Annotated in this window: 46 protein-coding genes, 7 tRNA genes, 1 pseudogene and 1 riboswitch (2 of these 55 running past the window's edge); of the genes and pseudogenes, 39 read left to right on the top strand and 15 right to left on the bottom strand. The window is 72.1% G+C overall.

Annotated features, from left to right (window positions below; genetic code table 11):
* A pseudogene (locus ABCQ75_RS12020) lies at positions 1-201 on the bottom strand (IS481 family transposase) (its annotated part extends 762 nt beyond the left edge of the window); the annotation flags it as partial.
* 126 nt (positions 202-327) lie between these two features.
* The gene (locus ABCQ75_RS12015; RefSeq protein WP_345885607.1) at positions 328-1,251 is read right to left on the bottom strand and encodes a sulfurtransferase; all 924 of its coding nucleotides are present in this window, start codon (positions 1,249-1,251) and stop codon (positions 328-330) included.
* Positions 1,252-1,452: 201 nt separating this feature from the next.
* On the opposite strand from ABCQ75_RS12015, the gene zapE reads away from it, so the two are divergent.
* Complete coding sequence (gene zapE, locus ABCQ75_RS12010) at positions 1,453-2,490, top strand: cell division protein ZapE (RefSeq protein ID WP_345885606.1); 1,038 nt, start codon at positions 1,453-1,455, stop codon at positions 2,488-2,490.
* Between the two features lie 109 nt (positions 2,491-2,599).
* Here the strand turns inward: zapE and ABCQ75_RS12005 are convergent, their stop codons facing one another.
* The 6 genes from ABCQ75_RS12005 to ABCQ75_RS11980 all read right to left on the bottom strand — a co-directional run bounded on the left by ABCQ75_RS12005 (position 2,600) and on the right by ABCQ75_RS11980 (position 3,498).
* Positions 2,600-2,830 carry an antitoxin gene (locus tag ABCQ75_RS12005; protein WP_345885605.1) on the bottom strand — a complete coding sequence of 77 codons (231 nt, stop codon included), beginning with the start codon at positions 2,828-2,830 and terminating at the stop codon, positions 2,600-2,602.
* Positions 2,831-2,997: 167 nt separating this feature from the next.
* Positions 2,998-3,069: transfer RNA gene (locus tag ABCQ75_RS12000), tRNA-Val, on the bottom strand.
* A gap of 47 nt (positions 3,070-3,116) precedes the next feature.
* A tRNA-Gly gene (locus ABCQ75_RS11995) sits at positions 3,117-3,189 on the bottom strand.
* Between the two features lie 21 nt (positions 3,190-3,210).
* Positions 3,211-3,282, bottom strand: a tRNA-Val gene (locus ABCQ75_RS11990).
* A gap of 32 nt (positions 3,283-3,314) precedes the next feature.
* Positions 3,315-3,385, bottom strand: a tRNA-Cys gene (locus ABCQ75_RS11985).
* Between the two features lie 40 nt (positions 3,386-3,425).
* A tRNA-Gly gene (locus tag ABCQ75_RS11980) sits at positions 3,426-3,498 on the bottom strand.
* Between the two features lie 408 nt (positions 3,499-3,906).
* On the opposite strand from ABCQ75_RS11980, the gene ABCQ75_RS11975 reads away from it, so the two are divergent.
* The 14 genes from ABCQ75_RS11975 to hisF all read left to right on the top strand — a co-directional run bounded on the left by ABCQ75_RS11975 (position 3,907) and on the right by hisF (position 14,934).
* Positions 3,907-3,978: transfer RNA gene (locus ABCQ75_RS11975), tRNA-Val, on the top strand.
* A 120-nt stretch (positions 3,979-4,098) separates the two neighbouring features.
* Positions 4,099-4,995: a cytochrome gene (locus ABCQ75_RS11970; RefSeq protein ID WP_345885604.1), complete on the top strand. Its 897-nt coding sequence runs from the start codon at positions 4,099-4,101 to the stop codon at positions 4,993-4,995.
* 35 nt (positions 4,996-5,030) lie between these two features.
* A complete protein-coding gene (def, locus tag ABCQ75_RS11965; RefSeq protein WP_345885603.1) occupies positions 5,031-5,594 on the top strand; it encodes a peptide deformylase in 564 nt (187 codons plus the stop codon).
* Positions 5,591-6,511, top strand: coding sequence for a methionyl-tRNA formyltransferase (fmt, locus tag ABCQ75_RS11960; RefSeq protein WP_345885602.1), 921 nt, complete (start codon positions 5,591-5,593; stop codon positions 6,509-6,511). The genes def and fmt overlap by 4 nt, the downstream gene beginning before the upstream one ends.
* Complete coding sequence (locus tag ABCQ75_RS11955; protein WP_345885601.1) at positions 6,508-8,100, top strand: RsmB/NOP family class I SAM-dependent RNA methyltransferase; 1,593 nt, start codon at positions 6,508-6,510, stop codon at positions 8,098-8,100. The genes fmt and ABCQ75_RS11955 overlap by 4 nt, the downstream gene beginning before the upstream one ends.
* The gene (rpe, locus tag ABCQ75_RS11950; RefSeq protein ID WP_345885600.1) at positions 8,097-8,762 is read left to right on the top strand and encodes a ribulose-phosphate 3-epimerase; all 666 of its coding nucleotides are present in this window, start codon (positions 8,097-8,099) and stop codon (positions 8,760-8,762) included. Before ABCQ75_RS11955 ends, rpe begins: the two co-directional genes overlap by 4 nt.
* Positions 8,763-8,928: 166 nt before the next feature.
* Positions 8,929-9,063: riboswitch (FMN riboswitch) on the top strand.
* A 131-nt stretch (positions 9,064-9,194) separates the two neighbouring features.
* Positions 9,195-10,295, top strand: a complete 1,101-nt coding sequence (ribD, locus tag ABCQ75_RS11945) for a bifunctional diaminohydroxyphosphoribosylaminopyrimidine deaminase/5-amino-6-(5-phosphoribosylamino)uracil reductase RibD (protein ID WP_345885599.1) — start codon at positions 9,195-9,197, stop codon at positions 10,293-10,295.
* Positions 10,295-10,918 (top strand): riboflavin synthase, encoded by a 624-nt coding sequence (locus tag ABCQ75_RS11940; protein ID WP_345885598.1) that lies wholly within the window; start codon positions 10,295-10,297, stop codon positions 10,916-10,918. The genes ribD and ABCQ75_RS11940 overlap by 1 nt, the downstream gene beginning before the upstream one ends.
* On the top strand, positions 10,915-11,562 hold the full coding sequence (gene ribB / locus ABCQ75_RS11935) for a 3,4-dihydroxy-2-butanone-4-phosphate synthase (protein WP_345885597.1): 648 nt from the start codon (positions 10,915-10,917) through the stop codon (positions 11,560-11,562). Before ABCQ75_RS11940 ends, ribB begins: the two co-directional genes overlap by 4 nt.
* Positions 11,559-12,227: a GTP cyclohydrolase II gene (gene ribA / locus ABCQ75_RS11930; protein WP_345885596.1), complete on the top strand. Its 669-nt coding sequence runs from the start codon at positions 11,559-11,561 to the stop codon at positions 12,225-12,227. The genes ribB and ribA overlap by 4 nt, the downstream gene beginning before the upstream one ends.
* A gap of 100 nt (positions 12,228-12,327) precedes the next feature.
* Complete coding sequence (gene ribH / locus ABCQ75_RS11925; protein WP_345885595.1) at positions 12,328-12,801, top strand: 6,7-dimethyl-8-ribityllumazine synthase; 474 nt, start codon at positions 12,328-12,330, stop codon at positions 12,799-12,801.
* Between the two features lie 101 nt (positions 12,802-12,902).
* Positions 12,903-13,166, top strand: coding sequence for a phosphoribosyl-ATP diphosphatase (locus ABCQ75_RS11920; protein WP_345885594.1), 264 nt, complete (start codon positions 12,903-12,905; stop codon positions 13,164-13,166).
* Between the two features lie 67 nt (positions 13,167-13,233).
* Positions 13,234-14,097 carry an ATP phosphoribosyltransferase gene (hisG, locus tag ABCQ75_RS11915; RefSeq protein ID WP_345885593.1) on the top strand — a complete coding sequence of 288 codons (864 nt, stop codon included), beginning with the start codon at positions 13,234-13,236 and terminating at the stop codon, positions 14,095-14,097.
* A gap of 66 nt (positions 14,098-14,163) precedes the next feature.
* A complete protein-coding gene (gene hisF / locus ABCQ75_RS11910; protein WP_345885592.1) occupies positions 14,164-14,934 on the top strand; it encodes an imidazole glycerol phosphate synthase subunit HisF in 771 nt (256 codons plus the stop codon).
* Between the two features lie 101 nt (positions 14,935-15,035).
* On the opposite strand, the gene ABCQ75_RS11905 is transcribed toward hisF, so the two are convergent.
* A complete protein-coding gene (locus tag ABCQ75_RS11905) occupies positions 15,036-15,680 on the bottom strand; it encodes a TIGR03085 family metal-binding protein (protein WP_345885591.1) in 645 nt (214 codons plus the stop codon).
* 115 nt (positions 15,681-15,795) lie between these two features.
* On the opposite strand from ABCQ75_RS11905, the gene hisI reads away from it, so the two are divergent.
* The 11 genes from hisI to pyk all read left to right on the top strand — a co-directional run bounded on the left by hisI (position 15,796) and on the right by pyk (position 31,324).
* Complete coding sequence (gene hisI / locus ABCQ75_RS11900) at positions 15,796-16,224, top strand: phosphoribosyl-AMP cyclohydrolase (protein ID WP_345885590.1); 429 nt, start codon at positions 15,796-15,798, stop codon at positions 16,222-16,224.
* Between the two features lie 57 nt (positions 16,225-16,281).
* A complete protein-coding gene (locus ABCQ75_RS11895) occupies positions 16,282-17,841 on the top strand; it encodes an anthranilate synthase component I (protein ID WP_345885589.1) in 1,560 nt (519 codons plus the stop codon).
* A complete protein-coding gene (locus ABCQ75_RS11890) occupies positions 17,834-18,508 on the top strand; it encodes a Trp biosynthesis-associated membrane protein (protein WP_345885588.1) in 675 nt (224 codons plus the stop codon). The genes ABCQ75_RS11895 and ABCQ75_RS11890 overlap by 8 nt, the downstream gene beginning before the upstream one ends.
* A gap of 90 nt (positions 18,509-18,598) precedes the next feature.
* Positions 18,599-18,859, top strand: coding sequence for an HGxxPAAW family protein (locus ABCQ75_RS11885; RefSeq protein ID WP_345885587.1), 261 nt, complete (start codon positions 18,599-18,601; stop codon positions 18,857-18,859).
* A complete protein-coding gene (trpC, locus tag ABCQ75_RS11880) occupies positions 18,859-19,686 on the top strand; it encodes an indole-3-glycerol phosphate synthase TrpC (protein ID WP_345885586.1) in 828 nt (275 codons plus the stop codon). Before ABCQ75_RS11885 ends, trpC begins: the two co-directional genes overlap by 1 nt.
* A gap of 118 nt (positions 19,687-19,804) precedes the next feature.
* The gene (trpB, locus tag ABCQ75_RS11875; protein WP_345885585.1) at positions 19,805-21,139 is read left to right on the top strand and encodes a tryptophan synthase subunit beta; all 1,335 of its coding nucleotides are present in this window, start codon (positions 19,805-19,807) and stop codon (positions 21,137-21,139) included.
* Entirely contained in the window at positions 21,136-21,957 is an 822-nt protein-coding gene (trpA, locus tag ABCQ75_RS11870) for a tryptophan synthase subunit alpha (protein WP_345885584.1), read from the top strand. Before trpB ends, trpA begins: the two co-directional genes overlap by 4 nt.
* Positions 21,954-23,093: a prolipoprotein diacylglyceryl transferase gene (gene lgt, locus ABCQ75_RS11865; protein ID WP_427916093.1), complete on the top strand. Its 1,140-nt coding sequence runs from the start codon at positions 21,954-21,956 to the stop codon at positions 23,091-23,093. The genes trpA and lgt overlap by 4 nt, the downstream gene beginning before the upstream one ends.
* A 400-nt stretch (positions 23,094-23,493) precedes the next feature.
* A complete protein-coding gene (gene gltB, locus ABCQ75_RS11860) occupies positions 23,494-28,101 on the top strand; it encodes a glutamate synthase large subunit (RefSeq protein WP_345885582.1) in 4,608 nt (1,535 codons plus the stop codon).
* A complete protein-coding gene (locus tag ABCQ75_RS11855; protein WP_345885581.1) occupies positions 28,094-29,551 on the top strand; it encodes a glutamate synthase subunit beta in 1,458 nt (485 codons plus the stop codon). The genes gltB and ABCQ75_RS11855 overlap by 8 nt, the downstream gene beginning before the upstream one ends.
* A 168-nt stretch (positions 29,552-29,719) precedes the next feature.
* A complete protein-coding gene (pyk, locus tag ABCQ75_RS11850) occupies positions 29,720-31,324 on the top strand; it encodes a pyruvate kinase (RefSeq protein WP_345885580.1) in 1,605 nt (534 codons plus the stop codon).
* On the opposite strand, the gene ABCQ75_RS11845 is transcribed toward pyk, so the two are convergent.
* Positions 31,321-31,959 (bottom strand): ANTAR domain-containing response regulator, encoded by a 639-nt coding sequence (locus tag ABCQ75_RS11845; RefSeq protein WP_345885579.1) that lies wholly within the window; start codon positions 31,957-31,959, stop codon positions 31,321-31,323. The genes pyk and ABCQ75_RS11845 overlap by 4 nt on opposite strands.
* Before the next feature lie 109 nt (positions 31,960-32,068).
* On the opposite strand from ABCQ75_RS11845, the gene ABCQ75_RS11840 reads away from it, so the two are divergent.
* The 6 genes from ABCQ75_RS11840 (at position 32,069) to ABCQ75_RS11815 (ending at position 39,247) form a co-directional block, all read left to right on the top strand.
* Positions 32,069-32,150 (top strand) — tRNA-Leu (locus ABCQ75_RS11840).
* 122 nt (positions 32,151-32,272) lie between these two features.
* Entirely contained in the window at positions 32,273-32,833 is a 561-nt protein-coding gene (locus tag ABCQ75_RS11835) for a dihydrofolate reductase family protein (RefSeq protein WP_345885578.1), read from the top strand.
* Positions 32,808-35,585, top strand: coding sequence for a DNA polymerase I (gene polA, locus ABCQ75_RS11830; protein WP_345885577.1), 2,778 nt, complete (start codon positions 32,808-32,810; stop codon positions 35,583-35,585). The genes ABCQ75_RS11835 and polA overlap by 26 nt, the downstream gene beginning before the upstream one ends.
* Positions 35,586-35,587: 2 nt before the next feature.
* A complete protein-coding gene (locus ABCQ75_RS11825) occupies positions 35,588-36,940 on the top strand; it encodes a GNAT family N-acetyltransferase (protein ID WP_345885576.1) in 1,353 nt (450 codons plus the stop codon).
* A 233-nt stretch (positions 36,941-37,173) separates the two neighbouring features.
* Positions 37,174-38,643, top strand: coding sequence for a 30S ribosomal protein S1 (gene rpsA / locus ABCQ75_RS11820; protein ID WP_345885575.1), 1,470 nt, complete (start codon positions 37,174-37,176; stop codon positions 38,641-38,643).
* A 166-nt stretch (positions 38,644-38,809) separates the two neighbouring features.
* Positions 38,810-39,247, top strand: coding sequence for a flavodoxin family protein (locus tag ABCQ75_RS11815; RefSeq protein WP_345885574.1), 438 nt, complete (start codon positions 38,810-38,812; stop codon positions 39,245-39,247).
* 13 nt (positions 39,248-39,260) lie between these two features.
* Here ABCQ75_RS11815 and ABCQ75_RS11810 read toward each other — a convergent pair whose 3' ends face one another.
* Positions 39,261-39,941 (bottom strand): YigZ family protein, encoded by a 681-nt coding sequence (locus ABCQ75_RS11810; protein ID WP_345885573.1) that lies wholly within the window; start codon positions 39,939-39,941, stop codon positions 39,261-39,263.
* Positions 39,942-40,021: 80 nt separating this feature from the next.
* On the opposite strand from ABCQ75_RS11810, the gene coaE reads away from it, so the two are divergent.
* The 3 genes from coaE to ABCQ75_RS11795 all read left to right on the top strand — a co-directional run bounded on the left by coaE (position 40,022) and on the right by ABCQ75_RS11795 (position 44,326).
* Positions 40,022-40,639 carry a dephospho-CoA kinase gene (gene coaE, locus ABCQ75_RS11805; RefSeq protein WP_345885572.1) on the top strand — a complete coding sequence of 206 codons (618 nt, stop codon included), beginning with the start codon at positions 40,022-40,024 and terminating at the stop codon, positions 40,637-40,639.
* 95 nt (positions 40,640-40,734) lie between these two features.
* Positions 40,735-42,852, top strand: a complete 2,118-nt coding sequence (gene uvrB, locus ABCQ75_RS11800) for an excinuclease ABC subunit UvrB (protein WP_345885571.1) — start codon at positions 40,735-40,737, stop codon at positions 42,850-42,852.
* Positions 42,845-44,326: an MFS transporter gene (locus tag ABCQ75_RS11795; protein ID WP_345885570.1), complete on the top strand. Its 1,482-nt coding sequence runs from the start codon at positions 42,845-42,847 to the stop codon at positions 44,324-44,326. The genes uvrB and ABCQ75_RS11795 overlap by 8 nt, the downstream gene beginning before the upstream one ends.
* A 30-nt stretch (positions 44,327-44,356) precedes the next feature.
* On the opposite strand, the gene ABCQ75_RS11790 is transcribed toward ABCQ75_RS11795, so the two are convergent.
* Genes ABCQ75_RS11790 through ABCQ75_RS11780 form a run of 3 tightly spaced genes read right to left on the bottom strand, consistent with a single transcriptional unit; the run spans position 44,357 to position 48,783 of the window.
* Positions 44,357-45,679, bottom strand: coding sequence for an alpha/beta fold hydrolase (locus ABCQ75_RS11790; RefSeq protein ID WP_345885569.1), 1,323 nt, complete (start codon positions 45,677-45,679; stop codon positions 44,357-44,359).
* Positions 45,676-46,185 (bottom strand): GNAT family N-acetyltransferase, encoded by a 510-nt coding sequence (locus ABCQ75_RS11785; protein WP_345885568.1) that lies wholly within the window; start codon positions 46,183-46,185, stop codon positions 45,676-45,678. Before ABCQ75_RS11785 ends, ABCQ75_RS11790 begins: the two co-directional genes overlap by 4 nt.
* 9 nt (positions 46,186-46,194) lie before the next feature.
* Complete coding sequence (locus ABCQ75_RS11780; RefSeq protein ID WP_345885567.1) at positions 46,195-48,783, bottom strand: DEAD/DEAH box helicase; 2,589 nt, start codon at positions 48,781-48,783, stop codon at positions 46,195-46,197.
* A 76-nt stretch (positions 48,784-48,859) separates the two neighbouring features.
* On the opposite strand from ABCQ75_RS11780, the gene ABCQ75_RS11775 reads away from it, so the two are divergent.
* On the top strand, positions 48,860-49,657 hold the full coding sequence (locus ABCQ75_RS11775) for a trans-aconitate 2-methyltransferase (RefSeq protein WP_345885566.1): 798 nt from the start codon (positions 48,860-48,862) through the stop codon (positions 49,655-49,657).
* A 42-nt stretch (positions 49,658-49,699) separates the two neighbouring features.
* On the opposite strand, the gene ABCQ75_RS11770 is transcribed toward ABCQ75_RS11775, so the two are convergent.
* On the bottom strand, positions 49,700-50,467 hold the full coding sequence (locus tag ABCQ75_RS11770; RefSeq protein ID WP_345885565.1) for an SDR family NAD(P)-dependent oxidoreductase: 768 nt from the start codon (positions 50,465-50,467) through the stop codon (positions 49,700-49,702).
* A gap of 236 nt (positions 50,468-50,703) precedes the next feature.
* On the opposite strand from ABCQ75_RS11770, the gene ABCQ75_RS11765 reads away from it, so the two are divergent.
* The 3 genes in view from ABCQ75_RS11765 to ABCQ75_RS11755 are tightly spaced (at most 40 nt apart) and all read left to right on the top strand, a layout consistent with a single transcriptional unit that may run on beyond the window.
* Positions 50,704-53,436 carry a cation-translocating P-type ATPase gene (locus ABCQ75_RS11765; protein WP_345885564.1) on the top strand — a complete coding sequence of 911 codons (2,733 nt, stop codon included), beginning with the start codon at positions 50,704-50,706 and terminating at the stop codon, positions 53,434-53,436.
* Between the two features lie 40 nt (positions 53,437-53,476).
* Positions 53,477-54,520 (top strand): polysaccharide deacetylase family protein, encoded by a 1,044-nt coding sequence (locus ABCQ75_RS11760; protein ID WP_345885563.1) that lies wholly within the window; start codon positions 53,477-53,479, stop codon positions 54,518-54,520.
* Between the two features lie 8 nt (positions 54,521-54,528).
* A protein-coding gene (locus tag ABCQ75_RS11755) for an HAD family hydrolase (RefSeq protein ID WP_345885562.1) crosses the window boundary here: on the top strand, positions 54,529-57,272 show its 5' portion. 259 nt of this gene lie beyond the right edge of the window; only the first 2,744 of its 3,003 coding nucleotides appear in the window; it begins with the start codon at positions 54,529-54,531; its stop codon lies beyond the right edge, outside the window.

Here is a 57,272-nt window from a genome sequence, read left to right as displayed (position 1 = left end):
CTTTCTCGGGCAGCTGTGCGGACGGGAGGAGCGGTCGTGGAGGCCGTCCTCGCCCTCCTCGGCGTAGCGGTCGATCCAAGTCTTCACGCACTTGCGCGAGATGCCCATCGCCGAGGCGAGGTGGGCCTGCTTCCACCCCTCGAGATGGCGGCGGACGATCAGCAGGCGGCCATGGAAGGTCAGGCGGGCGTTACCGTGGGCGGGCGTTACCGTGGGACAAGAGAGCCTCCGGGGTCAGGTGAAAGCCTTCGACAAGCCACACCCCACCCGGAGGCTCTCCCTACGTCAACACGACTCGCCTGCCACCAACGTCATGACCCGGTACAGCTAGCCGAGCGGCCAGGTGCCTCGCTCCTCGCCCTTCACGATCGGGACCCGCACCGCATTGCCCCACTCGGTCCACGAGCCGTCGTAGTTGCGCACTGTGTCGAAGCCGAGCAGGTACTTGAGCGCAAACCACGTGTGGCTCGAGCGCTCGCCGATGCGGCAGTACGCCACGACCTCGTCGCCGGGGGTCAGGCCGGCCTCGCCGAGGTACAGGTCCTCGAGCTCCTGGCGGGACTTGTAGGTGCCGTCCTCGGCCGCCGCGCGGGCCCACGGGATCGAGGCCGCCGTGGGGATGTGGCCCCCGCGGAGGGCGCCCTCCTCGGGGTAGGCCGGCATGTGGGTGCGCTTGCCCGTGTACTCGTCAGGCGAGCGGACATCGATGAGCGGCTTGCCGAGGTGCGCGAGGACGTCGTCCTTGAACGCTCGGATCGGGGCGTCGTTGCGCTCGACCACGGGGTACTCCGTGCGCTCGGGCGCGGGCACCTCCGTGGTGAGCTCACGGCCCTCGGCGACCCACTTGTCGCGGCCGCCGTCGAGCAGGCGGACGTCCTCGTGGCCGAACAGCGTGAAGACCCAGAGCGCGTAGGCGGCCCACCAGTTGGACTTGTCGCCGTAGATGACGACCGTCGTGTCGCGCGAGATGCCCTTGGATGAGAGCAGCTCCGAGAAGCCCTTCCCGTCGACATAGTCGCGGGCGACCTCGTCGTTGAGGTCCGTGTGCCAGTCGATCTTGACGGCGCCCGGGATGTGGCCCGTCTCGTAGAGGAGCACGTCCTCGTCCGACTCGACGACGACGAGGCCGGCAGCGCCGCTCCCGCCCGCGGCACCGGAGGAGATCTGTTCCGCGAGCCATTCGGTGGAGACGAGGCGCTCGGGGTGGGCGTAGGCGGCGAACTTCTCGCTGCCGTCGACGGGGTAGCTCATGGTGTGCCTTCCGCTCGGCTGAGCCAGGGGGCGCCCGCCCGCGGCACTGCCGGGAGGCACGGCGCTCCTGAGTGGTCCCGTCTAGCGTATCCAGCCTGTGGCGGGAGGCGCTGCACGTGCTTCCCCTGCTGTCACGCGGCGCAATATCCGATCGGGATATCCTTGACCCTGGCCAGAAAACCCTCAGATGGACGGACCTCCTTGGCGACTGTCGCGCACCTCACCACCCGTACTCCCAGAGTCTCTGTCGACGAGCTGCTCGAGGGCTTTCACCCTTCGCCCCGCTTCGGGGAGGTGTCCTTCGCGAGCTATCGGCCGGATCCGGGCCAGCCGTCGCAGGCCGCAGCGGTCGCGGCACTGGAGGAATTCGGCGAGTGCATCGGTACGGGGAACGGCGGCGGATTCCTGTCCAGGATATTCGGCAGCAAGCCCAAGGGACGCGCCGGGATCTACCTCGACGGTGGATTCGGAGTCGGGAAGACCCACCTCCTCGCATCACTCTGGCACGCGGCCCCGGGCCCGAAGGCGTTCGGCACGTTCGTCGAGTACACCAACCTCGTCGGAGCACTCTCGTTCCGGAAGACCGTCGAGGCCCTGAGCGGGTACCGCCTCGTGTGCATCGACGAGTTCGAGCTCGATGACCCCGGCGACACGGTGCTCATGTCGCGCCTCATGCGTGAGCTCGCGGACGCGGGCGTCAAGCTTGCCGCGACGTCCAACACCCTGCCCGGCGCCCTGGGCGAGGGACGGTTCGCCGCTGTCGACTTCCAGCGTGAGATCCAGGTCCTGGCCGACCAGTTCGACGTCGTCCGCATCGACGGGGAGGACTTCAGGCACCGGGGCCTGCCTGCGGCTCCGCCCCCCGTCCCTCCGCATGAGCTGGACGCGCGGATGAAGGCCGAGTTCGACGGGAGCCTCGTCGCGGTGGACGACTTCGGCTCGCTCATGAAGCATCTCGCCGGCGTGCACCCGAGCCGCTACCGGCAGCTCCTCGACGGCATCGACGGCATCGTCTGGCGTGATGTCCACACCATCGAGGAGCAGGCCGTCGCCCTCCGCTTCGTGGTCCTTGCGGACAGGCTGTACGACAAAGACGTGCCGATCCTGGCCTCGGGCGTGCCGTTCGACCAGCTCTTCACCCCGGACATGATGGCCGGCGGGTACATGAAGAAGTACTTCCGGGCTGTCTCCCGCCTCACGGCGCTGGCCCGCGAGGCCCAGACCCACGAGCCATCCTGACGCCGGCCATGAGGCGTGGGTCCCCAGCGGAGGGCTGGGCGTCGCAGACGCCGAGTGCCGGTCCCGCCTCGCGGCGGTACCGGCACTCAGTGGCGAACTAGGGCCAGATTCAGGCCTCGGCAGGAGCGGAGGGCTCCTGAGGGGCGGCGCCCCCTGTGCGGCCGACTCCGTCGACGTAGTCGGAGGCGGCCTGCTGGGCCCCGTCGACCTGCCCGGCATACTTCCCGCCGGTCTTGTCGTCGATGAAGTCGCCGACCTTCCCGATGCCGTCACGGACGGCGTCGGAGTTCCCAGCGATCAGTTCCTCGGCCTTGCCCTTCATATCGTCCAGAAGAGACACAGGCACCTCCTTTCGCTCGCGCCGGGCCGAACGCTCCGGCTCCGTCGATCCTAACGACGGGCGGCGTCCTGGGCCAGGGGAACGCGAGCAGCCGAGGGGACGTGCGCGATTCTGGCCAAGACGGCAGAAGGCGCCCCGTTCGGGACGCCTCGGATGCAGATGGAGTGTGGGCGATACTGGGATCGAACCAGTGACCTCTTCCGTGTCAGGGAAGCGCGCTACCGCTGCGCCAATCGCCCGGACCCGCGGTTGGGCGGGGCCGCCCTGCGCCTTTGAGCAAGGAGAGAGCGGACGACGAGACTCGAACTCGCGACATCCACCTTGGCAAGGTGGTGCTCTACCAACTGAGCTACGTCCGCAGGGGGAGCAGTGCTCCTCCGTGGGCGATACTGGGATCGAACCAGTGACCTCTTCCGTGTCAGGGAAGCGCGCTACCGCTGCGCCAATCGCCCGCTTGCTCCCAGAGGAGCCAGGGTGTCCACCGAGGTGGGGACGGGATTCGAACCCGCGTATACGGCTTTGCAGGCCGCTGCCTCGCCTCTCGGCCACCCCACCGTGTTGGCATCCACGTGGATGCTTCCGACAGTGTCCTGCGAGCGGACGACGAGACTCGAACTCGCGACATCCACCTTGGCAAGGTGGTGCTCTACCAACTGAGCTACGTCCGCATGCTGTGCGCGCTCTGCTTCCTCGATAGTCCGTGGTGGCCCGGGGGCTTCCCTTCGGCGTTTTTCGAGGCGTTTCGGCCGCGCTTCAACGAGTAAGAACTCTATAGGACCGCTGGCCGTTGCACAAATCGACCCGCACGGCGGTGAACGGTCTGTGGAACTCGCCCGGAACTCGCCCGGAACCGGCAATGGGGGACTGCGCGCGAGGGCACGCGGTCCTCTTAAGAGCCATCGGCGGCGACTCAGGAGCCGCCGGCAGCGACCGAGGGCTTGAGGGCAGCCGGCAGGTGCAGGGAGGGATTCCCGAGGCGAGGGGCCGTCGCCCATCGATTTGGGATCTGGAGCCGCTGTGGGCTAGAGTCGTAGAGCGCCGCGGGGCCCGGAGTGATCTGGAGTCGCGGCCAGCGAGGGCGATTGGCGCAGTGGTAGCGCGCTTCGTTCACACCGAAGAGGTCACTGGTTCGAACCCAGTATCGCCCACCCTCGACCCCCGGACGCGAGTCTGGGGGTTTTTCGCGTCGCCGTCCGCCACGGTCCAGTCCGGTGCGCGGGGATCAGGCTGGCGTCAGGAATGTCGGTCCCCCATGAAAGGGTCGCCCTATGACAGCCCCGGAGCTCGCAGCAGACCATCCCGAGGGGTTCGGACGCATGTACCGGCGTTCGCTCAACGACCCTGCGACGGTGCCCTCCATCACGACCGTGATCGCCCAGCAGGCGCTCGACCTCGACGGATGGCGCAGCTACATGGCAGCAAAGCATGTTGCCGACCACCCCGAACTGAGGTCCGCGCTCGAGCGGCCGGCGCAGCTCCGCCAGCTCGTCCGCTCTGCCGTGGACGCCTCGACTGTCTATGCGCGCAGCGCGGCCGAGCGGGGCGACCGCGTGCACGCCTTCGCCGAGCAGCTCGCACTGCGTGCCCTGGACCTCCCGCATTCGCTCGACGCCGCGCGGGAGAGGCTGCGCGAACACGGCGAGGAGGGCTTCGCCGCAAGCGTGGAGTCGTGGTGGAGCGCGTTCGGTGTCGAGCCGATTGCGGCCGAGCTGACGGTGTGGAACCACGAGCTCGGCTACGCCGGCACCCTTGACCTCGTAGCGAGGATCAACGGGCGGACCTGTCTCATCGACTACAAGACGAAGGGCACGACCCGGGACGGGCGGGTCAAGCAGCTCGATGACAAGGTCGCGATGCAGCTTGTGGCCGGCATGAAGGCCCAGGAGAGCCTCGTGGACCCGGCTGCGGGCGAGTGGGAGCCGTGGGCGCACGGCGAGGACCCGCTCCTCATCGCCGTCGCCGTGGGGGAGACCGAGGCGGCCGCTGTCCGTGTGAACCCCGAGGTCCGCCGCAGCAACTGGCTGACGTTCTGCCAGCTCCGACGGGTGTGGGCCGCCCGCGTCGAATCTGCCGCGGCGGGAAGGGCCCTCCTGCCTCTGGCGCCGCCCCCTTCGGCGCAGACGGCGCTCGTTCCGGCCCCCGCCTCCTCCGCCGCCGAGGCCTAGACTGGTCTGAATTCCAATTGAAAGGTGCCCCAGCCATGGCCGTCTTGCCCATCAGGATCATCGGCGACCCGGTGCTCCGGACTGTCGCGGAGCCGCTGACCGAGTTCGGTCCCGCGCTGCGCCGTCTGGTGGAGGACATGATGGAGACCATGGAGGACGTGGACGGCGCCGGTCTCGCCGCGCCCCAGGTGGGCGTAAGCCTCAGGGTGTTCACCTATCAGGTGGACGGCGTGAAGGGCCATGTCGTCAACCCCCAGCTCGTGCTGTCCGAGGACTTCCAGGAGGATGCAGTGGAGGGCTGCCTGAGCATCCCGGGGGTCGCCTTCCCCGTGCGGCGACGCCGGACGGCGGAGGTCCGCGGGGTGGATGCCGAGGGACAGGCCGTCTCCTTCCACGCCGAAGGGCTCCTCTCACGATGCGTCCAGCATGAGACTGACCACCTCGACGGCGTCCTGTTCCCGGACCTGCTCGAGGGCGAGGACCGCAAGGCGGCCCTGCGCACCATCCGGGCGATCACCTACCGCGGCATGACCGAGGCCACGACAGCCCAGCGTGCCACCAATGTCGGCTCCAGCTTCGGCGCGGGCTCGAACGCATGAGGGTGCTCTTCGCGGGCACTCCGGCAGTCGCGGTCCCATCGCTGGACAGGATCGTCCAGGCGGGTTTCGACGTCGTCGGAGTCCTCACCCGGCCCGATGCGCCGGTCGGGCGCAAGCGCGTCGTCACCCCTTCGCCAGTGGCATCGCGTGCACTCGAACTCGGGCTGCCCGTGGTCAGGGCCGCGCGTATCACGCCGGAGGTGACCGCTCGGCTCGAGGAGCTCGCGCCGGACGTCGCGGCGATCGTGGCCTATGGGGGCCTCGTGCCTCCTGCCGCCCTCGCGGTTCCAGCCCACGGCTGGATCAACCTCCACTTCTCGCTCCTGCCGGCATGGCGGGGCGCCGCGCCCGTCCAGCATGCCGTGATCCACGGCGACGACGTCATGGGCGCCTCCACGTTCCTGCTCGAGGAGGGGCTCGACACCGGGCCGGTCTACGGGACCCTCGCCATGACGCCGCGCCCGGAGGCGACAAGCGGCGAACTGCTCGACGAGCTCGCCGAGAGCGGTTCGGAGCTGCTCGTCCAGACGCTGTCCGGGATTGCCGCCGGCCGGCTCTCCCCGCGGCCCCAGGATGGCCCCCCGAGCCTGGCGCCCAAGCTCACGCTGGAGGACGGGCGCCTCGAATGGACGCAGCCGGCGGTAGCCCTCCATCGGCGCGCCCGGGGCGTCACCCCCGAACCCGGCGCCTGGACGCTCCTTGACGGCCAGCGCTTCAAGCTCGAGCCGCCCAGGCTGCGGCCCGACGCCCGTGGGCTCGCCCCCGGCGAGCTCTCGTGGGACGGCAGGGCGCTCCTCGTCGGCACGGGCACGCACGCCCTCGAGCTGGTGCGGGTCCAACCCGCGGGGAAGAAGATGATGGCGGCCGCCGACTGGGTGCGAGGATCCGGCGGCGTGGAGGGGAAGGTGCTCGGATGAGCGGTCGTGAAGGTGGCCACAGCGGCGGGGCGCCCCGCGGGGGCGGCCATGGTGGGGGGCCGCGTGGGGGCGACCGAGGCGGCTCCGGCGGCCCGTCGCGCCGGAACGAGCGCGGCCGCGAGCGGAACCGGCCCCAGGGCCAGCGCGAGTGGAGCCGCACGGCGCCGCGTGAGCGCACGAGGCGCGCGGACCCCGCCCGTCTCGTCGCCTTCGAAGTGCTCCGCGCGGTCTCGGCCGAGGACGCCTACGCGAACCTCGTGCTCCCTGCGAGGATCCGGCACCACCGGCTGGACCGCCGTGACGCCGGCTTCGCGACCGAGCTCGCCTACGGTGCGCTGCGCAGCCGCGGCACCCTGGACGCGGTGCTGTCCCGCTGCGTGGACCGGCCGCTGGACCAGCTCGACCCGGCCGTGCTCGACCTCCTCCGACTCGGGGCATACCAGCTCCTCTCGATGCGCGTGCCGGCGCACGCCGCCCTGGACGAGACGGTGGGGCTCACACGTGCGGTGGCCGGTGCCGGGCCGTCCTCCCTCGTCAACGCCGTCCTCCGCCGGGTGAGCGCTCGCGGGCTCGACGAATGGCTCGACGAGGTGACCGGAGATCTCGCGGACGAGACGGAGCGCACCGCGCTGCGGCATGCCCATCCCGCCTGGATCGTGCGGGCCCTGCGGCAGGCCCTCGTCGCACACGGCCGGAAGCCCGACGAGATCGATGCGCTGCTCGACGCCGACAACGCGGCGCCCGTGGTCAACCTCGTGGCGCTTCCGGGCCTCGGCTCGCTCGACGACGCACTGGCCGCAGGCGCGGAGCCGGGTCCCCTCGTCGAGGGCTCGGCGCTCTCGGGCGGCGGCGACCTCGGCCGGTGGTCCGCCGTCCGCGAGGGCACGGTGCGTGTGCAGGACGCCGGCTCGCAGCTCGTGGCCCGGGCCGTCGCGGCCGTCCCGGTCGGGGAGCGCGACGCCGACGACCACCACGAGGCCTGGCTCGACCTGTGCGCCGGTCCCGGCGGCAAGGCCGCGCTCCTGGGCGCGCTCGCCGCCCAGAAGGGGGCCACGCTGCTCGCGAACGAGGCCGCACCGCACCGGGCGGATCTGGTCCGGCAGGCGCTCCGCCCGGTCCCCGAGCAGGTGTGGGAGGTCCGCACGGGCGACGGCCGGGAGGCCGGGACAGCTCTCGGACGGCAGTTCGACCGCGTCATCGCAGACGTGCCGTGCACAGGACTCGGTGCGCTGCGACGGCGGCCCGAGTCGCGGTGGCGCCGCAGCCCTGCCGATCTCGCCGAGCTCGGGCCCCTCCAGCGGCAGCTGCTGGACGCGGCGATCGATGCGACGGCGCCCGGCGGGGTCGTCGGCTACGTCACGTGCTCTCCGCACCCGGCCGAGACCACGGTCGTCGTCGAGGACGCCCTGAGGCGGCGCTCCGACATCGAGCCGATCGACGCCGGAGCCGCCCTGGACGCCGTGGCGCTCAAGCCGCTCGGTGCAGGGCAGGGGCCCACCGCCCAGCTGTGGCCGCATGTGCACGGCACCGATGCGATGTTCCTGGCCCTGTTCCGCAAGCTGCCCACCTCCGGAGGCAAGACCGCATGAGCGCATGCATCCACCCGAGCATCCTCTCGGCTGACTTCGTCAACCTCGAGGCGGAGCTCGCCCGGATCGGCGGCGCGGACGCCGTCCACGTCGACGTGATGGACAACCACTTCGTGCCCAACCTCACGCTCGGCCTGCCGGTGGTGGAGCGCATCCAGGCTGTGAGCCCGGTGCCGCTCGACGCACACCTCATGATCGCCGACGCCGATCGCTGGGCACCGCTGTACGCGGACCTCGGGCTCGACTCGGTGACGTTCCATGCGGAGGCGGCCGCCGCGCCGGTCAAGCTCGCCCGCGAGCTCCGGGCCCGCGGCTCGAAGGCCGGCATGGCGCTTCGTCCCGCAACGGCGGTGGAGCCGTACCTGGACATGCTGTCCGAGCTCGACATGCTCCTCATCATGACCGTCGAGCCCGGCTTCGGAGGACAGGCCTTCCTCGACCTGACGCTGCCGAAGATCCGGCGTGCGCGCGCGGCGGTGGACGGCTCGGGCGCTTCCGTGGCGATCCAGGTGGACGGGGGGATCTCGGCCTCGACCATCGAGAGGGCCGCCGAGGCCGGGGCGGACGTCTTCGTGGCAGGCTCCGCCGTGTACGGCGCCGACGATCCCGGCGACGCCGTCGAGAGGCTCCGGGTGCTGGCCGACCGTGCCCGAGGGGCCTGACGCCGGCCGTCCCGCCGCGGCCAGCCAGCCGTGTGACGGCGCTGGCGCAACGTGCCGGCGGGTGTGGCACAATGTGGAGTGGCCGTTTGGTTGAACTGTCATCAATCGCGACCGGCGTGTGCCGGTGACGCGGGCGGGCGGGGAGGCCTTCGGCTACAGCAATGAATACGTGCTCCGGGGTCGGTGGAAGTCCGAACCGGCGGTGACAGTCCGCGACCCGTCGCGCTGCCTCGGCAGCGCTGCGGTTGAGCCGGTGGAATTCCGGCACCGACAGTCAGAGTCTGGATGGGAGAAGCACGTGCAGTCTGCGGTGCGCCGGTCGGCGTGCCGCTTCTGTCGCAACCCCGGAGCCGCTGCGGTGAAGGGAAGGATGGTTGCGATGGACTTCATGCAGTGGCTCTCATCGGTGCGCGTCCCCCAGGAGGGGACCCCATGAGCGCGCCGATTCCCGTGGCCACCGGGACTCAATGGACAGCGGACGACCGCAGTGCGATGGAGCGCGCCCTCGCGCTCGCCCTCGAGGGGGTGCGGGGAGCCAACCCGCTCGTCGGCGCCGTCGTCGTCGGCCCGGACGGCGCGGTGCTCGCCAGCGGCCGCCACCGCGGGGCCGGAACGCCGCACGCCGAGGCCGACGCGATCTCCGCCGCGCTGCGCGACGGCGTCGACCTCGCCGGCTCGACCATGTACGTCACGCTCGAGCCGTGCAACCACACCGGTCGCACCGGCCCGTGCGCGCGGGCGATCATCGGAGCCGGGGTGTCGCGCGTCGTCTACGCGATCGAGGACCCGCACGACATCGCGTCCGGAGGTGCGCGCACCCTCGTCGACGCCGGCATCCTCGTCGAGCGCGGGCTCCTCGCGGAGGAGGCTGCGGAGCTCAACCGACGGTGGCTCGACGCCGTCGCGGCGCGCCGCCCCTTCGTCACCCTCCACATCGCCCAGACCCTCGACTCGCGGATCGCCGCCGAGGACGGCACGAGCCAGTGGATCACCTGCGCCGAATCGCTGCGGGACAACCACGCGACCCGCACGAGGATCGACGCGATCCTCGTGGGGAGCAGGACGGTCGCGATCGACAATCCCCGCCTCACGGCGCGCGCCGAGGACGGCTCTCTCCTCGGGCACCAGCCGCTGCGGGTCGTGATGGGCCTCGGGGACGTCCCCGCCGACGCGGCCGTGCGCGGGACGGACGGGCGATTCCTCCAGGTCCGGGATCGCGATCCGCGCGCGGTGCTCGCCGAGCTCTTCGACGCCGGGGTGCGCCACGCGATGGTGGAGGGCGGCTCCCGCATCATCGCCGCCTTCCTCGGCGCGGGCCTGGTCGACGAGCTCATCGTGTACCAGGCCCCCACCATCCTCGGCGCCGGGAACAGCGCCGTCGCCGACCTCGGCATCCGGACCCTTGCCGACGCCCAGCAGTGGAGCTGGGACGAAGCCCACGGCGGCGCCGTCCGCCGACTGGGCCAGGACGTCCGGCTCCACCTCATGCCCGCTGCGCCGGCCGCGCAGAACAGCTCCAAGGAGACCCACTGATGTTCACTGGAATCATCGCCGAACGCGGCACCGTCGAGGAGGTGCGCAGCACGGGGGAGAGCGCCGTCGTCACGCTCACCGCGCCGACCCTCGCCCGCGACCTCCCGCTCGGCGGCTCGATCGCCGTCGACGGCTGCTGCCTCACCGCCGTCGAGAACGACGGCCAGCGTTTCACCGTCGACGTCATGGGCGAGTCGCTCGTCCGCACGACCCTCGGTTCCCTCGCCGCCGGCGACGGCGTGAACCTCGAGAGGTGCGTCCCGGCCGGCGGCCGCCTCGACGGCCACGTCGTCCAGGGCCACGTGGACGGCGTCGGGAGCCTCCTCGAGCGCGAGCCCGTGGACAACTGGCACCGCCTGCGCTTCTCGATCCCGGCGCACCTCGCGATGTACGCCGCGGAGAAGGGCTCCATCGCGGTCGACGGCGTGTCCCTCACCGTGACGGCCGTGAGCGCACCGCACGAGCAGGAGCAGTGGTTCGAGGTGGGCCTCATCCCCGCGACCCTCGCGGAGACGGGGCTCGGGGCCAAGCCCGTGGGCGGGCGCGTCAACCTCGAGGTCGACGTCCTCGCGAAGTACGCGGCCCGACTGCTCGCCTTCCAGCACGAGGGGGTCCAGGCATGAGCGCGTCCGTCCAGGCCATCCGCCTCGAGCCCGTGAGCGCCGCCATCGAGGCGCTCCGCGCGGGCCGTCCCGTCCTCGCGGTCGACGACGAGGACCGTGAGAACGAGGGCGACATCATCTTCGCCGCCGAGCACTCCACGCCGGCGCTCATGGGATGGACCATCAGGCACAGTTCCGGGGTCGTGTGCGCGCCCATGGACGCCCGGACGGCGGACCGGCTCGCGCTGCCGCCCATGGTGGTGGACAACCAGGATGCCAAGGGCACCGCCTACACGGTCTCGTGCGACCTCGCCGGGACCGGCACGGGCATCAGCGCGACGGCGAGGTCCCAGACCGTCGCCGCGCTCGCCTCGGACACAGCGACCGCTGGCGACTTCACGCGCCCGGGGCATATCTTCCCGCTGCGCGCGGTTGACGGCGGTGTACTGGCCCGTGCGGGCCACACCGAGGCAGCGGTCGACCTGTGCCGCCTTGCCGGCCTCTCGCCCGTGGCCGTCATCGCCGAGGTGGTCCATGACGATGGAGAGATGATGAGGCTTCCTGCCCTCCGCGAGTTCGCGGACGAGCACGGCTGCCCCCTCATCTCCATCGAGGAGCTCGCGGCCTACATGGCGGACCGCGGCACGCAAGGAGGAGTCTCATGAGCGTTCCGACCCCGAAGGGGAGCATTCCCCACCCGGTCACGGCCGGTCCGGTGGTCAAGCTGCCCACGGCGTTCGGCGAGTTCATCGCCCAGGCGTGGATCGACGAGGAGAACGGGGTGGAGCACTTCGCGGTGAGCTCCCCGGATCCGGCGCCCGACGGCGTCGCGCCCCTCGTGCGCCTCCACTCCGAATGCCTCACGGGAGACGTGTTCGGCTCGTACCGCTGCGACTGCGGCGAGCAGCTCGCCTACGCGCTCGGGATGATCCGCGAGCAGGGCGGGACGCTCCTCTACCTCCGCGGCCATGAGGGGCGCGGCATCGGCCTGGCCAACAAGATCAAGGCCTACGCGCTCCAGGAGGAGGGCCTGGACACGGTCGAGGCGAACGAGCAGCTCGGCCTGCCGGTGGACGCGCGCTCGTACTGGGCTGCGGCGCAGATCCTGGTCGAGATGGGCCTGACCCGCATCCGCCTGCTGAGCAACAACCCGGACAAGCAGCACCGGCTCGCCGATGCCGGGGTCGAGATCGTGGACATGGTGCCCACCGAGGTGCCCTCGCGCGCCGAGAACCTGCGCTACCTCGAGACCAAGAGGGACCGCATGGACCACCTGCTGACCCTGGGCGCGGAGGCGGCCTTCGAAGGCCGCGCCGCCGAGGGCGGCTAGACCCCGCGCACTGATTCCCGCGAACCCCTTCCCGCGCACCGCGCATTCCCCGTCCCCGGCGCGCCCGGGGACTCGAACACCGACCAGGAGAGAACACGACATGAGCGGACACGGAGCCCCCGACCTCGCCCTCGACAACCCCGAGCTGGCCGGGCTGCGGCTGGCCATCGTCGCCGCAAGCTGGCACACGCAGATCATGGACGGCCTCCTCGACGGGGCCCTCCGCGCGGCGAAGGAGGCCGGCATCGCGGAGCCCACCGTCGTCCGCGTGCCGGGCGCCTTCGAGCTCCCGGTCGCCGCCGGGAAGCTCGCCCAGACGCATGACGCCGTCGTGGCGCTCGGCGTCGTGATCCGAGGCGGCACACCGCACTTCGAGTACGTGTGCGAGGCGGCGACGGTGGGCCTCACCGAGGTGAGCGTCCGCACGGGCGTCCCGGTGGGCTTCGGCGTCCTCACGTGCGATACCGAGCAGCAGGGGCTCGACCGGGCTGGCCTCCCCGGTTCGGGCGAGGACAAGGGCCACGAGGCGGTCACGGCGGCCCTCCTGACCGCGCAGACCCTCCGCAGCCTGTGACGGCGCCGGGGGCCCGTGCCCGTGTGGCTTCGCCCACACGGGGCGTTCACACGGGTCCCCCGAGTCCCGGCCCACCGACGGGCTCCAGTAGTCTTGGGGGCGTGAAGGATTTCGAGACACTGTTCGCCGAGCTCAGCGAGAAGGCCGAGAAGCGCCCGGTCGGGTCGCGCACCGTCGCCGAACTGGAGTCCGGAGTGCACGGCATCGGAAAGAAGATCGTCGAAGAGGCCGCTGAGGTGTGGATGGCGGCCGAGTACGAGTCGGACGAGGCGGCGGCCGAGGAGATCTCGCAGCTGCTCTACCACGTCCAGGTCCTCATGCTGGCCAAGGGCCTGACGCTGCAGGACGTCTACCGTCATCTCTAGCCGCGGCGCGCCCTGACGGCGCCCGCGGCCCGCGCCGCTCCCGACACCTACGGCCAGAAAGCCCACCATGCTCCGTGTAGCCGTCCCGAACAAGGGATCCCTGTCCGAAGCCGCCTCGTCGATGCTCTCCGAGGCAGGCTACCGCCAGCGCCGCGAAGGCGGCCGCGAACTCGTCATGGTCGATCCGGACAACGACATCGAGTTCTTCTTCCTGCGGCCGCGGGACATCGCGGTCTACGTCGGGCGCGGAACGCTCGATGTCGGCATCACCGGCCGTGACCTGCTCCTGGACGCCCAGGTCGAGGCCGAGGAGCTCCTCGCACTCGGCTTCGCGGCGTCCACCTTCCGCTTCGCCGGGCCGCTCGGCAACTTCGCCGAGGTGGACGACCTCGCCGGCCGCCGCATCGCCACGAGCTATGACGGGCTCGTGCGCGGCTACCTCGCCTCGCGCGGGATCGAGGCGCAGGTCGTGCGGCTCGACGGCGCGGTGGAGTCCTCCGTGCGGCTCGGCGTCGCCGACGCGATCGCGGACGTCGTCGAGACCGGCAGCACGCTCAAGGCGGCGGGGATGGAGGTCTTCGGCGAACCGCTGCTGCGCTCCGAGGCCGTCCTGATCGGCCGCGCCGGCGAGGCCGGGCCCGCGAACGGCACCGCGCGCGAGACCGATGTCCTCATCCGCCGCCTCCAGGGAGTCCTCGTAGCGCGACAGTACGTGCTCATGGACTACGACATCCGCAAAGAGCTCGTCGAGAAGGCCGCGGCCCTGACCCCGGGCCTCGAGTCCCCGACCGTGTCCCCCCTGCGCGACTCGGAGTGGGTCGCCGTGCGGTCGATGGTGCCGAAGCGGGAGACGAACCGGATCATGGACGAGCTGTACGACCTGGGCGCGCGCGCGATCCTCGTCAGCAGCATCCACGCCTGCCGCATCTGACCCGCGGCCCCGGCTGCGCGAGCCGGGCAGCGCCCCCGAGATCCACCCCGTCCCAAGGAGCACACCGTGTCCGTTGCCGTCCGCGTCATCCCGTGCCTCGACGTCGACGCCGGCCGCGTCGTCAAGGGCGTGAACTTCCTCAACCTGCGCGACGCGGGAGACCCCGTGGAGCTCGCGCACCGCTACGACACCGCCGGCGCGGACGAGCTGACGTTCCTCGACGTGACGGCGTCCTCGTCGGAGCGCGAGACGACGTTCGAGGTGGTGCGCCGCACCGCCGAGGAGGTCTTCATCCCGCTCACGGTCGGCGGGGGCGTACGCGGGGTCGCCGAGGTCGACCGGCTGCTGCGGGAGGGCGCCGACAAGGCGTCCATCAACACGGCCGCCATCGCGCGTCCCGAGGTCATCGACGAGATCACGCGCCACTTCGGGTCCCAGGTGCTCGTCCTCTCGGTCGACGCCCGCCGCGTCCAGGACGGCTCCACTCCGTCCGGCTTCGAGGTCACGACGCACGGCGGGCGCCGCGGGACCGGCATCGACGCGATCGAGTGGGCCAAGGAGGCGGCGGACCGCGGGGTGGGGGAGATCCTCCTGAACTCGATCGACGCCGACGGCACCAAGGAGGGCTTCGACCTGCCGCTCATCCGCCTCGTGCGGGAGGCCGTCAGGGTGCCGATCATCGCCTCGGGCGGGGCGGGCGTGCCCGAGCACTTCCCGCCGGCGATCGAGGCCGGTGCCGACGCGGTGCTCGCAGCCTCGATGTTCCACTTCGGCCCGGATGACATGCTCGGCCGCGTCAAGGCCGCGATCCGCGCTGCCGGGTTCGAGGTCCGCTAGCTTCCACGGCTGCAGTTCCCGGCCCGATCGGCCCTGGGCGGGCCGGTCGGCCCTGGGCGTCCTGAACGGCCCTGGGCGTCTGCCGGGGCCCGGCGAGCACCTCAGATGCCGATGTCGGCGCTCGTGAGGAGGGCGACGGCGTCGGGCTGGCCTTCGAACGTCACGAGGGCGTGGTCGGTGCGTCCGTGGGCGTGCAGGAGCAGTTCTCCCGGGTCACCGACGATCGCGACCGAGACGGCCGCCCGCTTGGCCACGTGCCGCGGGCCGTCGGTGCTCACGAGGACGATGCCGAGGTCCACTCCCCGGTAGAGGAAGGCCGCCCGCTTCACGACCTCGTGCCACAGGGCGTCCGCATAGGCCGCGTCGAGGGCGCGGGGCGCCCAGCGGTCGGACGCCCGGCGCACGTCCTCGGTATGGACGAAGAACTCGGCGAGGTTCGCTGCCTCGTCCAGCGCGGGAAGCCGCAGCGGCGAGAGCGCCGGCGGGCCCGCGCGGAATTGGCCGACGAGCCGGGCGTACCGCGCCGGCGAGGCGTGCTCGCCCGCGAGCCTGTCGGTGGCACGGTCGGAGGTCCCGGCGAACTTCCGCAGCATGAGCCCGAGTCCCACCTTGGGATTGCGCTCGCGCAGCACGAGGTGCGCGGCGAGGTGGCGGGTGCGCCAGCCCGCACAGAGGGTGGGCGCGTCCGGTCCGGCCGCGAGCAGCGTCTCGGCCAGGACTTCGCGCGACAGGTCTACGTAATGCATCAGAAGCGAAACTAGCACGCAGGCCCGCAACGCCGCAGGACAGGGCGCACGGGAAGCGCAGGGCAGCAGACGGGCGGCGCCGCGGCACTGCCCGGGGCGACTAGAATTGACGGCGATGCCTGAATCCACAGCCCCCGAAACCGCCGGCCCCGCATCCGGGACCGTGCCCGGCGCTGCCGTTCCCGCGAGCTCCCTCCCCGCCGGTCTCGCCGCCCGCCTCAAGAGGGACGCCGACGGACTGGTCGCCGCCGTCGTGCAGCAGTACGACACGGGCGACGTGCTCATGGTCGGGTGGATGGACGACGAGGCGCTGCAGCGGACCCTGACCACCGGCAGGGTCACCTTCTGGTCGCGCTCGCGGCAGGAGTACTGGCGCAAGGGCGACACTTCGGGCCATGTCCAGTGGGTCAAGTCGGTGGACCTCGACTGCGACGGCGATGCCCTCCTCGTCCGCGTCGACCAGGTCGGCGCCGCGTGCCACACCGGCACCCGCACGTGCTTCGACGGCCGGCGCCTCGACGCCGTCATCGGCGAGCGCGCCTGAGGCGCGCACGCGACCTACGCCCCCGGTGGCCACGAGACTGAAAGCGAAAGCGCATCCATGAACGACCTTGGCGTCATCAGCCCCACGCTCGAAGAGTTCCGCGCCGTCGCCGCGCACCGGCGCGTGGTGCCCGTGCACGTGCGCATCCTCGCGGACGCCGAGACGCCCATCAGCCTCTACCGCAAGCTCGCCGACGGCCGGCCGGGGACGTTCCTCTTCGAGTCCGCCGCCGTGGGCGGGTCATGGTCCCGCTACTCGTTCATCGGCGCGGCCTCGAAGGCCACGCTCACGAGCCGCGACGGCGAGGCGCACTGGATCGGCGAGCCGCCGGCGGACGTGCCGACCTCGGGGAACCCGCTCGAGGCGCTGCGGGACACGGTCGCGGCCCTGCGGACCGAGCGCTTCGAGGGCCTCCCGCCGCTCACGTCTGGCATGGTCGGGTTCGTCGGCTGGGAGGCCGTGCGCCGCTGGGAGAAGCTCGTCTCGCCGCCCGAGGACGACCTGGACCTGCCCGAGCTCGCAATGAACCTCGTCACGGACCTCGCGGTGCATGACAACGTGGACGGCTCCGTGACCCTCGTGGCCAACGCCATCAACTTCGACAACAGCGACGAGCGCGTCGACGAGGCGTGGAAGGCCGCGGTCGAGCGCCTCCACGGCATGCTGGCCGCGCTCCTGCGCCCCGCCGAGCCGGCCCTGAGCGTGCTGAGCCCGGTCGTCGACTACCAGGACAAGGTCATCCACGACTGGGCCGAGGACGGCTACCTCGCCGCGATCGCGCGCGGCAAGGAGGCCATCGTCGACGGCGAGGTGTTCCAGGTGGTCATCTCGCGCCGGTTCGAGCTCGACTACGACGCTGCCCCGCTGGACGTCTACCGCGTGCTGCGCGCCTCGAACCCGAGCCCATACATGTACCTGCTGAGCTTGGTGGACCCGGCCGGCCGCGAGTACTCGATCGTCGGCTCGTCGCCGGAGGCGCTCGTCACGGTCACGGGCGACCAGGTCGTGACGCACCCGATCGCAGGCTCCCGCCCCCGAGGCGCGACCGTCGAGGCGGACAAGGCCCTCGCGGACGAGCTCCTCGCGGACGAGAAGGAACGCGCCGAGCACCTAATGCTCGTGGACCTTGCCCGCAACGACCTCTCCAAGGTGTGCCGGCCCGGCACGGTCGAGGTGAGCGAGTTCATGGAGGTCGAGCGCTTCAGCCACATCATGCACCTCGTCTCGACCGTGGACGGCAGGCTGCGGCCGGACGCGACGGCGTACGACGTCCTCGCCGCGACCTTCCCGGCGGGCACGCTCTCGGGCGCCCCCAAGCCGCGCGCCCTCCGCCTGCTCGACGAGGTCGAGCCGCACCGCCGGGGCGTGTACGGGGGAGTCGTGGGCTACTTCGACTTCGCCGGCGACATGGACATGGCCATCGCGATCCGCACCGCCCTCCTGCGCGAGGGCCGCGCGTACGTCCAGGCCGGCGGCGGCATCGTCGCCGACTCCGACCCTGCCGCCGAGGCGCAGGAGTCGGTGAACAAGGCCGCTGCACCGCTGCGTGCCGTCCACACGGCGTCCGCGCTGAGGCCGGCGCAGTCCGCCCTGCGAACGGAGACGGCCCGTGGCTGACGTCCCCGCCGGCGGGCCGGGGCCCCAGGCACGCTGGCTGCGGCGGCCGGCTGTCGTCGTCGTGTGCGTGGCGCTGGCACTCGCGGCCTTCGGCACGACCACGCAGACCTGGCTCGACGCCGAGGTCAGCGGCACTGCGGTCCGCTCGGCGCACCTCCCGGTCCAGGGCAGCACGGCCGCGACCGCGGTCTCGGCCCTCGCCCTCGTGGGGCTTGCGGGGACCCTCGCCGCGGCGGTCGCCGGCAGGGTGGGGCGGTTCGTTGCTGCTGCCGTTGTCGTGCTCGCCGGGCTCGGCGTCGCCGCCGCCTGCGCGGCCGTGATCGCGGACCCGCGCGGCGCCGCGGAGGGGACCATCGCGCAGGCGACGGGCCTCGCGGGGGCGCCGGCCGTCGTCGTGCTCACCCCCTTCCCCGCCCTCGCCGCCGCCGCCGGAGCGCTCCTCGCCGCGGCCGGCGCTGTGCTCCTCGTCGCCTCCCGCCGGTGGTCGGCGCGCACCAAGTACGACGCCGACTCCTCCGGCAGCGTGCGGGGCACCCCGCGCCCGGGGCGGCAGGAGGACGCCGGGGGGCCAGAGGGCGCAGCGGGCCCTGACGGCCGCACGGACGGCCGAGTGGACCAGATCGACGGCTGGGACCGGCTGACCCGGGGCGAGGACCCGACAGACTGAGGCGCCGCGCGTCATGCGCGGCCAAGCAGGGCCGGGACGCCGCGCGCGAAGTGGCAGAATGGCAGAAGCACCCGACCACAGGAGAAGAACATGAGCAACACCCCCCGTCCCGCGGACACCGACGAGGTCCTCCACGGCGAGGACCTCGGCCACGGGAACAGCCCGGCGGCCTGGACCTGCGTCTTCGTCATGATGCTCGGCGCCCTGGTGTCCTCCGTGGGGTTCATCATCGCGTCGTCGCCCGTCTTCTGGGCCGGCATCGTCGTGATCGGGCTCGGCCTCGTGGTCGGCTGGGCCATGCGCAGGGCGGGATACGGCGTGGGCGGCAGCAAGCTCAAGAACCAGCACTGATGTCCACTGTCCTCGACGAGATCATCGCCGGGGTCCGCGAGGACCTCGCGGCGCGCGAGCGCCTCGTCCCCGCTGCCGAGGTAGCGCGGGCGGCTGCGGCGCGGCCTGCTGCGCTCGACGCCTGGGCTGCCCTGGGCGGCGGCGCCCCGGCCGGGGACTTGCGGGTCATCGCCGAGGTCAAGCGCCGGAGCCCCTCGAAGGGGGCCCTCGCCGACATCGCGGACCCCGCGGCCCTCGCGGCCCAGTACGAGCGCGGCGGCGCCTCGGTGATCAGCGTGCTCACCGAGCAGCGGCGGTTCGGGGGGAGCATCGAGGACCTCGACGCGGTGCGCGCGGCCGTCTCGATCCCGGTGCTCCGCAAGGACTTCACGGTCGAGGAGTACCAGATCACCGAGGCCCGGGCCCACGGAGCGGACCTCGTCCTGCTCATCGTGGCCGCGCTCGACGACGCCCGCCTCGCGGGCCTCCTCGCGCTCACGCACGAGCTGGGCATGAATGCCCTCGTCGAGACGCACACCGAGGAGGAGGTAGACCGTGCGGCGGCGGCAGGCGCCCGGATCGTGGGCGTCAACGTGCGCAACCTCAAGACCCTCGAGATCCACCGCGACGTGTTCGGCGCACTCGCGGGGCGCATGCCCGAGGGCGCGGTCATCGTGGGCGAGTCCGGGGTCCGTGGACCCGACGACGTCGCCCATTTCGCGCGGCACGGAGCGGGGGCGGTCCTCGTGGGCGAGGCCCTCGTGACCGACGGGGACCCGCGCGCACGCATCGAGGAGTTCAAGAGCGCGGGAGCGGCGGCCATCGCCGAGCGTCTCTCCGCGCACTAGGCATCCGGCCGCCGGACGTGCCGCGCGGCCGCACAGGAAGGTAGGTCCGGTGGGCGAGAGCACGCCAGAGGCAGCCCCGCACGGCGCGGGGAACGGACGCGACGCGGAGAATGCATCCGTGCAGGAGGCGGCGGAGGCCTTCCTCCAGGGGAGCCTGAGGCACGCGCCGGGCCCGTACTTCGGCTCGTTCGGCGGCCGATGGATGCCCGAGTCGCTCATCGCCGCGCTCGACGAGCTCGAGGAGACATTCGAGAAGGCCAAGGCCGACCCGGAGTTCCTCGCCCAGATCGCCGAGCTCAACCGTACCTACTCGGGCCGTCCATCCCTCCTGACGGAGGCGAAGCGGTTCTCCGAGCACGCGGGCGGCGTGCGCATCTTCCTCAAGCGCGAGGACCTCAACCACACGGGCTCGCACAAGATCAACAACGTCCTGGGCCAGGCCCTGCTGGCCAAGCGCATGGGCAAGACCCGCATCATCGCGGAGACGGGCGCGGGACAGCACGGCGTCGCGAGCGCGACGGCGGCGGCGCTCCTGGGCCTCGAGTGCGTCGTGTACATGGGCGCCGAGGACGCGCGGCGGCAGGCGCTCAACGTCGCGCGCATGCAGCTGCTCGGCGCCCAGGTGGTGCCCGTGACGAATGGCTCGCAGACGCTCAAGGACGCCATCAACGAGGCACTGCGCGACTGGGTCGCCAACGTCTCGAACACCCACTACCTGCTCGGCACTGCTGCCGGGGCGCACCCGTTCCCGGCGCTCGTCCGCTTCTTCCACGAGGTGATCGGGGACGAGGCGCGCGAGCAGATCCTCGCCCAGACGGGCCGCCTGCCCGACGCCGTGTGCGCGTGCATCGGCGGCGGCTCGAACGCAATCGGCATCTTCCACGGCTTCCTCGACGACCAGTCGGTGCGGATCTACGGGTTCGAGGCCGGCGGCGAAGGAGTCGAGACAGGGCGTCACGCGGCCACCATCTCCCTCGGCCGCCCGGGCGTCCTCCACGGCGCGCGCTCGTACCTCATGCAGGATGAGGACGGCCAGACCATCGAGTCCCACTCGATCTCGGCGGGCCTGGACTACCCGGGCGTGGGCCCTGAGCACTCCTACCTCCACGACATCGGCCGCGTCACCTACGAGGCGATCACGGACAGCGAGGCGATGGACGCGTTCCGGCTCCTGTGCCGGACCGAGGGCATCATCCCGGCGATCGAGTCCTCGCACGCCCTCGCGGGCGCCATCAAGGTGGGACAGCGCCTCGCAGCCGAGGGCGGCGACCCCTCGGAGAAGACCGTCATCGTGAACCTCTCCGGCCGCGGCGACAAGGACGTGCAGACCGCTGCGGAGTGGTTCGGCCTCCTCGACGAGCACGGGCAGGTCACTGGCACGAACCTCTCCACCCGCCGGGAGAGGACCGCCGATCCCGAGGGCGCGAAGGGCTCTGGGAAGGAGCAGATGTGAGCACGTCCGCAAGCAAGTCCGGGGCCGCGATCGACAGGGCCCTCGCCGAGGGGCGTGCAGCCCTCGTCGGCTACCTGCCCGCAGGCTACCCGAGCGTCGAGGAGAGCATCGCCGCCGGGATCGAGCTCGCCCGCAACGGTGCCGACCTGATCGAGATCGGCATCCCGTACTCGGATCCCGTCATGGACGGTTCGATCATCCAGGCCGCGACGACGGAGGCGCTCGCCAAAGGGTTCCGCGTCCCGAGCGTCTTCGACGTGGTCCGCGGGATCACCGAGGCCACGGCAGACCTCGGCACCGCCGTGCTCGTCATGACCTACTGGAACCCGGTGATGCGCATGGGCGTCGACGAGTTCGCCCGCCGTCTGGCCGAGGCCGGGGGAGCGGGGCTCATCACGCCGGACCTCATCCCTGACGAGGCCGCCGAGTGGTTCGAGGCCTCGGACCGCTACGGCCTCGACCGCGTCTTCCTCGTCGCCCCGTCCTCGAGCCCCGAGCGCATGGCCCTCACCGCGAAGGCCTGCCGGGGCTTCACCTACGGCGTCTCGCTCATGGGCGTGACCGGCGAGCGGACGTCCGTCGACTCGGCAGCCCGGGACGTGGTCACCGCGGCCCGGGAGGCGGGAGCCGAGCGCGTGTGCGTCGGCCTCGGCGTCTCGTCCGCCGAGCACGTCCGCGAGATCGCAGCCTACGCGGACGGTGTGATCGTCGGCTCGGCCCTCGTCAAGGCACTGCGCGACGGCGGGCCCTCCGCGGTCGGCCAGCTCGCCGGCGGGCTCCGCGAGGGGCTCGCCCGCACGGCCGGGGCAGGCGCATGAGCGTGGCCGGGCCCTGGGCACTGTCCGTCCACGCAGCCATCCCGAGCCCGGACTGGTCCGGCTTCGACATCCCGCTGCCGTGGGGTCCGCTGCGGATCCACGCGTACGCGCTGTGCATCCTCGCCGGGATCGTCGTGGGCCTCTGGCTCACGGCGCGCCGCTGGGCCAAGCGGGGCGGTCCCGCCGATGCGATCTGGGACATCGCCATCTGGGCGATTCCCGCCGGGATCATCGGCGGCAGGCTCTACCACGTGTTCTCGTCCCCGGACCGCTACTTCGGCCCCGGCTACGACGGGACCGGAGACCTCTCGGCGATCCCCCGCATCTGGGAGGGCGGCCTGGGCATCTGGGGCGCAGTGCTCCTCGGGGCGGTCGGCGCATGGATAGGGTGCCGCCGCTCGGGGGTGCGCCTCACGGCGTTCGTCGACGCCGCCGCGCCCGGCCTCCTGCTCGCGCAGGCGATCGGGCGCTGGGGCAACTACTTCAACCAGGAGCTCTTCGGCGGTCCCACGGACCTGCCCTGGGGCCTTCAGGTGGACGCGGACAATGCGAACTTCCCGGGCGGCTACGCCCCGGAGACGCTGTTCCATCCGACGTTCCTCTACGAGTCGCTGTGGAGCCTGGCCGGCGTCGTGCTGCTGCTTGCGCTCGACCGCCGCTTCCGCTTCCGGGGGAGCCGGCTGTTCTGGCTCTACGCGGCGTACTACACGCTGGGCCGCGTCTGGATCGAGGCGCTGCGCATCGACGACGCCCAGATGGTCACGATCGCGGGAGTGACCGCGCGTCTCAATGTATGGACGTCCCTCCTCGTGTTCCTCCTGGCCGTCGGGGTGTTCGCCGTCCTCACGGCGCGCCGCCGCAGCGAGTCTGACGACGTGATGCTCCCGGGCCGTGAAGCCGACGGCGAGGACACGGGCGCGGAGGCGGGCATGCGCTCCGACGCGAAGGCGACGACGGCTCCGGACGGGGACGCCCCGGCATCGGACTGGGGCGCTCCGGCCCCGGGCCCAGGCGCGCCCATGGCGGCCGGGGAGGCGGCGCCCGCGGCCTCGGACGAGGCTGCGCGCGGGCGCCGCGGTGGCCGTCATTCGGCCGGCGCGGATTCGCCAGAGGATGGATCAATGTCACAGTCGTGACAAGATCGGTCCGGGATGCGGACCGGGCCGTCTCGGAATGCGGCACCGTGGTAATCTTTCGGACAGCCGAGACGGCTTCCGCGCCAGCGTCCCGCACTTGAGGCCGCCCCCGGTCGCAGGAGTCCGACCGGCCTGCGGACGCCCATCCCGCCGGCCGACCAGACCGGGCCACCGCCCGGAGGGCTCGTCTCCACAACGAGGTGGAATCCCAGACGTCCGGGCACGCCCCGCAAGCGTCGTCACCGTGTGGCTGTCCTGGAACCGGGAGCTGTTCTGCCCCCTGCCCGGGCCGCCATACTGTTCCCAGTAAACAGCGCCTTGCTGTGCCCTCATGCGGCCAGCATTGCGGGGCCAACGTTGTCCCCTGTCGCGAATCGACCAGGAGGAAGGACGTTCAGTCATGACTCATCCGACACACGGGGCCGCGGGGCAGGAGTCCGAGAGGGCACTCTCGCCGTTCGTGCGATTCTCGTCCCTTCCTGAGTCCGCCGGCATGTACCGCGCCGACGCCGAGAAGGACGCGTGCGGTCTTGCCATCGTCGCGACGCTCCGGGGCACCGCAGGGCACGACATCGTCGACGCCGCGCTCCACGCACTGCGTGCGCTCGAGCACCGCGGTGCCGTGGGCGCCGACGAAGGCACCGGCGACGGCGCAGGACTGCTCACGCAGCTGCCCGACGAGTTCTTCCGCGCGGTCGTCGACTTCGAGCTGCCGGCACTCGGCCAGTACGCCGCCGGCATCGCCTTCCTCCCCTCCGACGAGCACGAGGCCGCCACGGCCCGTGCCGGTGTGGAGGCCCTCGCTGCGGCCGAGGGCCTGACGGTGCTCGGCTGGCGCGAGGTGCCGGTTGTCGCCGAGCTGGTCGGGGCCATGGCGCGCGCCTGCATGCCGCGGTTCGAGCAGCCGTTCCTCGCCTCGCCCACCGGCGAGGAGTTCACCCGCAATGAGCTCGACGCGCGGGCGTGGCGCATCCGCAAGCGCGCCCAGAACAAGCACGGCGTGTACTTCCCCTCGCTCTCGTCGCGCACGATCGTCTACAAGGGCATGCTCACCACGGCGCAGCTCGAGCCGTTCTACCCGGACCTCTCCGACCCGCGCTTCGCGACGCGGCTCGCGATCGTGCACTCGCGCTTCTCGACCAACACCTTCCCGTCCTGGCCGCTCGCCCAGCCGTTCCGCACGATCGCGCACAACGGCGAGATCAACACGGTCAAGGGCAACCGCAACTGGATGCGCGCGCGGCAGTCGCAGCTGAGCAGCCCGCTCCTCGGCGAGACGCCCGAGGAGCTGTTCCCGATCTGCACTCCCGGCGCCTCCGACTCGGCCTCGTTCGACGAGGTCGCGGAGCTGCTGTGGCTCTCGGGCCGCCCGATCACCCACTCGATCATGATGATGATCCCCGAGGCGTGGGAGAACCACGTCTCGATGGACCCCGCGCGCCGCGCGTTCTACGAGTACCACTCGCTCCTCATGGAGCCGTGGGACGGTCCTGCGGCCGTGTCCTTCACGGACGGCACGGTGGTCGGCGCGACCCTCGACCGGAACGGGCTGCGCCCGTGCCGCTACTGGGTCACCGAGGACGGCCTCGTGGTGTTCGCCTCGGAGGTGGGCGTCGTCGACGTCGAGCCCGCCCGGATCGTCAAGAAGGGCCGCGTCTCGCCCGGCAAGATGTTCGTGGTGGACACAGAGGCCGGCCGGATCATCGACGATGAGGAAGTCAAGGCCGAGGTGGCCGGCACGAACCCGTGGGCCGAGTGGCTCCAGGAGAACGTGATCCGCCTCGAGGGCCTTCCCGAGCGCGAGCACGTCGTGCACACGCCCCAGTCGGTCAACGTCCGCCAGCGGACCTTCGGGTACACCCAGGAGGAGCTGCGGATCCTCGTCGCGCCGATGGCGCGCACGGGTGCCGAGCCGCTGGGCGCCATGGGCTCGGACACGCCGGTCGCGGTCCTGTCGAAGCGCCCCCGCCTGCTCTTCGACTACTTCGTGCAGTCCTTCGCGCAGGTGACCAACCCGCCGCTCGACGCGATCCGCGAAGAGCTCGTGACGAGCCTCGTGAGCGCGATCGGTCCCAACGGCAACCTGCTGAGCACCGGGCAGGTCAAGGCCAAGCAGGTCGTCCTCCCGTTCCCGGTCATCAACAACGACGAGCTCTCGAAGATCTCGCACCTCGAGAGCGCCGACGGTGACCGCCTCGCGGTCAAGGTCCGCGGCCTCTACCGGCCCGAGGGCGGTGAGGCGGCGCTGCGCGCGCGCCTCACCGAGATCTGCGAGCAGGTCTCCGGCGCCATCAACCGCGGCGTCCAGTACATCGTCCTCTCGGACCGCGACTCGAACGCCCAATGGGCTCCCATCCCGTCGCTGCTGCTCCTCTCGGCGGTGCACCACCACCTCCTGCGCAGTGCCAACCGCACCAAGGCCTCCCTCGTTGTCGAGGCCGGCGACGTGCGCGAGGTCCACCACGTCGCGGTGCTCCTCGGCTACGGCGCCGCCGCGGTCAACCCGTACCTGGCGATGGAGAGCGTCGAGGAGCTCATCCGCTCCGGCGACCTGCCCGGCGTCAGCCCGGTGGACGGCGTCTACAACCTCATCAAGGGCCTGGGCAAGGGCGTCCTGAAGATCATGTCCAAGATGGGCATCTCGACCGTGGCGTCCTACTGCGGAGCCCAGACGTTCGAGGCGCTCGGTCTCTCGCAGGACCTCGTCGACGAGTACTTCGCGGGCACGCACAGCCAGCTCGGCGGCGTGGGCCTGGACGTCATCGCGGCCGAGGTCGCGGCGCGCCACGAGATGGCGTACCCCTCCTCGGGAGTGGAGCAGCCGCACCGGCCGCTCCTGAACGGCGGCGAGTACCAGTGGCGCCGTGACGGGGAACCGCACCTGTTCAACCCTGAGACTGTCTTCCGGCTCCAGCACGCAACGCGGGAACGCCGCTACGACGTGTTCAAGGCCTACGCCAAGGGTGTCGACGACCAGTCGAAGAACCTCATGACCCTCCGCGGCCTGCTGACCTTCAAGGAGGGCGTGCGCCCGCCGGTGCCGGTCGAGGAGGTCGAGCCCGTCTCGGAGATCGTCAAGCGCTTCTCGACCGGCGCCATGAGCTACGGCTCGATCTCCAAGGAGGCGCACGAGACACTCGCGATCGCGATGAACCGCCTCGGCGCGAAGTCGAACACGGGCGAGGGCGGCGAGGACGTCGACAGGCTCCTCGACCCCGAGCGGCGTTCCGCGATCAAGCAGGTGGCATCGGGGCGCTTCGGCGTGACGAGCCTCTACCTGACGAACGCCGACGACATCCAGATCAAGATGGCGCAGGGCGCCAAGCCCGGCGAGGGCGGCCAGCTCATGGCCCAGAAGGTCTACCCGTGGGTGGCCCGCACGCGGCACTCGACCCCCGGCGTCGGCCTGATCTCGCCGCCCCCGCACCACGACATCTACTCGATCGAGGACCTCGCGCAGCTCATCTACGACTGCAAGCGGGCCAACCCCCGCGCACGGGTGCACGTGAAGCTCGTCTCCGAGGTGGGCATCGGCACGGTCGCCGCCGGCGTGACCAAGGCGAAGGCCGACGTCGTGCTCGTGTCGGGGCACGACGGCGGAACCGGCGCCTCGCCGCTGAACTCGCTCAAGCACGCGGGCGTGCCGTGGGAGCTCGGCCTCGCCGAGACCCAGCAGACCCTCATGCTCAACGGACTGCGCGACCGTGTCGTCGTGCAGGTCGACGGCCAGCTCAAGACCGGCCGCGACGTCGTCATCGCCGCCCTGCTGGGCGCCGAGGAGTACGGCTTCGCCACTGCTCCGCTCGTGGTCTCGGGCTGCATCATGATGCGCGTCTGCCACCTGGACACCTGCCCCGTGGGCGTCGCGACCCAGAACCCGGAGCTGCGCTCCCGGTTCAACGGCAAGCCCGAGTTCGTCGTGAACTTCTTCGAGTTCGTCGCCGAGGAGATCCGCGAGTACCTCGCGGCCCTCGGGTTCCGGACCCTCGAGGAGGCGATCGGCCGGTCCGAGGTGCTCGACGTGCGCGACGCGATCGACCACTGGAAGGCAGAGGGGCTGGACCTCTCGCCGATCCTTGCCGGACTCGACTTCGACGAGGACGCGCCGCTGCGCAACCTCACGGGCCAGAACCACGAGCTCGAGATGCACTTCGACGCGCAGCTGACCGCCATGGCGGCCGACGCGCTCGAGAACCGCAGCCCGGTCAGGATCACCCTCCCCGTGGTGAACACCGACCGCTCGGTCGGCACGATGCTCGGCCACGAGGTCACCCGCCGGTTCGGAACCGAGACCCTCGCCCCGGACACGATCGACGTGACGCTCACCGGCACCGCGGGCCAGTCCCTCGGCGCCTTCCTCCCGGCCGGCGTGACGCTGCGCCTCTTCGGCGACTCGAACGACTACGTGGGCAAGGGCCTCTCGGGCGGCCGGGTCATCGTGCGCCCCGACCGCACCAATGTGTTCCCCGCAGAGCACAACGTGATCGCGGGCAACGTGATCGGCTACGGCGCGACGAGCGGCGAGATCTTCCTGCGCGGCCAGGTCGGCGAGCGCTTCCTCGTGCGCAACTCGGGCGCCACCGCGGTCGTCGAGGGCATCGGCGACCACGGCTGCGAGTACATGACCGGCGGCCAGGCGCTCATCCTGGGCCGTACCGGCCGCAACTTCGGTGCCGGCATGTCCGGCGGCACCGCGTTCGTGCTCGACCTCAAGCCCGAGCGGGTGAACAGGCAGGCCCTCGACTCCGGCGAGCTGCAGCTCCTCGGCCTCGACGAGGAGGACCGCGACATCGTGCGCAACCTCCTCATCACGCACGTCGAGGAGACGGAGTCCCTCCACGCGCAGCGCCTGCTCGAGGACTTCGACGACACGGCGGCGCGGATCACCAAGGTCCTGCCCCGCGACTACGCAGCAGTGCTGCAGACCCGGCTCTCAGCCCTCGAAGAGGGGCTGGACCCGGACGGTGAAGAAGTTTGGTCTCGCATCCTGGAGGTGACCGGTGGCTGATCCACGCGGATTCCTGAAAGTCCGGCAGCGTGAGACGCAGCCGCGACGCCCCGTTCCCGTCCGCATCATGGACTGGAAGGAGGTGTACGAGGCGCAGGAGGACGGCGTCCTCAAGCGCCAGGCGGGCCGCTGCATGGACTGCGGCGTCCCCTTCTGCCACCACGGCTGCCCGCTGGGGAACCTGATCCCCGAGTGGAACGACCTGACGTGGCGGGGCAAGGGGCGCGACGCGAGCGAGCGTCTGCACGCCACGAACAACTTCCCCGAGTTCACCGGGCGGCTGTGCCCGGCCCCGTGCGAGAGCTCGTGCGTGCTCGGCATCAACCAGCCCGCGGTCACCATCAAGCAGATCGAGGTGTCGATCGCGGACGAGGCCTTCGACGAGGGCTGGGTGGAGCCGATCCCGCCGGCGCGCCTCACCGGCAGGACTGTCGCCGTCGTCGGCTCCGGGCCCGCGGGCCTCGCGGCCGCCCAGCAGCTCACCCGGGTGGGCCACACGGTCGCGGTCTACGAGCGCGACGACCGCGTGGGCGGCCTCCTGCGCTACGGCATCCCCGACTTCAAGATGGAGAAGGAGGTGCTCGAGCGCCGTCTCGAGCAGATGAAGGGGGAGGGCACGCGCTTCCGCACCGGAGTCGCGGTCGGCACCGACGTCAGCTGGGACCAGCTGCGCCGTCGGTACGACGCCGTCGTCATCGCCACCGGCGCGACCGTGCCACGCGACCTCCCCATCCCGGGGCGCTCGCTCGACGGCGTCCACTTCGCCATGGACTACCTTGTCCAGGCCAACCGGGTGGTCGCAGGTGACACGGTGCCGGACCAGATCGATGCGCGAGGCAAGCACGTCGTCATCCTCGGCGGCGGCGACACCGGCGCCGACTGCATCGGCACCGCGCACCGCCAGCAGGCCGCCTCGGTCACGACCCTCGCGATCGGCAAGCAGCCGCCGTCGGAGCGCCCCGCGCACCAGCCCTGGCCGATGTTCCCGAACCTCTTCGAGGTCGCGAGCGCCCACGAGGAGGGCGGCGAGCGGACCTACCTCGCCTCGACCGTCGAGTTCGTGGGCGAGGACGGGCGGCTCACGGGCATCAAGGTCGCCGAGACCGAGTTCGTCGACGGGAAGCGCCTGCCCAAGGCCGGCAGCGAGCGGATCATCCCCGCCGACCTCGTGTTCCTCGCGCTCGGCTTCACCGGCGCGGAGCCCGCAGGGATCGCCGAACAGGCCAAGGCTGGGTTCGACGAGCGCGGGAACGTGGCCCGCGACGCCGACTACATGACCGAGGTGCCCGGCATCTTCGTCGCCGGCGACGCCGGCCGAGGGCAGTCGCTCATCGTCTGGGCCATCGCCGAGGGCCGCGCATGCGCGGCCGCGGTGGACAGGCACCTGACGGGGAGCACGGCGCTTCCGGCGCCCGTCGCGCCGACCGACCGCGCGATCGCCGTCCTGTGAGCGCCGCGGGGCGGGCCGTCGTGCCCGCCCCGCGGCATTCCGGACCTCCTCCCGGACGGCGAAGTCCACCGTCCGCCAGACCTGCACCACCGTTCCACCAGCGCAGTTCCCCTGAATCGAACCACCCCGCCCCACCCACACTGACCATCCGAGACCTAGGGTAGGTATATGAGACGCGCGAAGATCGTCGCAACGTTCGGCCCCGCAATCTCCAGCTACGAGAACACACTGGCGGTCATCGACGCCGGCGTGGACGTTGCCCGTATGAACATGAGCCACGGCGACCACTCGGTGCATGACAACACCTACGAGAACGTCCGCAAGGCCTCCGCCGAGCTCGGGAAGGCCGTCGCGATCATGGCGGACCTCCAGGGCCCCAAGATCCGCCTCGGCCGCTTCGTCGACGGCCCGCACGAGCTCGCCGTCGGAGACGTCTTCACGATCACCACCGAGGACGTCCCCGGCACCAAGGAGATCTGCTCGACGACCCTCAAGAGCCTCACCGAGGACGTCCGCGTCGGCGACACCCTCCTCATCGACGACGGGAAGGTCGCCCTGCGCGCCACGGCGGTCGACGACGTCAAGGTCGTCACCGAGGTCACGGTCGCCGGGACCGTGTCCAACAACAAGGGCATCAACCTGCCCGGCGTGGCCGTGAACGTCCCTGCCCTGAGCGAGAAGGACGAGGCCGACCTGCGCTGGGCGCTCAGGCGCGGCGTCGACTATGTGGCCCTCTCGTTCGTCCGTGACGCGAAGGACATCGAGCGCGTCCACGCGATCATGGACGAGGAGGGCCGGCGGGCCCCCGTCATCGCGAAGATCGAGAAGCCCCAGGCCGTCGAGCAGCTGCACGAGATCATCGACGCGTTCGACGCGATCATGGTGGCCCGTGGCGACCTCGGCGTCGAGCTGCCCCTCGAGGAGGTGCCGCTCGTGCAGAAGCGGGCCATCGAGCTTGCCCGCCGCTGGGCCAAGCCGGTCATCGTGGCCACCCAGGTCCTCGAGTCCATGATCGAGAACCCGCGGCCGACCCGCGCTGAGGCCTCCGACTGCGCCAACGCGGTGCTCGACGGCGCGGACGCGGTCATGCTCTCGGGCGAGACGAGCGTGGGCGCGTACCCGATCGAGACGGTCCGCACCATGGCGAAGATCATCGAGTCCACCGAGGAGCACGGCCTCGAGCGAGTGCCCCCGCTCGGCTCGCAGCCGAAGACGCGCGGCGGTGCGATCACGCGGGCCGCCGTGACGATCGCGGACCAGCTCGAGGCGAAGTACATCTGCACGTTCACCCAGTCGGGCGACTCGGCCCGCCGCCTGAGCCGCCTGCGCCCGCAGAAGCCGGTGTTCGCGTTCACGCCGCTCACCTCGACGCTGAACATCCTGAGCCTGTGCTGGGGCATCCAGCCGCGCATGGTGGACTTCGCCGAGCACACGGACCAGATGATCGCCCAGGTGGACGATTACCTCCTGCGCGAGGGCCTCGCCCAGCCGAACGACCTCGTGGTCGTCGCTGCGGGCTCGCCTCCCGGGGTCGCCGGGTCCACCAACGCCCTGCGCGTGCACAAGGTGGGCGACCTTGCGGACGCCGGCCAGATCGTGGCGGGGGCGAACATCCCCGAGCGCGAGAAGGTGGGCCCCTGGCCCGATCAGAACCAGGACAAGGGCCAGACCGCGTCGCGCACCGCCGGGCGCGCGCTGGCGGCGGCCACCGGTGCGGGGGTGCCGCCCTCCTGCGCGTCGGGCCACCCTGCGCGGGGCCCCGGGGCTGCCTAGGTGACCTGGTTGATGATGGTCTCGGCGACCTGGCGCATGCTCAGTCGGCGGTCCATCGAGGTCTTCTGGATCCAGCGGAAGGCCTCCGGCTCCGTGAGCCCCATCTTGGTGATGAGCAGGCTCTTGGCGCGCTCGACCAGCTTGCGCGTGGCGAACTGCTCCTGGAGGTCGCTGACCTCGGCCTCGAGGGCCTTGATCTCCTCGTGGCGGGACAGGGCGATCTCGATGGCGGGGATGAGGTCGTTCGGCGTGAACGGCTTCACGACGTACGCCATCGCCCCGGCGTCGCGGGCGCGCTCCACGAGCTCCTTCTGGCTGAAGGCCGTCAGGAGCACGACGGGCGCGATCCGTGCCTTGGCGATCTTCTCGGCCGCCGTGATGCCGTCCATGACCGGCATCTTGACGTCCATGAGGACGAGATCGGGCCGGTGCTCCTCGGCCAGTTCGACGGCCCGCTCGCCGTTGTCCGCCTCGGCGACGACGTCGTAGCCCTCGCCGCGCAGGATCTCGATGATGTCGAGGCGGATGAGGGTCTCGTCCTCGGCGACGACGACGCGGCGCGCGGGCGCCGTGTCAGCGGGCGCGGGGACGGCCGGCTCGTCAGCGGGGACAGCCTTGGCGGCGTTCTCGGACACTCGGGCTCCTTGGGGATCGGTGGTTGTCTGCCCCCGATCCTACCGGCGCACCGGCCGAGGGGCGGTACAGTGGAACCGCGGCGGCCGGACTCGTGCGGGCCGCACGGGGGCCCGAGTGGCGGAATTGGCAGACGCGCCGCCCTCAAAATGCGGTATCGAAAGGTGTGTGGGTTCGAGTCCCACCTCGGGCACAGGACGCGGGCGCCGCTGCAGGAGAGCAGCGGCGCCCGCTGCGTCACCCCGTCCCACTGTCCGCTGCCGACGGGCCCGCGGGCCCTGCCCGGACCCCGCCCGCGAACGCTAGTCTGGCCGGATGGCGGACTTCGTGTACTACGTGGGCAGCAGCCTCGACGGATACATCGCCGGCGAATCCGGCGAGCTCGGGTGGCTCGAGCAGTTCAATTCAGTGCCGGGGCTCGACGAGGCATACCGGGACTTCGAGCGCACCGTGGGCTGCGTCGTCATGGGCGGGGAGACCTACGAGTGGATCCGCGCCCACAGTCCCGGTCCATGGCCGTACAGCGTCCCGTGCTGGGTCTTCACCCACCACGAGCTCGGGGTGGACGACGGCGCCGACGTGGTGCTCGTGCGCGGGGACGTGGCAGAGTTCGCGCAGGAGCTGCGCCGCGACGCGGGCGACAGGGATGTGTACGTCGTGGGCGGCGGCGCCCTCGCCGGCGAGTTCCTCGCGGCCGGGCTGCTCGACCGCCTCATCCTCACGGTCGTCCCCGTGGCGCTCGGTGGCGGCGTTCCGCTCTTCGGCGGCAGCCCGCTGGGGGTGCCCGCGGGGTTCGCCCTCGAGGACGTGGTGCAGCGCGAGGGGACGGTCCAGCTGGCCTACCGCCGGCATGAAAAAGCCACCGCGGGCCACTAGGCTGGCACCCGTGACTGAGACCAGCCGAACCGCCGCCGCTCCCGCACCCCATGCCACCACGGGAGGCGCGGCAGGCAGCCGGCCCAGGCTCCTGGTCCTCGACGGGCACTCGATGGCCTTCCGGGCCTTCTTCGCGCTTCCCGCCGACAGCTTCCAGAACGCAGCCGGCCAGCACACCAACGCCGTGCACGGCTTCACGTCGATGCTCCTGAACCTCGTGCGGGACCAGAAGCCCACGCACGTGGCCGTGGCGTTCGACGTGAGCGACGAGACGACCCACCGCAAGGCCGAGTACAGCGAGTACAAGGGCGGCCGCAACGAGACGCCCGCCGAGTTCTCGGGGCAGATCGGCTACATAAAGAAGGTCATGGAGGCCCTCGGCGTCGCGACGATCGAGCTTCCGGGCCACGAGGCGGACGACATCCTCGCGACCCTCGCCGCCCACGGCGCCGCTGCGGGCTTCGAGGTGCTCCTCGTCTCGGGCGACCGCGACACGTTCCAGCTGGTCAACGACGACGTCACGGTGCTCTACCCGCGCAAGGGCGTGAGCGACATCCCCCGCATGGACGCCGCAGCGATCGAGGAGAAGTACTTCGTCCCGCCGGCCCGGTATCCCGACCTCGCCGCGCTCGTGGGCGAGTCCGCGGACAACCTCCCGGGCGTCCCCGGCGTCGGCCCCAAGACCGCCGCGAAGTGGATCGCCCTCTACGACGGGCTCGACGGCGTCCTCGCCCACGCGGCCGAGATCAAGGGCAAGGCGGGCGAGAGCCTGCGCGCGAACATCGGGGCCGTCGAGCGGAACCGCCGCCTCAACCGCCTCCTGACCGACCTCGAGCTCCCGCTGGCCCTCGAGGACCTCGCCGACCCCCGTCCCGAGCGCGCCGCGGTCGAGGCGCTCTTCGACGAGCTCGAGTTCAAGGCGCTGCGCACCCGGGTCTACGACGTGTTCGGGACCGAGCCCGGCGAGCCCGCGGAGGATGCCTTCGCGGCGCCCGCGCCGGTTCTGCCCGCGGACGACGCCGAACTCGCCTCCGCGCTCACGGCCCTCGGCAAGGCGGCGCGCGAGGCGCCCGTCGGCGTCGTCGTCCGCGCCGCAGCCGGCACACCCCGCCCCGTGGCAGAGGCCGTCGCCCTCGCGAGCGCGGGGGCCGCCGTCGTCGTCCACCTCGACGGGGGCGTCCCGGCGCCGCTCGCGGCGTGGCTCGCCGACCCCGCCCGCCCGAAGGCCGTCCAGGACTACAAGGAGGCCGCGAAGGCCCTGCGGTCCGCAGGCGCCGAGCTCGGGGGAGTGGTGGACGACGTCGCGATCTCGGGATACCTCGCCGAGCCCGACCGCCGTTCCTACGCACTCGCCGACCTCGCCCAGCACCACCTCGGGGTCGACCTCGGCGCCACCGCGGCCCCATCGGGCCAGCTCGCCCTCGAGTTCGGCGGGGCCGAGGCGGCGGCGGCCTCGCTCGCGAAGGAGGCGGCCGCCGTCCACGCGCTCCACGCCCACCTGGCGCCCGTGCTCGCGGAGCGCGGGGCAGCCGCGCTGCTCGCCGAGCTCGAGCTCCCGCTAGCCCGCGTGCTGCTCGAGATGGAATGGACCGGGATCGCGGTGGAGCGCGGCCAGATCGACGCGCTCATGGACGAGCTCGGCGCCGCGAGCGAGGCGGCGGCCCAGAAGGCGTATGCGGCGATCGGCCACGAGGTGAACCTCGGCTCGCCCAAGCAGCTCCAGACGGTCCTCTTCGAGGAGCTCGAGCTGCCGAAGACCAAGAAGATCAAGACCGGGTACACGACGGACGCGGCCTCGCTCAAGGAGCTCCTGGACAAGACCGGCCACCCCTTCCTCGAGGCGCTCATGGCGCACCGCGAGTCGAGCAAGCTGCGCCAGATGGTGGAGACGCTCAAGAAGGCAGTGACGGGCGACGGGCGCATCCACACGACGTATGCCCAGACGATCGCCGCGACCGGGCGCCTGTCCTCGAACAACCCCAACCTGCAGAACATCCCGATCCGCTCCGAGGAGGGCCGCCGGGTCCGGGACGTGTTCGTCGCGGGGGAGGGCTTCGAGTCCCTCCTGTCCGCGGACTACTCGCAGATCGAGATGCGCATCATGGCCCATCTCTCCGGCGACGAGGGTCTCATCGAGGCCTACCGCTCCGGCGAGGACCTGCACCGGTTCGTCGGCGCGCGGATCTTCCACGTGGAGCCAGCGGAGGTCACGGGCGAGATGCGCTCGAAGGTCAAGGCCATGTCCTACGGCCTCGCCTACGGCCTCTCGTCCTTCGGCCTGTCCAAGCAGCTCGAGATCTCGGTCGACGAGGCGCGCACACTCATGAAGGACTACTTCGACCGCTTCGGCGCCGTGCGGGACTACCTCCGCGGCGTCGTCGAGCAGGCCCGCCAGGACGGCTACACGTCCACGATCTTCGGCCGCCGCCGCTACCTGCCGGACCTCACGAGCACCAACCGGGTCCACCGCGAGCTCGCCGAGCGGATCGCCCTCAACTCGCCCATCCAGGGCTCCGCCGCGGACATCATCAAGCGCGCCATGCTCGGGGTGCAGCGCGAGCTGCACGGCCAGGGGCTGCGATCGCGCCTGCTCCTGCAGATCCACGACGAGCTCGTCGTCGAGGTAGCTCCGGGCGAGGAGGCCGCGGTGCGCGCGATCGTCGAGGAGCAGATGGGCGGTGCCGCGGAGCTGAGCGTCCCGCTCGACGTCCAGATCGGCGTCGGCCGCACCTGGAACGACGCGGGGCACTAGCCATGGGCGCGGACACGGGACCGGACCCCCAGCGCGGGCCGTTCGACGACGACGCGTACGTGCTCCTCCGCTTCCCGGCCGCCCAGCCGGGCGAGGCGGGCTGGCCGGCCATGCGCGCCTGGGCCCTCGCCGGGCAGGCGGGCTTCTACGACAGGCGGCACGACGACGAGTACCTCGCCAAGTGCGCCGCGCTGTTCGCGGCAGACGGCCGCGAGCTCACGGGCCTGTACGAGGCGGCGCCGTCCGGTCCTTGGGGCCTCGGCGCCGACGTCCCGGTGGCGACCTTCGCGACCCTGCGCAAGACGCTGAACGCCGGCCACGGCCGGCTTGTGCCTGCGCACCTCGTCACGTGGGTCACGGTGCGCACGAGCCACCGCCGGCGCGGTCTCCTGCGCCGCATGATGAGCGCGGACCTCGCCCGGGCGAAGGCCGACGGCGTGCCCGTCGCCGCGCTGACCGCGTCCGAGGGGGCGATCTACCGGCGCTTCGGCTTCGGCGTTGCGACGGCCGAGCGCGCGGTGACAGTCGACGCCGGTCCCCGCTTCCGCCTCGCGGTCGCCGCCGGGGGGCGCGTCGAGATGGTCGAACCGGCCGTGCTCGCCGAGCTCGGGCCCCAGCTGTTCGACCGGGTCCACCGCCGCACGCCGGGCTCGGTCGGCCGGCACGAGCGCTACCGCCTCGCGGCGGCGGGCCAGTTCGCCCGGTCCGACGGCGGTGAGGACCGCGAGCTGCGGGCCGCCCTGCACCTCGGCGACGACGGCCGCCCCGACGGGTACGTGACCTACGCGTTCCTGGGCTGGGAGGCCGAGCGGCCCACGGTCGAGGTCCGGGACCTGGTCGCCGCGACGCACTCCGCCTATCTGGGCCTGTGGGAGTTCCTCGGCTCGCTCGACCTCATCGAGCGGATCGTGTGGAAGGAGGCGCCGGCGGACGACCCGCTGCCCTGGGCCCTCGCCGATCCCCGCGTCATGTCCACGACAGAGGCCAGGGACATGCTCTGGCTGCGGATCCTCGACACGGAGGCCGCGCTCGGGGCCCGCGGCTGGGGTTCCGACGGTGGGCTCACGCTGCGGGTCGAGGACCAGCTCGGGCTGGCCTCCGGGACGTTCCGGCTCACGGTCTCGGGCGGCACGGGCGCGGCCGAGCGGATCGAGTCGGCGCCCGGTGGCGTGCCCGGCGCCGGCGCGGACCTCGTGCTCGACGTCGCCGACCTCTCGTCCCTCTACTGCGGCGGTGTGGGGCCCGCGACGCTCGCGGCGGCGGGCCGGATCACCGAGCACCGGCCGGGCGCCCTGCGCGAGGCGGAGGCGATGTTCGCGCTCGAACGGCCCGCCCACTGCCTCACCCACTTCTGAGGGGACGGCGTCGGGGTCAGCGCCCGGCAGGTCCGGGGCCCGTGCGGTTTTGACCGGCGTTGCCGGGCGCGACTAGACTGGACGGGCGCGCAGTACGCGTATGCTGGTCGCCATGCCCGGCGTGCGAATCCTCGCGCAGCACCACAATCCAATCTTCAGCCGGAGCATTGTCGCGGCCTCCGGGCCGAGCTGCGCGCTGACCGACCAACGATCCACATCGGAGCCCCTACTACATGACCATCACCTCCACCTCGACGTCCGCTACGCCGCAGGTCGCCATCAACGACATCGGGACGGAAGAGGACTTCCTCGCCGCCGTCGACGCCACCATCAAGTACTTCAACGACGGCGACCTCGTCGAGGGCACCGTCGTCAAGGTCGACCGCGATGAGGTCCTCCTCGACATCGGGTACAAGACCGAGGGTGTCATCCCCTCGCGCGAGCTCTCGATCAAGCACGACGTGGACCCGGGCGAGGTCGTCGCCGTCGGCGACCAGGTCGAGGCCCTCGTCCTCACCAAGGAGGACAAGGAAGGCCGCCTGATCCTCTCCAAGAAGCGTGCCCAGTACGAGCGCGCGTGGGGCGACATCGAGAAGATCAAGGAAGAGGACGGCGTCGTCACCGGCACCGTCATCGAGGTGGTCAAGGGTGGCCTCATCCTCGACATCGGCCTCCGCGGCTTCCTCCCGGCCTCGCTCGTGGAGATGCGCCGCGTCCGCGATCTCGCGCCGTACATCGGCCAGAAGATCGAGGCCAAGATCATCGAGCTCGACAAGAACCGCAACAACGTGGTCCTGTCCCGCCGTGCGTGGCTCGAGCAGACCCAGTCCGAGGTCCGCTCCTCCTTCCTCAACAAGCTCGAGAAGGGCCAGGTCCGCCCGGGCGTCGTCTCCTCGATCGTCAACTTCGGTGCGTTCGTGGACCTCGGCGGCGTCGACGGCCTCGTGCACGTCTCGGAGCTGTCCTGGAAGCACATCGACCACCCGTCCGAGGTTGTCGAGGTCGGCCAGGAGGTCACGGTGGAGGTCCTCGAGGTCGATCTCGACCGCGAGCGTGTCTCCCTGTCGCTCAAGGCGACGCAGGAGGACCCGTGGCAGACCTTCGCGCGTACCCACGCGCTCGGCCAGGTCGTCCCGGGCAAGGTCACGAAGCTCGTTCCGTTCGGCGCGTTCGTCCGCGTCGAGGACGGCATCGAGGGCCTCGTCCACATCTCCGAGCTTGCGGTCCGCCACGTGGACCTCGCCGAGCAGGTCGTGTCCGTCGGCGACGAGCTCTTCGTCAAGGTCATCGACATCGACCTCGAGCGTCGCCGCATCTCCCTCTCGCTCAAGCAGGCGAACGAGGGCGTCGACCCGGAGTCGACCGAGTTCGACCCGGCGCTCTACGGCATGGCCGCGGAGTACGACGATGAGGGCAACTACAAGTACCCGGAGGGCTTCGACCCGGAGTCCAACGAGTGGCTCGAGGGCTACGAGACGCAGCGCGCCGCGTGGGAGCAGCAGTACGCCGACGCCCAGACCCGCTGGGAGGCGCACAAGAAGCAGGTTTCGCAGCACCTCGCGGACGACGCCGCAGCGGCGTCGGGCGGCGAGGCGGCTCCGACCACCTACTCCTCGGAGGCCGCGGCTCCCGAGACTGGTGCCGGCACGCTTGCTTCCGACGAGGCGCTCGCCGCTCTGCGCGAGAAGCTCACCGGCAACTGAGCCCCAGCTCTCCCGACCGCGCGCCCAGCGCCCGGTTGACCGCTTGAAGGGCGGGTCCTGCATCGCGGGGCCCGCCCTTCGGGCTTCGGCGGGCCTTTGGCCCCTGCCGTCGTCCTGATCTGGACGTCTACCCTGACGTCAGGGCACCGTCATGGAGGGCGCCGTCATGGAATCAGCAGTGGTCTACGGCTCGCAGTTCGGCAACACGCGCCAGATCGCCGAGGCCATCGGTCGGGGCCTCGGCCCCGAGGCCCGCGTCCTGGAAGCCGCGAGCTTCTCCCCGTCACAGCTCCGTCGCGGTTCCCTCCTGGTGGTGGGCAGCCCGATCGTCGGCTGGAAGCCGCTCGAAGGGCTCGGAGCGTGGCTCGACGCCCTTGCCCCCGGCTCGCTCGACGGCGTGCGCACAGCCGCCTTCGATACGCGGGTGAAGCTGTTCATCCACGGGGATGCGGCCAAGAAGATCGAGCGGGCGCTCGAGGCCGCTGGCGCAGAGCGGGCGGCCGATCCGACGTGGTACTACGTCGAGGGCACGGAGGGACCGCTGCTCAAGGGCGAGATCGAACGGGCTGAGGCGTGGGGCAGGTCGCTCGCCGGTGGCCAGTGAGCTGCGCCGGGCGCTACGACAGGTCGACCCAGGCGGTTCCCAGCCCGACGGCGGCGCCCCTGCCGCTCGTGAGGCCCGCGAGGCGCTGGGAGAAGTCCGCGACGGCGGCGTCAGTGTCCTCGACGGCGACGCGCAGGGTGGCTGTGCGCGCCCCGTACTGAGTCCCGAGGACTTCGGTCCCCGAGGCGCGCAGCTCGTTCTCGAGGCGCCCCGCGTGCGCATGGTCGGCGTCGATCCCGAAGACCCTCAGACGCTGTCTCCGGACGAGCTTGGCCGTGTCCAACGCCGAGGATACCGAGTCGGAATAGGCGCGCACGAGCCCTCCAGCGCCGAGGAGGATTCCGCCGAAGTACCTCACGACCACGGCGGTGATGTCGCTCAGGTCCGCCGCGCCGTCGTGCGTCTCCCTCCTCAGGAGCGCCTCGAGCATGGGGATGCCGGCCGTGCCCGCGGGCTCGCCGTCGTCGCTGCTGCGCTGGGTGGTCCGGTCCGGGCCGAGGACGAACGCGCTGCAGTGGTGGCGGGCGTCGTGGAACTCGCGCCGCAGCCCGGCGACGAGGGCGCGCGCGGCGTCCTCGGTCTCGGCGCGCCGCAGGACCGTGATGAAGCGCGAGCGCCTGACCTCGAGCTCGTGGCGGTGCTCGCCGTCGATCGTCGTGTAGCGGCTGGCCTGGCTCGTCTCGGTCACCGTCAACAGTCTAGGAGGCCGTGCCCGGGGCGGTGTGCCCGGCAGCGCCGCCGGGCCGTCGCGGCGAGAGCCGCTAGGCTGGCCGGGTGCTGAGAGTAGGGCTCACGGGCGGGATCGCCTCGGGCAAGTCGGAAGTCGCGCGGCGCCTCGCGGAGCGGGGCGCGGTGCTCGTGGACGCGGACGTCCTGGCCCGGGAGGCGGTCGCACCGGGGTCAGCGGGCCTCGCGGAGGTCGCCGAGGCATTCGGGCCGGGCGTGCTGGCGGACGACGGCGGGCTGGACCGGGCGGCGCTCGGCGCGATCGTCTTCGCGGACCCCGCGCGCCGGAAGGCCCTCAACGCGATCGTCCACCCCCGGGTGCGGGCCCGCGCCGCCGAGATCGTCGCGGCCGCCGAGGCCGCCGACCCCGCGGCCGTCATCGTGCAGGACATCCCCCTCCTCGTCGAGACGGGGCAGGCCGGCAGCTTCGACGTCGTCGTGGTCGTGGACGCCCCGGACGAGGTCCGGATCGCGCGCCTCGCGGCCCGCAGCGGCATGGGCGAGGACGAGGCCCGCGCCCGCATGGCCGCGCAGGCGAGCCGGGCGGAGCGCCTCGCTGCCGCGCACCACGTCATCGAGAACTCGGGGACGGTCGCGGAGCTCCGCGCCGCCGTCGACCGCCTCTGGGAGGACGTCCTGGTGCCCGCCGCGAGGGCGAGGGCGTGAGCTGCCACCCGCCGTGCCGCTGGCGCCGCGGGGCCGGGAATCAGCCGATGGCGTAGCGGACGGAGGCTGTCCGCACCCCGGCGTACATTGGTCCTATGAGCCTTGCCCAGGAGATCAACCGCGTCGTCGCGCCGTTCGAGGTGGTCAGCGAGTTCCAGCCGGCGGGCGACCAGCCCACGGCGATCGCGGAGATCGCCGAGCGCATCATGAACGGCGAGAAGGACGTCGTCCTCCTCGGGGCCACGGGAACGGGCAAGAGCGCCACGACGGCCTGGGTGATCGAGAAGCTCCAGCGCCCGACCCTCGTGATGGTGCAGAACAAGACCCTCGCGGCACAGCTCGCCAATGAGTTCCGCGAGCTGCTGCCGAACAACGCGGTCGAGTACTTCGTCTCGTACTACGACTACTACCAGCCCGAGGCGTACGTGCCGCAGACGGACACCTTCATCGAGAAGGACTCGTCCATCAACGAGGAGGTCGAGCGGCTGCGCCACTCCGCGACGAACGCGCTGCTGACGCGGCGGGACGTGGTCGTCGTCGCGACCGTCTCGTGCATCTACGGCCTCGGCACGCCCGAGGAGTACGTGGCCGGGATGGTCACGCTCCGCAAGGGCATGGAGCTGGACCGGGATGCGCTCCTGCGCAGGTTCGTGTCGATGCAGTACGTGCGCAACGACGTGGACTTCCACCGGGGCACGTTCAGGGTGCGGGGCGACACGGTCGAGATCATCCCGATGTACGAGGAGCAGGCGCTCCGGATCGAGTTCTTCGGCGACGAGATCGAGTCGATCCACACGCTCCACCCCCTCACCGGCGAAGTGATCCGCGAGGAGACGGAGATGTACGTCTTCCCCGCCTCGCACTACGTGGCGGGGCCCGAGCGCATGTCCAAGGCCATCAAGGGCATCGAGGACGAGCTCGCCGAGAGGCTCGCGGCACTCGAGTCGCAGAACAAGCTCGTCGAGGCGCAGAGGCTGCGCATGCGCACGACCTACGACCTCGAGATGATGCAGCAGATGGGGTTCTGCAACGGGATCGAGAACTACTCACGGCACATCGACGGGCGTGGCCCCGGCACCGCGCCGCACTGCCTCCTGGACTACTTCCCGGACGACTTCCTCCTCGTGATCGACGAGTCCCATGTGACGGTCCCGCAGATCGGGGCGATGTACGAGGGCGACATGTCCCGCAAGCGCACGCTCGTCGAGCACGGTTTCCGGCTCCCCTCTGCGATGGACAACCGCCCGCTCAAGTGGGACGAGTTCCTCGAGCGGATCGGCCAGACCGTCTACCTCTCAGCGACCCCGGGCTCCTACGAGCTGGGCAGGGCCGACGGCGTGGTGCAGCAGATCATCCGGCCCACTGGGCTCGTGGACCCTGAGATCGTGGTCAAGCCGACCAAGGGCCAGATCGACGACCTCCTGGGCGAGATCCGGGACCGGGCCGAGCGGGACGAGCGCGTCCTCGTCACGACGCTCACCAAGCGGATGGCCGAGGACCTGACCGAATACCTCCTCGGGCACGGGGTCAAGGTCCAGTACCTCCACTCGGACGTGGACACGCTCCGCCGCGTCGAGCTGCTGCGCGAGCTCCGACTGGGCGTCTTCGACGTCCTCGTCGGCATCAACCTGCTGCGCGAGGGCCTGGACCTGCCGGAGGTCTCGCTCGTGGCCATCCTGGACGCGGACAAGGAGGGCTTCCTGCGCTCCTCCACGTCCCTCATACAGACGATCGGCCGCGCGGCACGCAACGTCTCGGGCCAGGTCCACATGTACGCAGACAAGGTCACGGACTCCATGGCGCACGCGATCGAGGAGACCAACCGGCGCCGGGACATCCAGATGGCCTTCAACCGCGAGAAGGGGATCGACCCGCAGCCGCTGCGGAAGCGGATCGCGGACATCACGGACCAGCTCGCGCGCGAGGACGAGGACACCCGCGCGCTCCTCGAGGCGAGCCGGTCCGGGAAGGGCGGCAAGCGGACCAAGGGCACGGCCGGGGCGTCGGCACGCGATCGGGCGCAGTCCGAGCTGCGGCGCGATGGGCTCGCCGCCGCGCCGGCCGAAGACCTCCTCGAGATCATCGCCCAGCTCACCGAGCAGATGCACGGCGCGGCGGCGGAGCTGCAGTTCGAGCTCGCGGCGCGCCTGCGGGACGAGGTCGCCGACCTCAAGAAGGAGCTGCGCCAGATGCAGGCGGCCGGGCATGCCTGAGCCGACAGGGGACCCGGGACCGGCACGGCTGCCAGGCGCCCGGCGCATCCCCGAGGCCTCTGGGCTCCCTGGGCTGCCGGGAGTCCCTGGGGCGGCTGGGCTCCCTGGGCCGCCCGGACTGACCGCCGCGTCCGAGGACTCCGGGCCCAGCGCGCCGCCAGACCTCCGCGGGCTGCAGCGCCGCACCGTGGCCGCGCTCTCCGCCGCCCAGCTCCTGAGCGGCCTCGGCAACGGCGCGACGCTCGCGATCGGCTCCCTCCTCGCGGTCGAGTACGGCGGCTCGCAGGCATGGGCGGGGGCTGTGACGACCGTCCTGACCCTCGCTGCCGCCCTGGCCGCGCTCCCGCTCAGCGGCTACGCCGCGAGGCACGGCCGGCGGCGAGCACTCGTCCTCGGGCTCGGGATCGCCGCGGCGGGCTCGCTCCTCGTCGTGGCCTCCACGATGCTGGCCTCACTCGTCCTCCTCATCGCCGGCGGGGCGCTCCTCGGCGTCGGGACTGCGGTCAACCTCCAGTCGCGCTTCGCCGCAGTGGACCTCGCCGCCCCGGACCATCGGGGACGGGACCTCTCCCTCGTGGTCTGGTCGATCACGGTGGGCGCCGTGGCGGGCCCCAACCTGATCAAGCCCGGCGCTGCACTCGGCGCCGCGCTGGGCCTCCCCGAGACGGCCGGGCCCTTCGTCATCTCGGTGGCCGGGATGGCCGTGGCCGCCACGATCCTCTGGCTCGGCCTCCGGCCCGACCCGCTCCTGACGGCCCGTCGGCTCTCCGGGCTCCCCGCCGCCGCGGAGGCGGCCGGCGCGGGCGCACCGCCCCGCGGGGCCGTCCTGCGCGAAGGGCTCGGGGCCATCCGCCGCTCGCCGGGTGCGGGGCTGGCGGTGGCGGGCGTCATCGCCGCGCACGCGGTCATGGTGGCGGTCATGTCCATGACGCCGCTTCACCTCCAGGAGACCACGGTCGGATCAGTTGGCGCGGCCGGGGAGCACGCCGGGCACGTCGGGACTGACTCGTTCGCCCTGATCGGCTTCGTCATCTCCCTGCACATCGCGGGCATGTATGCGCTGTCCCCGCTCATGGGCTGGCTCTCCGACCGCGTGGGGCGGCGTGCGGTCCTCGCAGCCGGCCACGCCGTGCTCCTCGTGGCCGTCGTGACGGCCGCCGCCGGTTCGGAGACCACGACGGCCGTCACGGCCGCGCTCGTCCTGCTGGGCCTGGGCTGGTCCGCCGCGACGATCTCGGGCTCGGCGCTCCTTGCGGAGGCAGTGGCGCCGGAGCACCGCGTCCAGGCGCAGGGCGCCAGCGACACGGGCATGGGCCTCGCGGGTGCCGTGGGCGGGGCGCTCTCGGGCGTCGCGATGGCGCTCGTGGGCTTCGCCGGCCTCGCCATCGGTGCGGGGGCGCTCAGCGTGGCGGTCCTCGTGGCGGCCGCGGTGGGGCGCAGGGCCGCGGGACGCGGGACTGCGCGCCCGTCCTAGCACGCGCCACGGCCTCCGGTCGCCAGCAGGTCAGTCCCCGTCTGGGTCCGCCATGGCGAGGAGCCTGGCGAAGATCGCCTCGCCGTCGTCCGCGAGGCCGTCGTGGTGGAAGTCCGCCGTCTCCCACACGGCCAGGCCGCGCACACGGGCCGCAGTCTCGAGCGAGAGGGTGCGGTCCACGAAGATGTCGTCCCGGTACACGGCCGCGGCGGCGGGCACGCTGTTGAGCGCGAGGCGCCCCGGGTCGTAGAGCGGCCCCCAGTCGTCCCGGTGCGCGATGATCTCGGCGGTCGCCGCGAGCGGCACGAGGGCCGGGTCCTGTTCGAAATACCACGGCATGACCATCTCGCCGAGCAGGAGGGGCTCCTCGGCGTCGGCCCGGAAGGCGGGGAACTCCCCGAGGACGCGCTGGGCGGCCCACTCGGTGGCCGCGCCCTGGGCGTAGATCGACTCGTGGAGGACGGCGTAGAGCGGGTTCGGCGCGCGCGTCACGAGGGCATGCACCTGCGCGAGGAAGCCGTCCGAGAGCCGCGGCCCCGCCGAACCGCGGGTGAAGGCGTCCTCGAGGAGGTAGTGGAGCGCGTCCACGCGCGTGTTCCCGCCGAGGAGGCTGCCCACGAGCTGGAAGCGCTCGGGAGCAAGGCGCTCGCCGCTCGGCAGGCGCTCGTCGTGCTCGCGGAGATGGGCGACGACGGAGGTCACCGCCGCGCGGTCCTCCGGGTACCAGCCGAAGTACTCGGCGTTGCGCTCCGCCACCCGGGCGTAGGTGGCGCGGTAGACACGGTCTGCGGCGCCGTCGAGCGGGGCGAGCCCGCCCGTGATGAGGGCCCGGCGCAGCCCCTGCGGCGCGAGGGAGAGGTAGGTGAGGGCGCAGAAGCCGCCATAGCTCTGGCCGAGCACCGTCCACGGCCCGGACCCGAGGGCCCGCCGGATGGCCTCGCAGTCGAGCACGATGGAATCGGCCCTGAAGTGCCCGAGGTAGGCCGCCTGCTCGGCGGGTGTCCCGCGCAGGGGGAGCGTGGCCCTGTCCGCCGGGCTGGACAGGCCGGTGCCGCGCTGGTCGAGCATGAGGACCCGGAAGTCCTTGGCAGCCTCCTTCATCCAGCCGCCCAGGCTCGTCACCCGATTGCCCCGCCCCCCCGGGCCGCCCTGCAGGAACACGAGCCAGGGGAGCTGGTCCGCGGACGCGGCCGGGTGCGCGGCGGCGACGTGCTCGCGCGCGAACACCTCGAGGTGCTCGCCGTCCGGGTCGCCGTGGTCGAGCGGCACGCGGAACACGTGTTCCACGGTCCGCAGGCCGCGGAACTCGTGCCGGCCGCGCACCCGGTGGGCTGCGGCGGCCGCCACGGTCACGTCCGGGTCCCGAACGCGGCGAGCGCGCTCCCCGTGAGCCGGAAGGTGTCCCATTCGTCCAGGGGCACGGCACCGAGGCTGCGGTAGAAGCCGATCGACGGCTCGTTCCACTTCAGGACGCTCCACTCGACCCGGGCATAGCCGCGTTCGACTGCGGTCCGCGCGAGCTCCTGCAGCAGGGCCCTGCCGTGGCCGTGGCCGCGGGCCTCGGGCCGGACGTAGAGGTCCTCGAGGTAGATCCCGTGCGTGCCCTCCCACGTCGAGTAGTTGAGGAACCAGAGGGCGAAGCCCACCACGCGGGGCGAGGCCCCGCCGTCGTGCTCCTCCACCACGTGCGCGAAGACCGCCGGCGCGGGCCCGAACAGCGCGGCACCGAGCGCCTCGGGAGTGTTCCGGACCGCGTCCGGCTCCTTCTCGTAGACGGCGAGCTCGTGGATGAGCTCGAGGATCACGGGGACGTCCTCGGGCGTGGCCTGGCGGAGGACGGCGGTCGGGGAAGTGCTCATGGCTCCAACCTAGCCGTCCAGCCGGCCGACTGACGTCACGCGGATGACGGCCGTGCCCGTCTCGTCGCTCGCCGCCAGGTCCACGTCCGCGGAGAAGCCCCAGTCGCGGTTGCCGGCGGGGTCGTCGAAGATCTGCCGGACGCGCCAGACTCCCGGCTGCTCGTCGATGATGAGCAGCCGGGGCCCGCGCGCGTCGGGCCCCGTGCCGATGTCCTCGTGCTCGTCGAAGTAGGCGTCGAGGGCCTCTTCCCACTCGCCGACGCCGAGGCCGGCGCCGCCAGGGGCAGCCTCGAGCTCTGCGAGCGCGGCGGAGTCCTCGTCGGCGAAGAGCTCCACACGGCGGAAGAGCTCATTGCGGACCATCACGCGGAAGGCCCGCACATTGGAGGTGAGCGCAGGAGGAGGGGGCGGGGGAGCGTCATGGGTGTGGAGGTCCCTTCCGCTCGTGAGCTCCTCCCACTCGTCGAGGAGGCTCGAGTCCACCTGGCGCACGAGCTCGCCGAGCCAGGCGACGAGGTCCTCGAGGTCCTCGCGGAGGGCGTCCTGGGGGACGGTCTGGCGCAGGGCCTTGAACGCGTCAGTGAGGTACCGGAGCACGATCCCCTCGCTGCGGGCCAGCCCGTAGAACTGGACGTACTCGCCGAAGTCCATGGCGCGCTCGTACATGTCCCGCACCACGGATTTGGGGGCGAGCTCGAAGTCCCCCACCCAGGGCGCGTGCCGGCGGTAGGTCTCGAACGCCGCCTCGAGGAGCTCCTTGAGGGGCTCCGGGTAGGTGACGGAGTCGAGAGCGTTCATGCGCTCGCTGTACTCCATGCCCTCGGCCTTCATCGCGGCCACAGCCTCGGTCTTGGCCCGCTTGAGCTGTGCGGAGAGGATCTGGCGCGGCTTCTCGAGCGTCGCCTCGATCACCGACACGACGTCGAGGGCGTACGAGGGCGACTCCCGGTCCAGGAGGTCGAGTGCGGCGAGTGCGAAGGGGGAGAGGGGCTGGTTGAGGGCGAAGTTCTCCTGGAGGTCCACCGTGAGGCGCAGGCGGTGCCCGCTCGCGCGCTCGGCCTCGGTGAGCTCGTCTTCCGGGATGCGTTCGACCACGCCCGCCCCGAGGAGCTCGCGCAGGATCCCGAGGGCGCGCCGCATGAGGCGCAGTTGGGACCGGCGGGGCTCGTGGTTCTCGGTCAGGAGCTTCCGGGCGGCCGTGAACGGGTTGCCCGGGCGGGCCATGAGATTCAGGAGCATCGCATGCGTGACGGTGAAGCTCGAGGTGAGCGGTTCCGGCGAGGCCTCGACAAGCTTCTCGAACGTCGGCCGGCCCCAGGAGACGAAGCCCTCGGGCGGCTTCTTCTTCACCACCTGGCGCAGCTTGCGGGCGTCGTCGCCGAACTTCGCGCGCGCCTTCTCCATCGCCCGGTTGTTCTCCACCACGTGGTCGGGAGCCTGCACCACGACCGTGCCTGCGGTGTCGAAGCCGGCCCGCCCTGCGCGCCCGGCGATCTGGTGGAACTCCCGCGCGTTGAGGATGCGGGTGCGGGTTCCGTCGAACTTGCTCAGGGCCGTCAGCATGACGGTGCGGATCGGGACATTGATGCCCACCCCGAGCGTGTCGGTCCCGCAGATGACCTTGAGCAGGCCTGCCTGGGCCAGCTGCTCGACGAGACGGCGGTACTTGGGCAGCATGCCGGCATGGTGGACGCCGATCCCGTGGCGCACGAGCCGGTTGAGCGTCTTGCCGAAGCCAGCCGCGAAGCGGAAGCCGCCGATCAGCTCGGCGATCCGCTCCTTCTCCTCCCGGGTGCACATCGTGACGCTCATGAGCTGCTGGGCGCGCTCGATCGCCTCGGCCTGGCTGAAGTGCACCACGTAGACGGGCACCTGCCTCGTGGCGAGGAGCTCCTCGAGCGTCTCGTGGACCGGGCGCTCCTCGTAGTAGTAGTGCAGCGGGATGGGCCGCTCGGCGTGCGCTACCGTCGCGGTGGACCTTCCAGTCCGGGCCGTCAGCTCGTCCTCGAACCTGGACACGTCCCCGAGGGTCGCACTCATGAGGAGGAACTGCGCCTGGGGCAGCTCGAGGATCGGAACCTGCCAGGCCCAGCCGCGCTGGGGGTCCGAGTAGAAGTGGAACTCGTCCATGACCACCGGGCCGAGGTCCGCGGCGGCGCCCTCGCGCAGGGCGTGGTTCGCGAGGATCTCGGCAGTGCAGCAGATGATGGGCGCGTCCGCGTTGACCGACGAATCGCCCGTCACCATGCCTACGTTCTCGGCCCCGAAGACCTCGCACAGGGCGAAGAACTTCTCGGACACGAGCGCCTTGATGGGTGCCGTGTAGTAGCTCCTCTTCCCGGTGGCGAGCCCGTGGAAATGCGCCGCCACCGCCACGAGGGACTTCCCCGACCCGGTCGGGGTGGCGAGGATGACGTTCGCGCCCGAGACGAGCTCGAGGACAGCCTCCTCCTGGGCCGGGTAGAGGGACAGTCCGCGGCCCGCCGCCCATCCCACGAAGGCGTCGTACACCTCGTCAGGCAGCGAGGGGGCGGACCCGCCAGCAGGCCCCACTGCGGGGCGGGAGGCGGAGGAGGGGACGAGAGTGTCGAGTCGCATGGCCCTCCCAGCCTAGTGCGCAGCACGCCCGGCCGGGGCCTCGACCGCGCCGGGCCGGCAGCACTAGCGTGTAGCCATGACCTCGCTGACGTGGGACCCGGCCGCCTACGCCGTCTTCGGTGGGCACCGCTCGCGCCCCTTCTTCGACCTCACCGGGCGGATCGGCGCGGCATCGCCCCGCCGCGTCGTGGACCTCGGCTGCGGGACCGGGGAGCTGACGGCGGCGCTCGCCGAGCGGTGGCCCCAGGCGGAGGTCCACGGCGTGGACAGCTCCGAGCCGATGCTCGCCGCGGCGCGCGCGGGATTCGGGCGGCGCGGCAGGCTGCACTTCACCCTCGGGGACATCCGCCAGTGGGAGCCGCAGGAGGACGTGGACGTGGTGGTCTCGAACGCCGCGCTCCAGTGGATCCCCGGCCATCTTGGCCTCATGGGACGGTGGCTCGACCAGCTCGCGCCCGGGGCGTGGCTCGGCGTGCAGGTGCCCGGGAACTTCGGGGCGAAGTCGCATGTGCTCATGCGCGAGCTCGCAGAGTCGTCGCAGTGGCGGGACCGCCTCCACGGGGTGCTGCGCCATGCCGACGCCGTCGCGGAGCCGCAGCACTACCTCGAGCTCCTGCTCGAGGCTGGATGGGAGGCAGACGTGTGGGAGACCACATACCTCCACGTGCTCGCCGGCGAGGACGCCGTGCTGCGCTGGGTCCGCGGGACCGGGCTGCGCCCCGTCCTGGACGTGCTGGACGCGGAGCAGGGCCGGCAGTTCGAGGAGCAGTACAACCAGCTCCTCCTCGACGCCTACCCGCCCGTCGAGAGGGACGGCGGGACCGCCACCGTCTACCCGTTCCGGCGCCTCTTCTGCGTGGGGCGCAAGAGGTAGGCGGGCCAGCCGTCCACTGCGCCCGGCCCCGGCAGGCCCCGCCTACACGGCGTTCCAGCCGTTGTCTGAGGCGAGCACCGCCCCGTTGATGTTGGAGCTGTCCCGGCTCGCGAGGAAGGTGATCGCGGCGGCCAGCTCCTCCGCCTCGGCGAGCGGCGGGACGTTGGCCTGCATGAGGGGTCCGAGGACCTCCGCGGCCAGCTGGGACGCGAACTCCGCCTTGATGTTGGTCCGCGTGCCGCCGGGCGCCACCGCGTTGACACGGATGCCACGGCGCGCGTACATCACGGCGGCGCTGCGCGTGAGCCCGATGACGGCGTGCTTGGACACGGTGTAGGCGGTCCCGGCGGCGCCGCCGCGCAGGCCGGCCTCGGAGGAGATGTTCACGATCGCCCCGTGCCCGGCCTTGATCATGCCGGGGACCACGGCCCGCATGAGCCGCATCATCGAGGTCAGGTTCACGGCGAGCACCCGCTCCCACGTGGCGTCGTCGAGCTCGTGGACGGGCTGGAAGCTGTCCATGATCCCGGCATTGTTGACGAGGGCGTCGACGGCGGCACCCCCGGCCGCGGCCACCGCCTGCACGGCGTCCTCCGTGCTGATGTCCCCGGCCACCGGAACGAGGTCCAGCCCCGGATGCGCGGCGACGAGCGCCTCCAGGCCGCCTCCGCTCAGGTCGCTCGCGATGACCCGGCCACCCTCTCTCGCCACCCTCAGGGCAGTGGCCCGGCCGATCCCGGAGGCAGCGCCCGTGACGATGACCGTCTGCCCGCCGAAGCGGCCCGGCGTGATGACTTCCTCCCAGGGCATGCCCCGCTCCCTCCCGCGGCGTCGACGCCGCCTGCTCCGTGCTGTGCTGCGTGCGTCCCCCCGTCGGCTGCGCGCACCTCCCGTCAGCCGCCAGCCCACCGCGCGCTGTCAAGTATGCGGGCGCCCTGGCGCCCCGCGCCCGGGCCTTTGTCCCCTAGCCCGGTGCCGGACCGGGGACGAGCCTGTCATCGGAGCATGTCCCGGACTGCAGCCGGGCCACCGGGCGGGGGAGGGCGATGCACGAGGAGAGGGGCGCCGAGGGCGCCCCGGCCAGGAGGCCCGCACCCAGGGCCGCCCCCGCGGGGGCCGGGCTGAGCACGGAGCAGGCGGCCGCGCTGCTGCTCGAGCACGGTCCCAACCGCCTGCCCGGCCAGCGTCCTGTTCCGCAGTGGAGGAAACTCCTCGCAGAGCTCACCCACTTCTTCGCCCTCATGCTCTGGGCAGCGGCAGCGCTTGCGTATGCCGCCGGCATGCCCCAGCTCGCAGCGGCCATCGCGGTCGTCGTCGTGGTCAACGCGGTGTTCGCCCACATCCAGCAGGAGCGCGCCCAGCGGGCCGCGGCGACGCTGCGCGAGCTGCTCCCGGCCGAGGTCGCGGTCCGCAGGGACGGCCGTGTCCGCCGCATCCATGCGAGCGAGCTCGTGCCCGGGGACCTCCTCGTCCTCGAGGCCGGGGACCGGGTGCCGGCGGACGTCGTCCTCGTCGCCGCCTCCGGCTGCAGCGTGGACGAGTCCATGCTCACGGGCGAGAGCGTCCCGGTCCCCAGGCAAGCAGGGGACTCCCTGTGGGGCGGGACGTTCCTGGTCAACGGCGAGGCCGAGGCGGTGGTGGCCGCGACCGGCGCCGGGACACGGCTCGCGGGCATCGCCGCGCTCACGCTCCGGACCGTGCCGCCTCCCACCCCCCTCGCGCGGGAGCTGCGCAGGATCGTGCGCCGGATCGCCGCGGTCGCGCTCGCGGTGGCAGGGCTGTTCTTCATCGTCTCGCTCCTCGTGGGCATCAGCTGGCGGGACGCGTTCCTCTTCGCGATCGGCGTGTCGGTCGCGCTCGTCCCGGAGGGCCTCCTGCCGACCGTGACGCTCTCCCTCGCGATGGGGGCGCAGCGGATGGCGCAGCGCAACGCCCTCGTGCGCAGCCTCGAGGCGGTCGAGACGCTCGGCTCGACGACCTTCATCTGCACTGACAAGACGGGCACGCTCACTCAGAACCGGATGAGCGCGGTCGAGGTCCACACAGCGGAGGGGACGGTGCGGATCGCCGGCGAGGGCTACGAGCCGCAGGGCGAGGTCGACGGCGAGGGGCTGGCCCGTGCGCGGAGCCTCGCCGTGGCGGCCCGCGCCGCATCCCGGGGCCGGACGGCTCGCCATGGCGAGGCGTGGGTTGCCGAGGGGGATCCGATGGAGGCGGCGATCGACGTCCTCGCGCGGCGCCTCGGCGCCGCCGAGGCCGCTCCCGGGAGCGAGGAGCGCCGCCTGGCCTTCGACCCCCAGCGGCGCCGGGAGTCGGTCGTGTCCCAGGGCGTGCTCCTGGTCAAGGGCGCCCCGGAGAGCGTGCTGCCGCGGTGCAGCCGGGCGTTCCCCGCGGCCGCGGGGCTCGTGGACGAGATGGCGGCGCGCGGCCTCCGGGTCATCGCCGTCGCCGAACGGGTCCTGCCCTCGCGCGCCGACGGCTGGGCGGACAGCGGCGCGGACGAGCTCGAGGCGGACCTCGAGCTCCTGGGCCTCATCGGTCTGCACGATCCGCCGCGCCCGGACGTCGCCGAGGTCATCGCGTCGGTGCGGCAGGCCGGCATCAGGATCGCCATGGTCACGGGGGACCATCCGGCCACCGCGGCGGCGATCGCCCGCGAGGTCGGACTCATCGGCTCCCCCGAGGTGGTCCTCGAGGGAGCCGCGCTGCCCGAGGACGAGCAGGTCCTCGGCGCCCTCCTCGACCGCGACGGCGTCGTGGTCAGCCGCGTCTCGCCCGAACAGAAGCTCCGCGTGGCCCGGGCGCTCCAGGCCCGCGGCCACGTCCTGGCCATGACCGGGGACGGCGTTAACGACGGCCCGGCGCTCCAGGAGGCCGACATCGGCGTCGCGATGGGGCGCGGCGGCACCGACGTGGCGCGCGAGGCCGCGGACCTCGTCCTGCTCGACGACCACATCGGCACGGTCGTCGCCGCCATCGAGCAGGGCCGCGCGACCTACTCGAACGTCCGCCGGTTCCTCACCTACCACCTCACCGACAACGTGGCCGAGCTCGCGCCCTTCGTGGTGTGGGCCCTCTCTGGAGGCTCCTTCCCGCTGGCCCTCGGCGTCCTCCAGATCCTCGCCCTCGACATCGGGACGGACCTCCTGCCCGCCCTCGCCCTCGGCGCCGAGCGGCCGAGCCGCAACGTGCTCAGGCGCCCGCCCGAACGGCGCCACCTCATGGACCGCGACCTCCTGGTGCGCGTCTTCGCCGTCATGGGCCCCACCGAGGCGCTCGTGGAGATGGCGGCCTTCTCGGTGGTCCTGTTCGGCAGCGGCTGGACGCACCGCACCGAATGGAGCCACGCGGTCCTGCTCGCCGCCTCGGGAGCCGCCTTCACCGCGGTCGTCCTCGGGCAGCTCGCCAATGCCTTCGCGTGCCGCAGCGCCACCGTTCCGCCGTGGGAGCAGGGCCTCACCGGCAACCGACTCATGCTGTGGGCCGTGCTCGCCGAGCTCGCCGCCCTCGCGGCCTTCCTCTTCGTCCCGCAGCTCGCGGCGCTGCTCGGCCACGCGCCGCCCCCGCCGCAGGGGTTCGCGGTCGCGCTCGCGGCAGTGCCCGCCGTCGTCCTCGCGGACTGGGTCGCGAAGGAGGCACGACGGCGGCGCCCCGGCCTGCGCACCCGCCCGGCGCCTGAAGCGGCACGCGGCCCGGGCGGCGGGGGGACGGGGCGGCAGGGCACGCGGCGCAGCGGGGGCGCGATGGGCGGCAGCACGCCCGGGGGCGAGAGGACCTAAGCCCCTGACATGCCCGGCCTCGCGGGTCCATGATCTGCTCATGGGGCACACGCCCAGCCCAGAGCCGACGCCCGACCCCGGGCAGAGGACCAGCGCGGAGCGCGGGCCTGCGATCGTGCAGGGACGCACCATCGGGATCGTCCTGGCGGTGGTCCTCCTTGCGCTCGCGGTGGCCCTCGCTGTCGCCCTCGGCGGTGACACGGGCGGTCCCGCCGTGCTCCCGACGGCCACGCCGTCCCCGACCTCGAGCCCCTCGGCCGCTGGAAGCGGGTCCACGGGCACGCCTCCCGCCACCCCCAGCGGCACGGCCACGGCGACCAGGACCGGCGTGCCCGTTCCCACCGCGACCGCAGGCGGGGGCCAGACGCCCCGGCCCACCGTCGTCGTCCCTCCCGTGCCCACCACGCCCGTTCCCGCCCCCTCGCCCCTGCCGCCGCCGCCTGCCTTCCCGGCCGCGCTGCGCGGCCTGGACCTCGAGGTGGTCCCGGGCGCAGGACGCGTGGTGGCCCTGACCTTCGACGCGGGCGCCAACTCCGCCGGCCTGCCCAAGATCCTCTCGACCCTCTCCGGAAAGGGTGTGCGGGGCACCTTCTTCCTCACGGGCACGTGGGCCGGGGCGAATCCCGGGGGAGTGGCACAGATCGTCGCGGGGGGCCACCGGACTGCCAACCATTCGATGACCCATCCTGGCTTCACGTCCCTCACCGGGGCGCGCATCCGCGAGGAGGTCCTGGGCGCCGAGCGTGCCATCCGAGCGGCCGGGGCGGACCCGAGGCCGCTCTTCCGGTTCCCCTTCGGCGAGCGCGATGCGCGCACCATCGCCGCAGTCAACGACCTCGGCTACGCCTCGGTCCGGTGGACGGTGGACACGCTCGGCTGGAAGGGCACGAGCGGGGGGCTGACCGCGCAGGCGGTCGCCGACCGCGTGCTGGCCGGTCTCCAGCCCGGCGAGATCGTCCTCATGCACATCGGCTCCAATCCTGACGACGGCTCGACGCTGGACGCCGATGCGCTCGCGCAGATCATCGACCGCATCCGGGCCGCTGGCTACGGCTTCGTCACCCTCGATGCACTCCTGGGCTGAGCCGGCACATGGCCAGTTCCCCCACCGCAGCCGCCGCACCGCCCTACGACGCCGTCATCCTCTCCCTCGAGGCGGTGGTCGCCGGGCGCGTCCTCGGGGAGGCCGTGTCCGGCGGCGTGCCGCTGCCCGAGAGCGCGCCGCTGCTCGACCGGCTGCGCGCGGGACGCGTGCCGATCGCCGTCGCGACGTCCAGCCCCGATGCGCAGGCGGCGCTCGCGGAGGCGGGGCTCGGCGGTCTCGCGGACACTGTGGTCGACGGGGAGCGCGCGAAGGCGCTCCGGCTTCCGGATGCGCCCGACCCGGCACTCTTCCTCGAGGCGGCGCGCCGGCTCGGCGTGGACCCGCACCGGGCCGTCGTCATCGACGAGTCACCCGCCGGGATGGAGGCCGGGCGCAGGGGCGGCTTCGGACTCGTGGTCGGGATCGACCGGCGGGACCGCCGGGCCGAGCTCGAGGCCCGCGGCGCGGACGTCGTCCTGGGCGGCCTGCGGGAACTGGACCTCGGACTCGTGCTGACGGACCCCTGGCTCCTCGTCTACGAGGGGACTGACCCCGCCCATGAAGGCCACCGCGAGGCCCTCACCGCGCAGGGCAATGGCTACGCCGGGGTGCGCGGCGCTGCGCCGGAGAGCGGCCGCGGCGGCATCGGGTACCCGGGCACGTACCTCGCCGGCGTGTACAACCGGGTGGTGAACGCCGTGGAGGGCCTCGAGAGCGAGGACGAGCACATGGTCAACGCCCCCAACTGGCTCCACCTCGACCTCAGGCTCCAAGGCGGGGCCTGGTGGTCCGAGGGCGGGCTCACGCTCCGCGCCGAGCACCGGACCCTCGACCTGCGCACCGCGGTCTCCGTGCGGGAGGTCCTCCTCGAGGACGACGACGGCCGGCAGCTGCGCGTGCGGCAGCGGCGGTTCGTGTCCATGGCGGAGCCCCATCTCATGGCCCTCGAGACCACTCTGACGGCGCTGGGCTGGAGCGGCGCGGCCACCGTCCGCAGCGGCGTGGACGTGGACGTCAGCAACGAGAACGTCCTCGAGGACGCCTTCCTCGCGCATCGCCATCTCCGCGACCTCACCGTCCTCGTCGACCCCGGAGTCACGGACCCCGGACTCGCCGACGCCGGACTCGCCGACCCCGGCCGGGCCGGATCCGGCTCTGCGGACGTGATCGCGGTGGCCGAGACGCTCCAGAGCCACACGCGCATCGCGGTGGCGCTCCGCCACCGCGTCCGCGGCGGCGACCCCGGCTCGCCCGGCGGCACGGGCGGTCGGGACGTCTCCGGCGCGCCCGGCAGCACCGGCGGGCTGCACTTCCGCGTGTTCCGCCTCGAGCTGGCCGACGGGATCCCTGCCACGGTCGAGAAGACCGCGGTGATCGCGACCTCGCGCGACCGCGCCGTCTCGTCGGCGGCGTCCGGCGCGTGCGCCGTCCTCGAGCGCTCGCAGGGCGGGTTCGACGCGCTGCTGCGCGAGCATGCCGCCGCGTGGAGGAGGCTCCTTCAGCTCTACACCGTCCGGCTCGAGGCCTCGCCGCAGGTCCAGCTCGTGCTCAACCTCCACGTCTTCCACCTCCTCCAGACCCTCACCCCTTTCACCGCCGCGCTCGACGCCGGTGTCCCCGCCCGAGGGCTCCACGGCGAGGGCTACAGGGGACACGTGTTCTGGGACGAGCTGTTCGTCCTGCCCCTCGTCACGTCGCGCCAGCCCGCCGTCGCCCGCGCCCTCATCTCCTACCGCTCGCGCCGCCTCCCGGCCGCCCGGCACGCCGCCGCGCAGCTGGGCCTCGACGGAGCGCTCTTCCCCTGGCAGAGCGGGAGCGACGGACGCGAGGAGACGCCGCACTGGATCTTCAACCGGCGCTCGGGCCACTGGATCCCTGACCGCTCCCGCCTCCAGCGGCACGTGGGGCTCGCCGTGGCCTTCAACGCCTGGCAGTACTTCGAGGCGACCCGGGACCGGCAGTGGCTCCTCGACGACGGGGCGGCGCTCATCGTCGAGGTCGCCCGGCTGTTCGCATCGATGGCCGAGCACGACCCGGTGGAGGACCGCTACCACCTGCGGGGGGTCATGGGCCCGGACGAGTACCACACGGGCTACCCCGGGCGCCCGGACGAGGGCGTGGACGACAACGCCTACACCAACGTCATGGCCTCGTGGGTGTGCCGTCAGGCATGCCACATCCTCGCAGTCGTCCACGGGCACGACGGCGCCGAGGTGCGCGAGCGGCTCGGCATCAGCCCGGGCGAGCCCGCTCTGTGGGAGCGGCTGAGCCGGCGGATCTCGGTGCCCTTCCACGGGGATGGGATCATGAGCCAGTTCGCGGGATTCGGCGCGCTCGAGGAACTGGACTGGGAGCACTACCGCCGGACCTACGGCAACATCGAGCGGCTCGACCTCATCCTCGAGTCGGAGGGCGATTCGCCCAATCGCTACCAGCTGACCAAGCAGGCCGACGCGCTCATGCTCCTGTACCTCCTGGGCCAGGAGGAGCTCATCGCGGTCCTGGGCCGCCTGGGCTACACCGTGACCCCCGAACAGCTCTCGAGCACGGTCGACTACTACCTCGCCCGCACGGCGCACGGCTCCACCCTCAGCAGGGTGGCGCACGCCTCCGTGCTCGCTGCCATGGATCCGCAGAGGGCCTGGGACACCTTCCGGGAGGCCCTCGACGCGGACCTCGACGACACCCAGGGCGGGACTACCCGCACGGGGATCCACCTCGGCGCGATGGCCGGGACGATCGACGTGGTCCA

The sequence above is a fragment of the Sinomonas halotolerans genome (assembly GCF_039615075.1).
Classification (GTDB): domain Bacteria; phylum Actinomycetota; class Actinomycetes; order Actinomycetales; family Micrococcaceae; genus Sinomonas; species Sinomonas halotolerans.
This window is presented reverse-complemented; position numbering and strand designations above follow the sequence as displayed.

Coding starts and splice junctions, on each gene's coding strand:
- ABCQ75_RS11815 (WP_345885574.1), top strand. CDS start 38,810: ATGGAATCAGCAGTGGTCTACGGCTCGCAGTTCGGCAACACGCGCCAG.
- uvrB (WP_345885571.1), top strand. CDS start 40,735: ATGAGCCTTGCCCAGGAGATCAACCGCGTCGTCGCGCCGTTCGAGGTG.
- fmt (WP_345885602.1), top strand. CDS start 5,591: ATGAGGGTGCTCTTCGCGGGCACTCCGGCAGTCGCGGTCCCATCGCTG.
- polA (WP_345885577.1), top strand. CDS start 32,808: ATGAAAAAGCCACCGCGGGCCACTAGGCTGGCACCCGTGACTGAGACC.
- ABCQ75_RS11825 (WP_345885576.1), top strand. CDS start 35,588: ATGGGCGCGGACACGGGACCGGACCCCCAGCGCGGGCCGTTCGACGAC.
- lgt (WP_427916093.1), top strand. CDS start 21,954: ATGAGCGTGGCCGGGCCCTGGGCACTGTCCGTCCACGCAGCCATCCCG.
- ABCQ75_RS11770 (WP_345885565.1), bottom strand. CDS start 50,467: ATGCCCTGGGAGGAAGTCATCACGCCGGGCCGCTTCGGCGGGCAGACG.
- rpe (WP_345885600.1), top strand. CDS start 8,097: ATGAGCGCATGCATCCACCCGAGCATCCTCTCGGCTGACTTCGTCAAC.
- ribA (WP_345885596.1), top strand. CDS start 11,559: ATGAGCGTTCCGACCCCGAAGGGGAGCATTCCCCACCCGGTCACGGCC.
- def (WP_345885603.1), top strand. CDS start 5,031: ATGGCCGTCTTGCCCATCAGGATCATCGGCGACCCGGTGCTCCGGACT.
- ABCQ75_RS11970 (WP_345885604.1), top strand. CDS start 4,099: ATGACAGCCCCGGAGCTCGCAGCAGACCATCCCGAGGGGTTCGGACGC.
- ABCQ75_RS11940 (WP_345885598.1), top strand. CDS start 10,295: ATGTTCACTGGAATCATCGCCGAACGCGGCACCGTCGAGGAGGTGCGC.
- ABCQ75_RS11785 (WP_345885568.1), bottom strand. CDS start 46,185: ATGAGCACTTCCCCGACCGCCGTCCTCCGCCAGGCCACGCCCGAGGAC.
- ribB (WP_345885597.1), top strand. CDS start 10,915: ATGAGCGCGTCCGTCCAGGCCATCCGCCTCGAGCCCGTGAGCGCCGCC.
- ABCQ75_RS11835 (WP_345885578.1), top strand. CDS start 32,273: ATGGCGGACTTCGTGTACTACGTGGGCAGCAGCCTCGACGGATACATC.
- ribD (WP_345885599.1), top strand. CDS start 9,195: ATGAGCGCGCCGATTCCCGTGGCCACCGGGACTCAATGGACAGCGGAC.
- ABCQ75_RS12015 (WP_345885607.1), bottom strand. CDS start 1,251: ATGAGCTACCCCGTCGACGGCAGCGAGAAGTTCGCCGCCTACGCCCAC.
- pyk (WP_345885580.1), top strand. CDS start 29,720: ATGAGACGCGCGAAGATCGTCGCAACGTTCGGCCCCGCAATCTCCAGC.
- ABCQ75_RS11895 (WP_345885589.1), top strand. CDS start 16,282: ATGAACGACCTTGGCGTCATCAGCCCCACGCTCGAAGAGTTCCGCGCC.
- ABCQ75_RS11780 (WP_345885567.1), bottom strand. CDS start 48,783: ATGCGACTCGACACTCTCGTCCCCTCCTCCGCCTCCCGCCCCGCAGTG.
- ABCQ75_RS11765 (WP_345885564.1), top strand. CDS start 50,704: ATGCACGAGGAGAGGGGCGCCGAGGGCGCCCCGGCCAGGAGGCCCGCA.
- gltB (WP_345885582.1), top strand. CDS start 23,494: ATGACTCATCCGACACACGGGGCCGCGGGGCAGGAGTCCGAGAGGGCA.
- ABCQ75_RS11905 (WP_345885591.1), bottom strand. CDS start 15,680: ATGCATTACGTAGACCTGTCGCGCGAAGTCCTGGCCGAGACGCTGCTC.
- rpsA (WP_345885575.1), top strand. CDS start 37,174: ATGACCATCACCTCCACCTCGACGTCCGCTACGCCGCAGGTCGCCATC.
- ABCQ75_RS11795 (WP_345885570.1), top strand. CDS start 42,845: ATGCCTGAGCCGACAGGGGACCCGGGACCGGCACGGCTGCCAGGCGCC.
- ABCQ75_RS11885 (WP_345885587.1), top strand. CDS start 18,599: ATGAGCAACACCCCCCGTCCCGCGGACACCGACGAGGTCCTCCACGGC.
- ABCQ75_RS11775 (WP_345885566.1), top strand. CDS start 48,860: ATGACCTCGCTGACGTGGGACCCGGCCGCCTACGCCGTCTTCGGTGGG.
- hisI (WP_345885590.1), top strand. CDS start 15,796: ATGCCTGAATCCACAGCCCCCGAAACCGCCGGCCCCGCATCCGGGACC.
- ABCQ75_RS11955 (WP_345885601.1), top strand. CDS start 6,508: ATGAGCGGTCGTGAAGGTGGCCACAGCGGCGGGGCGCCCCGCGGGGGC.
- ribH (WP_345885595.1), top strand. CDS start 12,328: ATGAGCGGACACGGAGCCCCCGACCTCGCCCTCGACAACCCCGAGCTG.
- ABCQ75_RS11760 (WP_345885563.1), top strand. CDS start 53,477: ATGGGGCACACGCCCAGCCCAGAGCCGACGCCCGACCCCGGGCAGAGG.
- hisG (WP_345885593.1), top strand. CDS start 13,234: ATGCTCCGTGTAGCCGTCCCGAACAAGGGATCCCTGTCCGAAGCCGCC.
- trpC (WP_345885586.1), top strand. CDS start 18,859: ATGTCCACTGTCCTCGACGAGATCATCGCCGGGGTCCGCGAGGACCTC.